Below are 57671 nucleotides of genomic sequence, written 5' to 3'. Positions count from 1 at the left end.
GTCCGCCTGTCCGGACGCAGGGGTCCGGCGTCCCCAGGAGGTGCCGGGTGCCCGCCATCGTCGTCGCCGTCGTCGTCCTCGCGCTGTTCGCGGTCGCCTACCTCACGTACGCGCGCTACCTCGCCTCGCGCGTCTACGCCCTCGACGACAGCAGACCGACGCCCGCGCACACCATGACGGACGGGGTCGACTTCGTCCCGACCAACAAGCACGTCCTGTTCGGCCACCACTTCACCTCCGTCGCGGGGGCGGCTCCCATCGTCGGGCCCGCGATCGCCGTGTTCTGGGGGTGGGGGCCGGCGCTCGTGTGGATCGTCCTCGGGACGATCTTCGCCGCGGGCGTCCACGACTTCGGGGCCCTCGCGGTGTCGGTCCGCCACCGCGCGCAGAACATCGGCACGCTCGCGGGCCGCGTCATCAGCCGACGGGGACGCACGCTCTTCCTCGTCATCATCTTCTTCCTGCTGACGCTCGTGAACGCCGTCTTCGCCGTCGTCATCGGGAACCTGCTCGTGGCGAACCCGGGCGCGGTCATCCCGATCTTCGTCGAGATCCCGGTCGCGATGCTCATCGGGCAGTACATCTACCGGACCCGGTCGGCCGCGCTCGTCCCGTCGATCGTCGGCGTGATCGCGCTCTACCTGCTCATCCTCGTCGGGCAGGCGTTCCCCCTCGACATCACGCCGCTGGCGACGGCGCTCGGTTTCGAGAACCCGCGCAACCTGTGGGTGATCATCCTGTTCGCCTACGCGTTCCTCGCCTCCCGCCTGCCGGTGTGGCTGCTCCTCCAGCCGCGCGACTACATCAACAGCCACCAGCTCTTCATCGCACTCGGCGTGATCATGCTCGGGATCGTCGTCGGGTGGGAGCGCATCGTCGCGCCCGTCGTCAACGAGGTCCCCGAGGGCTCCCCGAGCATCGTGCCGTTCCTCTTCATCACGATCGCGTGCGGCGCCATCTCCGGCTTCCACAGCCTCGTGTCGTCGGGGACGACGTCGAAGCAGCTCGACAAGGAGTCCGACGCCCGCTACGTCGGCTACGTCGGTGCGCTCGGCGAGGGCAGCCTCGCGATGGGCTCCGTCCTCGCCGTCACCGCGGGCGTCGCCGCCACGCAGGTGGAGTGGCGGGAGCTCTACAGCGACTTCGCGACGGCGTCCGGGGGCGCGACGGGCAACTTCGTCGGCGGGGTCGCCGAGTTCGCCAACAACCTCGGCGTGCCGCTCGCGACGGCCACGATCTTCGCCGCCGTCGTCGTCATCAGCTTCGCCGCCACGACGATGGACACCGGCGTCCGCCTGCAGCGGTACATCGTGCAGGAGATCGCCGAGATCGCCGGCATCCGGCCGCTGGCCCGCAACCTCACCCTCGCCGGTCTCGTCGCGGTCGGGGTGCCCCTCGTCCTCGCGCTGCTCCCGGGCGGCGGCGAGGCCGGCTACACCTTCGGTGTCCTCTGGCAGCTGTTCGGCACGACGAACCAGCTGACCGCCGCGCTCGCCCTCACGGTCGTCGCGATGTGGGTGCTGCGGCGCGGCCGCAACCCGCTGGCGGTGCTCGTGCCCCTCGTCGTCGTCCTCGCCATGACGACGTGGGCGCTGCTGGTGAACCTCCGCAACTTCGTCACGGCCGGCGAGTGGGTGCTCGCCGCGCTCGACGCCGTGATCCTCGTCCTCGCGATGTGGCTCGTCGTCGAGGCCGTCGCGGCGGTCCGCCACGCCCGCGAGGAGCGCGCCCGCGGCGTCGACGACCCGCGGCACGAGGCGCTCGGCGGCACCGACGACGGCGACGCCGTGGCCCGCCAGGACGCGGGCGGGCCCGGCCCGGCGCGCTGACGTGACGACGACCGGCGGACGCGCGGCGGCCCGGCACCAGGTCGTGCTCGTCCGCACGTGGCACGACCACCACGGCGCCGGCGGCTGCTGCGGCACCACCGACGCCGTCGGCACGCTGGGACCGCCCGACCGGGCCACCGCGGCCGCGCCACCGGCCGAGGACGCGACGGGCCGGCGCTACCGGGCGCTGCGGACCGCGCTCCCCCACGTCCGGGTCGAGGTGACCGACTCCCGCAACTGGCTCTACCTCGCGCCGTGGGCGTACCGGGCGCGGCGCGCGGCCGGGGCTCCCGCGGCCGTCGCGGCGCGGGCCGCCGCCCGGGCCACGACGCCCGGTGGCGTCCTCGTCGACGGCGAGCTCCTCGCCCTCGACCCCCACGCCCCGGCGGAGGAGGTGGTGGCGGCGGTCCGGGCGCGCACCGGCACACTGCAGGGGTGACCGCGCACGTCGACCGCACCGTCCCGCTCCCCGACGTCGCCACCACCGTGCTCCGGGTCCGCGCCCGCGCGGCCGTCGTCACGCTGCGCCCCGGTCCGGCCGGACCCGGCAGCCCGGAGCTCCGCGACGAGCCCGGCCACGTCTGGTACGTGAGCTACGGCTCCAACCTGTTGCGGGAACGCTTCGAGCGGTACCTGCTCGGCGGACGGCTCCCGGGGCTCGACGTCGAGTACCCGGGAGGGCCGGCCACGGCCCCCGCGGCGGCGGACCGTCCCGCCGTGCTGCCCGGCTCCCTCCGGCTCGCCGGGGAGGCGCCGGCGTGGGGCGGGGGCGGCGTGTGCTTCTGGGACCCCACCCCGGGCGGGCCCGGCGTGCTCGCACGGGCGTGGCGGGTCACGCTCGCGCAGTTCCGCGAGGTCGTGCACCTGGAGAACGGCGGCGAGCTCCGCCGGCAGGCGCCGTGGTCCGACGCCGTGCTCCGGGACGGCGAGGGCAGCGTGAACGGGGCCTGGTACGGCCGCCTCGTCCGCTGCGGGCGCCTCGACGACGAGCCCGCGCTCACCTTCACGGCGCCCCACGGCGGCCTGCCGCCGTCCCGGTCCCCCTCGCCGCGGTACCGCAGCGTCGTCGCCGACGGCCTGCTCGAGACCTTCGGGCCGGCCCCGCACGGCTCCCTCACGCGCGCCGAGGCCGACGCCTACCTCACCGCGGCCGACGGGTGGGACCGGGCGGTGGGCCCCGGTCGGTAGGTTCGTGCCGGTGGGGAGCGCGCCGACGACTCAGCCGACGACGCAGCCGACGACGGACCCGCGGCCCCTGCTGCCGCCGGAGGGTCGCCTCGTCGTGGTCGGCGGTGGGGTGGCCGCGGCCACCCTGTGCCAGGCGGTCCGTCGCGGCGGGTTCACCGGCGAGGTGGTCGTCGTCGGGCAAGAGCCGCACGCGCCCTACGACCGACCGCCGCTGTCGAAGCAGGTGCTGCTCGGTGACGCCCCGGTGCCGCCGTCCCCGCACGGTGGTGTCGCCGACCTGGGGGTGGGCGGCGGCGACGTCGACCTGCGGCCGGGCGTCACCGCGACGGGTCTCGACCCCGCCGCCCGGGTCGTCCGCACCCGCTCCGAGGACCGCGACCACGAGGTCGCCTACGACGCCGTCGTCGTCGCGACCGGCTCCGAGCCCGTACGGCTGCCCGGCGACGGCCCCCAGCTCACGCTGCGCCGCTGGGAGGACGCCGTGGCGCTGCGGGCGCGCCTGCGTCCCGGCGCCCGGGTCGTCGTGGTCGGCGCCGGGTGGGTGGGCGCCGAGGTCGCGACGGCCGCGCTGCGGCACGGCGCCGACGTCACGTGCCTCGAGGCCGCCGGCGCCCCGGCGGCCGCCGTGGTCGGCGAGGAGGTCGCCGACCGCGTCCTGCTCCCCCTGTGGCGCGACGTCGACCTGCGGCTCGGGACGCCCGTCGAGTCCGTCGGACCCGACGGCGTCCGCCTGGCCGGCGGTGCCGTGGTGCCCGCGGACGTGGTCGTCACCGGCGTCGGGGTCCGGCCCGCCGTCGCGTGGCTCGACGGCTCGGGCCTCGCGGTCGACGCCGGTGGCGTGCTCGTCGACGAGCACCTGCGTGCCGGTCCCGCCGGCGTCCTCGCGGTCGGCGACGCCGCCCACCGCTGGTCGCCGCGGTGGGGCCGGCGGGTGCGCGCCGAGCACTGGGAGGAGGCGGTCCACGGTGCGGGCGCCGCGGCCGAGGTCCTCCTCGCCGGGGGCGAGGCCCCGCTCCCGGTCCACGACCCGGTGCCGTACGTGTGGAGCGACCAGCTCGGGGTGCGCCTGCAGCTCGTCGGGCTCCCCGGTGCGGCGGACCGCGTGGTCTGGCGCGAGCACGACAGCGGGGCGCCCACCGCGCTCTGGCTGGGCGAGGACGGCCGCCTGGAGGCGGTGCTGGCCGTCGACCGCCCCCGCGAGGCGGCCGCCGCCCGGCGCGCCGTCGGCGCGGTCCGCGACCTCGACCGGCTCGTGGACGCGGGCACCCCGCTGCACCGGGCGTGAGGCGCGCCACCCCCGGGCGTCGTCGCGATCACCGAGACCGTTCTGTTACCTTGCGACGTCCCCTCGGTATGCCGTACCGCGACCCCGGAACGACAGGACCCGCTCCCGTGCGCCTTCCCCACCTGCCCTCCGCCGTGCGCGTGCTCGCCGCCACGGCCGCGGTCACCCTCTCCTTCGGGCTCCTCGCCGCTCCTGCCGGCGCGAGCGACGTCGCCGAGGCGGAGCAGCGAGTGGAGGAGCTCGGCCGCCAGGTCGCGGTCCTCACCGAGGACTACAACGAGATGCGCGAGGAGGCCGCGGCGCAGCGCACGCGCGCCGAGGCGGCCGCGGCGCAGGTGAGCGACCAGCAGGTCCGCATCGGCGACATGAACGACGAGCTCGTCGCCTTCGCGGTCGAGGCCTTCAAGCGGGGCGGCGTGGACCCCCGCCTCGCGCTGCTCCTCCGCGGCGGCAGCGACTTCTCCCACGGTTCCGGCACGATCGCGCTCCTCGGCGAGCGCAGCTCCGCGAGCCTCTCGCGCCTCCGTCAGGCCCAGACCGAGCTGCTCGAGCTCCAGCGCGAGGAGCAGCGTGCGCTCGCGGACGTCGAGGCGATGGAGGCCGACCTCGCCGCCACGAAGCAGGACATCGAGACCCAGCTCGCCGCCGCCGAGGACGACCTCGAGCGCGCCGAGGCCGCTGCCGCCGCCCGCGAGGCCGCACGGCAGGCCGCGATCCGCGCGGCCGAGCAGCGACGCGCCGCGGCCGAGGCCGCGAGCCGCTCGCGGGAGGCGGCTGCGTCGAGCGACTCCGGCGGCTCCGGCGAATCGGGCGGCTCGGGCGGGTCCGGTGGCTCCGGGGACTCCGGGGACTCCGGGGGTTCCGGCGGCACCGAGGTGGTCGTGAGCGGCGGGACCACCGTCAGCTGCGGCGGCCGGAGCGTCACGGCGCCCGACAACCGGACCGCGACGGTCATCGCCTTCGCGTGCTCGCAGATGGGCAAGCCGTACCAGTGGGGTGCCGGCGGGCCGAGCTCCTACGACTGCTCCGGGCTCACGTCGCGCGCGTGGGCGCAGGTCGGGGTCTCGCTCCCCCACTCCTCGCGCATGCAGTACTCCTCGGGCGCGAAGGTGTCGCGGGACCAGCTGCGCCCCGGCGACCTCGTGTACTTCTACTCCCCCATCAGCCACGTCGGCATCTACATCGGCGGGGGCGAGCTCGTCGCCGCGCCGTCGTCCGGGGACGTCGTGAAGATCCAGTCGATGAGGTACATGCCGTACGCGGGCGGCACCCGCCACTGACCCGCCGGGTCGCCACGGCGGGTCGCTACGGCGTGAGGGGACCGTCCCACGGCGTGGGGGCGTGCCCCTCGAGCTGCCGCTCGAACTCGTCGAGGAACCACTCCCCGAAGTCCCTCACGACGGGCGGGCGGGGCAGCGTGAGCAGCTGCGCCTCCTCGCAGAACCGGTCCGACTCCGCCATGAGCCGCCGGAGCTCCCGCACCGCCCCGACGGCGGCCGGCGTGACGTCCGACTCCTGGTCGATGACCGCGAGACCGGCGGCGAGCGCGGCCTCGAGCTCCTCGTCCCGCCGGGAGGCGGCGGCCGCGTACCGCTGACCGAGGATCTCGACGAGCTCGACGAGCCGGGCCGGCGCGTGGTGCGCCTCGAGGTCGCCGGCGAGAGCCAGCAGCCGGTACTCGCGCATGAGGTCGTCGTGGTGCTCCCGGCTCGCGAGCCACACCTGCACCGGCAGGCCGCGCAGGACCACGTGGACCGTCGCGCCGTCGGTCGTGGCGTCGTCGTGGGGCTCGTACCGCCCGAGCGGGGACCCGCGCTCCTCCTGGGGCGCCCGCTCCTCCCCGGTCACGGGCCGCCCATGACGTCGTCGAAGCGGACGTCGCCCCACGCGTCCCGCACCCGCTCCACCCGGAACCACGTCACCTTCCCCCCGGGCGTCGTGTGCCAGCCGTAGTCGTCGGCGAGGCCGGAGAGCAGGGTCATGCCGCGTCCGGTCGACGCGTTCGGGCTGTAGCGGCGCCGCGTGGGGACGACGCTCGACCCGTCGGTGACGCTGACGCGGACACCCGCCCCCTCACGGACGACCTCGACGAGCATCGGGGTGCCGGCGTGCAGGAGCGAGTTCGTCACGACCTCCGTGGTGAGGAGCTCGACCTGCTCGCACAGCGGTTCCAGCGACCACACCTCGAGCTGCCTCACGACCCAGCGGCGCGCCTCCCGGGCCGACGACGCGCGCGGCGGCAGTGACAGCTGCTCCACGACCGTCGTCGGCCGGGCGCTGTCTCCGGTTCCCTCGTCACCGGGGAGGGTCACAGTCAGGGCTCCTGCGGGGGCTGCGGGGTGCGCGGGGAGGCATGGGTCCGAGGACACCATGCCCGAGACCGGCCTCGCGTACACCTCGGTCGCGCGAACGATCTCAGCACCCGGTCGGCCCGGCGCCCTCGGGGCACGCCACCACGGGCCTCGAGGACGGGCCGCCGCTACGGTCCGGGCGTGCAGCAGCCCGAGCTCACGGGGGTGGCCGCCTGGGCCGTCGGGGTGATGGAGGCCCTCGGCGGCCCCGGCGCCGGGGTCGTCGTCGCCCTGGAGAACCTCTTCCCGCCGATCCCCAGCGAGGTCGTGCTCCCGCTCGCCGGCTTCACGGCGAGCCAGGGCACCTTCACCGTCGCCGGCGCGGTGGCGTGGACGACGCTCGGCTCGCTCGTCGGCGCGCTCGTCCTCTACGGCCTCGGCCGCTGGGTAGGGGCGCGCCGCGTCCGTGCCGTCGCCGCACGCATCCCGCTCGTCGACGCGCGCGACGTCGACACGGCCGAGCGGTGGTTCCGCCGTCACGGCGAGGCCGCCGTGTTCTTCGGTCGGATGCTCCCGGTCGTCCGCAGCGCCATCAGCGTCCCGGCGGGTGCGGAGGCGATGCCGCTGTGGCGCTTCACGCTGCTCACGACCGCCGGCAGCGCGCTCTGGAACAGCGTGTTCGTGTGCGCCGGGTACCTGCTCGGCGAGAACTGGCAGGCCGTGGCGCCGTACGCGGAGGTGCTGCAGACCGTCGTCGTCGCCGCGCTCGCCCTCCTGGTCGTGTGGTTCGTCGTCGTGCGGCTGCGCCGTCGCCGCAGCGAGGGCGGCGCGGCACCCCGGTGAAGAATCAGGTTCGCCGCCCGGTCCGCCGTCGACCGCGGCGTGTCAGAGGTAGCCCATCGGGTCGACCTGGGTGCCGCCCTCGCGGACCTCGAAGTGCAGGTGGCAGCCGGTCGACAGGCCGGTCGACCCGACCCAGCCGATCACCTCGCCCTTGGCGACGCTCCCGCCGGACTTCGCCGCACCCTGCAGGTGCGCGTAGGCGGTGCTGAGACCGCCGCCGTGGTCGACCACGACGATGTTGCCGTAGCTGCCGTTCCAGCTGGCCGACTGCACGACACCGCTCTCCGCGGCGACGACCGGGGTGCCGCACGACGCACCGATGTCCATGCCCTTGTGGAGGCGGCGGTCGCCGTACACCGGGTGGACCCGGTAGCCGAACGGGGACGTCATCGGTCCGGGGGTGGGGACCGCGAAGCGCCCCCCGCTCGTGAGGTCGGTGGTGATCGCGGCGCGGCCGCTGCGCGAGGCCTGGTCGGCCGCGCGCGCCTCGGCGGCGGCGACCCGCTCCTGGTGCTCGCGCTCGGCGACCGCGAGTGCGTCCTTCGCCCCCTCGAGCTTGGCCTCGATCGCGGCCCGCCGCTCGGCGAGGTCCGCCTCGAGAGCCTCGACCTCGGAGAGCTCCTGCTGCGCGGTGTGGCGCAGGCGCCGCAGCTCCAGCTGGGCGTCGCGGAGGGACCCGAGGGACGCGCTCTTGCGACCCGCGACCACCCCGAGGGTGTCGGTGGACTCGTTGATGCTGAGGTCACCGGTCGCGAGGAGCTCGAGCTTGGGGTCGATACCGCCCCGCTTGTACGTCTCGACGGCGAGGACGACGAGCTGGTCCTCCATGTCCGCGATGCGGGCGGACTGCTCCTCGACGTTCGCCTGTGCGGACTCGACCCGCGCCCGCTGCTCCTCGAGGCGCTTCTCGACCTCGGTGTACTCGGCGGACGCCGCCTCGACCTCCCGGCCGAGCTGTGCGACCTCCTCCTTCGCCGCCTCGACCTCCTCGCGCGACTCGGTGACGGTGGCGTGCGCGGGAGCCGCGAGGACCGCGGTCGCGGGCGCGCCGAGGACCGCGAGGGCCGTCAGGGCAGCGAGGACGGGGCGGGAGGGGCGGGACAGCACGTGTTTCGGTCCTAACGGCAGGGGGTACTGGCAGTTCGGTGGAGTGCGGGACGCAGTCCAGGGGTGCGGGAAGGGGACCCACTGTGTCTCGGATCGGTAACGACGATACTTGACCTCAAGAGGTGGTCGCGACAACCACCTCCCCGGCTGTGGACGACGGGCCTACGCTGCTCCCGTGGTCACGGACCGCATCGACGTCGCGAGCGAGGTCGTCGTCGCCCGTCCCCGCCCCGTCGTGGCGGACTTCGCCGTCGACCCCGCCTCCGTCACGCGCTGGTACGCCCGGATACGGGACGTGCGGCATCTCACACCCGCGCCGCTCGAGGTCGGCTCTCGGCTCGCCTTCGTCGCGCACTTCCTCGGCCGCACGCTCGAGTACACGTACGAGGTCGTGGAGTGGGTGCCGCACGAGCGGTTCGTCATGCGGACCGCCGACGGACCCTTCCCGATGGAGACGACGTACACGTGGGCGGACGCCGCCCCGGGCGCGACCCGCATGACGCTGCGCAACCGGGGGCGACCGGAGGGTCTCTCGCGGGTCGCCACGCCGCTGCTCGCCCGCGCGGTGGCGCGCTCGACGGCGCAGGACCTGCGTCGCCTGCGCGCCGTCCTCGAGGCGGCGGGGTAGCTCAGGCGGCGCGCTCCTCCAGCTCCCGGGTGAGCAGGCTGACGAGCGCCTCGAGCTGGACGTCGACGGCCGCCGCGACCTCCGCGTCGGACCCGTCGAGCGCCCGCGCCGCGAGCCCGGCCTTGCTGTCGATGAGCTCGGCGACGCGGGTGTCGACGGTCTGCGACGCGATGACGCGCCACGCCGTGACCGGCCGGTCCTGACCGATGCGGTGGACCCGGTCGATCGCCTGGGTCTGCTCCGCCGCGGTCCACGACAGCTCGGCGAGGACGACGTCGGAGGCCACCTGCAGGTTGAGCCCGACCCCGGCGGCCGTCAGCGAGCAGACCGCGACCGCGACGTCCGGGTCCTGGACGAACGCGTCGACGGCCTCCTGACGGGCCGTGCGGGTCTGGTCACCCCGGACCGAGGAGTACCGGATCCCCCGGCGCGCGAACGTCTGCTCGGCGGCGTCCATGACGTCGACGTGCTTGGCGAAGAACACGACCTTGCCGACGTTGTGCGACAGCTGCGCGGCGTAGTCCGCGGCGAGACCCGCCTTCGCGCGGCCGATGCGCCGCATGAGGGCGAAGACGTTCTCCCCGGCGGTCTCGTCGGCCCCCTCGCGCTCCCAGCCGGCGACCTGGCGGACCAGGCCGCGGTCGACGGGCAGGCCCGCGACGTCGACGCCCTCCCCGAGCCGGGCGGCGAGCGCGGCGTCGTAGCGGCGCACGAGGCGGCGGGCGAGACGGCGCTCGGCGTCCCGGATGTCGCGGGTGGCGTCGTCGTCGAGCTCGACCGGCAGGTCGGCGACGCGGCGGGCGGGGATGTCCGCGGCCACGTCGACCTTGCGCCGGCGCACGATGCCGAGGTCGATGACGGCGGTGCGGGCGGCGGGGTAGAACGCCCGGTCGGCGGGGGTGAGGCCCGTGTCCTCCAGCGCCCGCATGAGCGGGCCGAGGGGCTTCTTGTCGTCGATCCAGCCGAGCAGCTCCCAGATGGCGTGGAAGTCCTCGACGTCGTTGATGAGCGGCGTGCCCGTGAGGGCCATGACGAGGGGGCGCATGATGCGCGCGCGGATGCGTTCGGCGAGGTGGAGGACGTGCTGCGAGCGCTGCGAGGTCTTGTTCTTGATGAAGTGCGCCTCGTCGACGACCATGCCGCGCAGCCCGATGTCGGCGAGCCAGTCGACGTGCCGGTCGAGGATGTCGTAGTTGACGACGACGATGTCGGCGAAGCCGTCGACGTCCTCCCCGTCGCCGTGCACGACGGTGACGGCGTGCTGCGGCGTCCACAGCCGCGCCTCCCGGGCCCAGCTCGTCTTCACGACGTTCGGCACGACCGCGAGCAGGGGGTAGGCGTCGGCGACCTGCGCGGCGAGCAGCGCCTGCGCCGTCTTGCCGAGACCGGGCTCGTCGGCGAGGAGGAACTCGCGGTGCCCTGCGCGTGCGGCGGCGACGACCCGCGCCTGGTGGGGCATGAGCTCGAGGCCGTCGGGGGTGGCGACGGCCGCCGGGTCGGGCAGGTCCATGCACGAGGACGCACCGCCCTCCTCGAAGGCGCGGAACAGCGGCCCGAGGAGCTCCCAGCTGCTGAGCCGGCCGACGACGGGCCGACGTCGCTCCGCGGCCTCGTGGTCCGGCTCGAGGAACGGGTTGGCCAGCTGCCGGGCGACCACGGACGGCGGGACGGGCCGCCGGTCCTCCTCCTCGTCCGCGGCGCCGTCGTCGGCGTCCCGCGCCGGCCCGGGGCGTCCGCCGCGGCGCCGGTCGCCGGGCAGCGGGAGCGGCTCGAGCCCCGCCGCCTCGTACATCTCGCGGCGGAGGATGCGGGCGTCCTCGGTGACCTCCGCGTCGTCGCCGAGCAGCGGGATGACGGACGTGTCGAGGGCGGCGGTCTTCGCGAGGATCGTGGCGACCCCGTCGAGGCGCTTGAGCTGCTCGGTGCGCCAGGCCTCCCCCTCGGTCGTGTCGGCCTTGACCCGTGCGCGCTCCTCGCGCACGAGGAGGGCGACGACCTGGAACGTCGTGCGCGCGGAGGGGCGGAGGCGGCCGCGGCGCGCGGCGGCCTCGACCTCGCGCACCGCGCGCGCGAGCTGCGGGATGATCCCCTCCTCGTCACGGGGTCGCCGCTCGCGGGTCGCGGTGCCCCCGCGACCGTCGCGCTGCTGGCCTCGTCGAGCCACGTCGGTCCTCCTCCGGCGCCCGTGGCGCCCCGCGGTCGTGCGTCCGGTCACACGGCGTCGCACGTCGAGGCGGTGCCGTCCCGGTGTGGTCGAGACCCGCGTGGGCGGGCCCGTGCGCCCCGCGGGGCGCCGTCGACCGTCACCCCGCATCGTCGGCTGCCCGGGGCGACTCCCCGAGTGTACGGGCCGGCGGCTCCTAGCCGACGACGTCCATGACGACGACCGCGCCGGCCGGCTGATCGGGGGCGTTGCGCAGCGGCGTGACGGTCACCTGCACGCGGACCGGACGGCCGCGGCGGTTGACGGCGTCGAGGGTCGTGACCGCGCCCGCGTCCCGAGCCGGCGGACCGGGGGGGTGCGCCTCGCCGCCGTCGGGGTCGAGGCGGTCACGCACCATCGAGCGCAGGGCGTCGAGCGGGAGGCCGATGTCGAGCGCGAGCAGGTGCTGGCCGACGGCCTCGTGCCGGCGGACTCCCCACAGGTCCTCCGCCCGCTCGTTCCACGCCGTCACGCGCAGGTCGCCGTCGACGACGGCGACGCCGGCGGGCAGGCTCGACAGGACGGCACCCATGAAGCCGTTGAGCTCCTCGATCTCCTCGGTCCGTTCCTGCAGCGACTGGTTGGTGACGTGGAGCTCGTCGTTCATCGACTGCAGCTCCTCGTTCATCGTCTCCAGCTCCTCGTTCGTGGACTGGAGCTCCTCGTTCGTCGTCTCCAGCTCCTCGACGGTCGACTGGAGCTCCTCGTTCGTCGTCTCGAGCTCCTCGTTGCTCGACTGCAGCTCCTCGTAGGCGAGGCCGAGCTGCCGGTTGGCGTGCTCCAGCTCGGTCTGCAGCTGCCGCTGGGTCGTGACGTCCTCGAAGACGACGCTGACCCCGAGCAGCTGCCCGTCGCCGTCGAGCAGCGGGACGGCCTGGACGTCGAGCCGGAGCCGTTCACCGCCTGCGCGGACGTGGTCGACGTCGGGCACCCGCACGGCACGGCGCTCGCGCGTCGCCTGGGCGACGACCGGACCGAGCTCCACCGGCCGGTACGACAGGGGCAGGTCGGCGAACGGCTGCCCGATGTCGCGGGAGGCGAGGGAGAACAGGACGTCGGCGCGGAAGTTCGTCACGACGAGGCGGCCCTCGCGGTCGAGGACGACCTGCGCGGTCGGTGAGGCGAGCATCGCCTCCGTCACGAGGTCGCGCTGCAGCGGGGCGTAGGACGCGGCGTCCGCCGCCGCGGGACCGGGGGGTGCCGTCCGCACCCGCTGCCCGTCGTCGACCTTGCGGAAGAAGCGCCGCTTGATCTCCAGCGGCGCGAACAGGGAGCCGTGGCTCAGCAGCATCTCCGCCTTGCCGAGGAACAGCACCCCGTGCGGCTCCAGGGCGAAGTGGAGCCGGCGCAGCACGACGTCCTGCGTCTGGGCCGTGAGGTACATGAGGGTGTTGCGGCACAGCAGGAGGTCGACGTGGGAGATGGGGGCGTCCTGCACGAGGTCGTTGCGACCGAAGATCACGGAGCGGCGGACGTCGGGCAGCAGCGAGCGCAGGCCCCGGCGTGTCCCCGGCTCGAGGTAGCGGGCGGCGGACGCCGGGAGCCCGGCGAGCTCCCGCTCGTGGTACGAGGCGGCCCGTGCCTGGGCGAGGGCGTCCTCGTCGACGTCGGTCGCGTAGATCTTGACCCGGTCCCGCAGCTCCTCGACGCCGAGGTGGTCGGCGAGGACCATCGCGAGGCTGTACGGCTCCTGCCCGGTCGCGCAGCCGGCGCTCCAGAAGCGCAGGGGCCCGGTCGGCTTGCGGGCGAGCAGGTCCGGCACGACGGACTCGGTGAGGTACTGCCACGCCTCGGTGTCACGGAAGAAGCTCGTGACGTTGATGAGGAGGGTGTCGAAGAGCGCGGTGAACTCGTCGCGGTCGAGGAGGAGGCGGTCGAGGTAGTCCTCGTACGACGTCGAGCCCACGACGCTCATCCGGCGCTGCAGCCGGCGCTCGAGGCTCGCGCGCTTGTAGCCGGTGAAGTCGAACCCCCGCGCCTCCCGGATGTGGACGAGGAGCGCGTCGAGCGCGGCCCCGTCCTCGGGGGCGACCGCGGGCTCGTCGGAGCCGTCGGGTCGTGTCCCCTCGGTCTCCTGTCCCGCGTCCCCGTCGCCCATCCCCTGAGGTTAGCCAGCGGCGGCGTGGGCCGGACCCCCCGCGCCGTCACCCTCGTGGTCGCCGGTGGGGTCGCCGGTGGGGTCCGTCCCGCGGGCGACGAGCGTGCGGATCGCGGTCGCCGCACGGCCCGCCTCCTCGGCGGTCCCGCGGAACTGGGCGGCGGACACCGCGTGCCCCCGGGCGGCGGCTCGCGTCGCGAGCTCGTGGTGGAGCGCCGAGCGCTCCTCCAGGCTGCGCAGCGCCGTCCACAGGGCCGTCTCGTGGCTGCCCGCCTGCTCGGCGGCGAGGCTGCCGGCGGTCCACGCGTGCCCCACCCGGCACCGGAACCGCAGGAGGTCGGCGCCCTCCGGCTCGAGCCGGAACAACGTCCCGTTGCAGTCGGGGCACGAGTACGGGGCCGGGGTGCCCGGGCGGAGCGGGCCGGAGAGCGCGTCGGGGTCGAGATCGGCCATCGCGTCCTCCAGGGCGACGAGGTGGGGGTGGTGGTCGGGGTGGTCGGGGTCATCGATCCGGTCGGGGCGGTCCCGCGGGTCCTCGGTGTCGGGACGCGGCTCGCGCACGAGCCGGTCGAGCAGGGCGGGCATGCCGGCGACGGGCACGACGTGGTCCGCGCCGACGGCGGCGAGGGCGCTGCGGGGCATGCCGGGGTAGACGGCGTCGTCGGGGTCCTGCACCACGGCGACGCCCCCGGCCGAGCGGACCGCCGCCAGCCCGGAGGTCCCGTCGTCGAGCGTGCCGGACAGGACGACCGCGACGGCAAGGGGCCCGCGGGCCAGCGCCGCGGACCGGAAGAGCGCGTCGACGGACGGGCGGTGGCCGTTCTCCGTCGGCCCCCGTGACAGCCGGACCTCCCCGTCCCGCACCAGCAGGTGGTACCCGCCGGGGGCGACGAGGACGCGGCCGCGGCGCAGCCGGTCGCCGTCGCGGGCGGTGCCGACCGGGAGCGGACCGGAGCGGTCGAGGATGGCGGCGAGCGCGTTGGGGCTGTCCTGGGGGACGTGGAGGACCACGAGGAGCGCCGCGGGGAAGTCCTCCGGCAGGCCGGCGACGAGCGTCCGCAGGGCCTCGACGCCACCGGCGCTCGCGCCGACGACGACGGTGTCGCGCCGCCCGGCTGCCGAGCGCGTGTCCGCGTCCGAGGTCACAGCTCGTCCGCGGCGGAGGCGGGGTCGGCGACGACCCGTTCCGCGAGGTGCCGCAGCTTGACGTTGCGGTGCCGGCTGGCGGCGACGAGACGGTCGAAGGCCTCGTCCGGGGTGCAGCCGTACGTCAGCATGAGGATGCCCTTCGCCTGGTCGATGACGGGGCGGGACCGCAGGGCCGCCTCGAGCTGTGTCCGTGTCTCGACGAGCTCCGTCCGCTCGTGGACGACCGCGACGAGCCCGCCCAGGCTCGCCGCCATGAGCCGGACGACAGCGATGTCCCGCTCGTCCGCGAGGCCGTCCTCGCCCTCGGTGTCCCGTGCGCCGTAGACGTTGAGCACGCCGACGGTCCGGTCCGCGACCTGGACGGGGGCCGCGACGACGGAGGCGAGACCCACCTCGCGGGCGCGGTCGGCGAGGCGGGGCCAGCGGGCGTCGCGCGGCACGTCCTCGCTCACCACGAGGTCCTCGCCACGGAACGCGTCGACGCACGGGCCCTCCTCGAGCATGACCTCGAGCCCGTCGACCCGTTGCGCGAACGCGCTGTCGCTGGCCTGCAGGAGCGGTCGCTCCGGGGGGCCGAGGGCGAGGCTGGCGCCGGCCGCGGCGGGCAGGAGCGGGGTGACGAACGAGACGGCCGAATGCAGCAGGGCGCGCGTGTGGTCGGTGCCGTACGCCTGCGGCAGCTGCATGATCTCCGACACGACGTGCGCGAGGTCGAGGGTGCGGCCGGTCGCGCTCGGGGCGTCCTGGTCGGCGAACGCGAACCAGCGGGTCCGCTCGTGGGTGTCGGGGAGCCCGACCAGCACGACGGGCGTCTCCCGCTCGTCGCGGCCGAGGAGACGCAAGGCGATGCTGTGCCGGTCCCCGTCGGCCACGAGCCGGTGCCAGGACCCGGCGAGGCGGGCGCGGTCGTCGGGTGCGACGAAGCTGACGAGCGGCTTGCCGAGCAGGCGGTGCAGCGGCACGACGAGGAGCGTCGACATCCGCGCGTTGGCTTCCACGACGAGGCCCCCGGCGTCGGTGACGACGACCGGCAGCGGCAGCCCCGCCGTCATGCGCTCGACCCAGCGGCGCCGCTCGGCGAGGTCCTGCGAGAGGGCGAGCACGTGGTCGTGCTGCTCCGAGATCTCCTCCAGCGCCGTGCGGAGCTCCTCGAGGGCGACCTCGCGGTCCAGGTCCTCGACGAGCAGGCGGACGGCTCCGTCGTCGTCGGCACGGGCGAGCTCGAGCAGGCGCCGGTGGTCGGGCCGTTCGGCTGGCCGGGGCATGTCGACCTCCCGTCGCTCGCGTGCCGGTCCTCCCAGTCCTACCCCTCCTGGTCCACCCGACACGCGAACCGCGGCCGCGGCATCGGCCCGGTGCCCGGACGCGGCGCCCGAATGCCCCGTCACCGGGTGGGTACCCGCGCTCGTACAGCGACCGCCGACCGGACCCGGGAGCCGCCGTGACCGCCCACCGCTCGACCCCCACCTCCACCCCTGACGACGAACGCGCCCACCGGGGCGGCACACCCGCCACCAGCGCCGACGCCGCCGCCGGGACCGAGCACGTGCCGAGCAAGCGACCGTGGAACCGGCTCGCCGGGCCCTACGGCCACCCCTTCCACCCGGTCGTCGTCACGCTACCGATCGGCGCCTTCGTCACCAGCCTCCTCTTCGACCTCGGCGCGCGACTGGAGCTGGTCGACGCCGTCGGCGCTGCCTTCGCGGCGGCCTGGTTGCTCGTGATCGGCGTCGTCGGCGCCGTCGTGGCCGGGATCCTCGGCGGGATGGACCTCGCGACGATCCCGGACGGCACGTCCGCCAGCCGGACGGCGGTGACGCACGCCGCGGTCAACACGGTCGCGACGGCGCTCCTCGGATTCAGCGCGGGGATCCGCTTCCTCCAGGGCGGCCTCGACGAGGTGTCCGACCTGGCGTTCGGGCTCTCGGTCGCCGGGGTCCTCGTGCTCGGCCTCGGGGGCTGGCTCGGCGGGAGGCTCGCGTACACCTTCGGCGTGCGGGTCGCCCGCGAGAGGGACCAGGACGCCGCCTACCGGCCCCGCTGAGCGTCCCCTCGCCCCGCCCCGTCCGCGGCGACCATGAGGAGGACCGCGAGGTCGTCGTCGAGGTGGCCGCCGTGCCACTGCCGGGCGACTGCCGCGAGCCCGGCGACGACGTCGTCCGGGGCGCTCGGGTCGGCGGCCGCGAGGGCCGCCGCCACGCCCTCGGCCCCGAGCTGGCGGCCGTCGGCGTCCCTCGCCTCCACGAGGCCGTCCGTGAACAGGCAGACGGCCTCGCCGGGCGCGAGCTCGAGGGCCACCACGGACAGGTCCGGGTCCGCGACGAGCCCGAGCGCCGTCCCCGGCGACCCCGCGCCCGACACCCGCCCGTCACGGCGTCGCACGAGCGGGGGCAGGTGCCCGGCGAGGACGAGCTGCACGCTCACCCCCGCCTCGTGCGGGCGCAGGACGAGGTGGGCGAGGGTGCAGAAGCGCTCCGGGTCGCCCGCCTCGACGACGGCGGCGTTGACGCCGCGAAGGACGTCCTCCGCCGGCGCGCCGCGCGCGGCCAGGGCACGAAGGGTGAAGCGCACCCGCGCGGTGACCGCCGCCGCGGCCGCGCCCTTCCCCGCGACGTCGCCGAGGACGGCGCACCAGGCCCCGTCCGCGAGGGGGAAGAGCTCGTAGAAGTCCCCGCCGATCTCCCGCCCCTCGCCGGAGGGCTGGTAGAGCGCGGCGACCGCGAGCCCCGGCACCTCGGGCAGCTGGGGCGGGAGCAGCGCGGTCTGCAGCGCGGCGGCCACCCGCGTGCGTTCCTCGAGCAGCGCGTCGACGCGGCGCCGCGCCGCCAGCCGCTCCGTGACGTCACGGAGGACGAGGACCTCCCCGACCTCCGCACCTGACCGGTCGAGCAGGGGAGAGCGACGCACCTCGACGTCCCGACGGGAGCCGTCGTCGTCCGCCAGCGTCACGTGGTCGTCGTCGCCCGGCAGGAGGGCGTCGACCGGGGCACCGAGGAGCCGCTCCGCACGCAGGAGGGTGCGCGCGGCGCGGTTGACCTCGACGACGCGGTGGAAGGCGTCGACGACGACGACCCCGTCCGCCATGCCGTCGACGACGACGTCGCGCGCGACCCGGGCCAGCGACAGCCGCCGCCCGTGCAGCAGACCCTGGACGAGCACTCCACCGGTGAGGACGAAGAGGAACGGCGTGAGGTCGACGAGGGCGAAGATTCCGACCTCGGCGATGAAGAGGACGTTCGCCAGCCACGGCACGACCGCGGCGACCCCGAGCTCCCACGACAGCCGCCGGTAGGCCCGGCTCGTGCGGACCAGGCCCCGCAGGAACGTCACGAGGGCGACGAGGACGACGACGTAGCCGTAGACGGCGTGGACGACGAACAGCGGTCCCGTCGCCACGACCGGCAGGGCCTCGCCCACCTCGTCGGCCGGCAGGTAGCGGACGAGGTCGTGGGTCCGCGGGACGGCGAGCGCGGTGAGGAGGAGGACGGGCTCGACGGCGAGGAGCGCGACCGTGCGGCGGGTCACCCACGTGCCGCGGCCGGTGAAGTAGAGGACGAACAGGAGGAAGGACGGCGGCACGAGGACGATGCCGACGTACTTGAGGTCGCCCCACAGCACCCGGGCGGCGGGGTCCGCGACGCTCAGCTCGACCGCGCCCGCCACCCCCCACCACGCCGCAGCGAGCAGCAGGACGGCGAGCGGCCGCCCCGCCGGCTGCCGCTCGCGCCGGGCGACCGACAGCGCGAGCGCGGCGAGGGCGATCCCTGCCGCGACCAGCAGCCCGGCGAGCACCTGCGCCATGTCACCCATGGTGACCCACCGGGCGACGCGGGGTGAGACCCGGCGCGCCGGTCCGCCCGCGCGGACCAGCGCCGACCGGACACGGACCGCAGCGGCGCCCGTCAGCGCCGCAGGCTCGTCATCGCCTGCCGGAGGAGCCGCACGGCCTCCTGCAGCCTGTCGGGCACGGCACCGTCGTGTGCGACGGCCGTCGCCCCGCGGTACGTGAGCGTGTACCGCTGCCGGTCCGCCCCGGGGGGCGTGCCGGCGCCCGGGACGACGGCGTCGAGCCCGCCGGCGCGGTCGAGGGCCGCGGTCAGCTCGGCCACGGTCGAGGCGGGGAGCCGCCCGGTGGAGCGGTGCCCGCTCACCTCGACCTCGGCCGTGCCGTCCGGGTGCACCGTGAGAGCCCGAGCCTGGCCGGTGTACCCGCCCTCGACCTCGAACCGGACCGTGTCGTCGGCCACGCCCGCCTCAGCCCACCCCGACGGCACGCCAGGCGCTCCGCACGATCTGCGTCGCACCCTTCGGCACGGCCCCGGACTTCACGAGGATGCGGGCGGACGTCGCGACCTGCTCGGCCGCCTGCGCGAACGTCGCGTCCGGGGGGAGGGCCTGCAGGGCGTGGTACCAGATGCGCGTGGCCTCGAAGGTGTCGCCGAGCTCGGTGGCCGCGAGGTAGAACGCCCGGTTGGGGATCCCGGAGTTGATGTGGACCCCGCCGTTGTCGCCGCTGCCGGTGTAGCGGTCGGTGTAGTGCGCCGGCTGGGGGTCCGTGCCGAGCACGGGGTTGTCGTACGCGGTCCCGGGGTGGGCCATGGACCGCAGCGCCTCACCGTAGAGGTCCGGTCCCATGATCTCGTCGCCGATGAGCCAGTCGGCCTCGCTCGGGCTCTCGCCGGTGTGCCACTGGGTGATGGCGGCACCGAAGACGTCGCTGAAGTGCTCGTTGAGCGCCCCGGACTCGCCCTGGTAGACGAGACCCGACGTGAACTGGGTGACGCCGTGCGCGAGCTCGTGCGCGACGACGTCGAGGGAGCGGGCGAACCCGGAGAAGATCACGCCGTCGCCGTCGCCGAAGGTCATCTCGTCGCCGTCCCAGAAGGCGTTGTTGAACTCGACGTCGAAGTGGACGTTGAGGACGAGGTCGAGCGCCCGGTTGTCGATGGACTCCCGCCCCAGCCGGTCGGCGAAGAACGACCGCACGATGCCGGCGTTGTCGTAGGCGTTGAGGGAGTCCGCGTCGTCGGTCTCCCGGTCGCCCTCGGCGCGCACCAGCCGCTTGCGCTGGACGGTCGTCGACTCGCAGTCGTACACCTCGCGGCGCGACGTGCCCGTGCTCGGTGGGGCGGCTCGCTCACCCTCCGTCCCGGCCGCCGGCCCCGTCGTCCCGCCGACGGCGGCGATGGCCTGCGCCCGCCGGGTGCGCGCGTCGTCCGCCAGGCGGAGCTGCTCGCTGTCGTCGGCGGTCGTCCTGCCCTCGCCCACGACCTCCTTCTGCACGTACGGGGGGACGAACCAGCAGGTCTGTGCGTGCTCGCTCATGTCGTTCCTCCTCGCCGGTCGCCGGGGCGGTCCTGGCGTCACGCGAGGCAGGAGGGAGGTCGCGCGGCCGCTGATACGGCGGCTCAGAAGTTCGACGGGATGCGGAGCACCTGGCCCGGGTGGCTGCGGAAGCGGCTGCGTGTCATGGTCCGTCCGTCCCTTCTCCTCCTCGTCCCACCGTGGCACGGGCACCGGCGAGGCGCAGCCACGTGTCGACGACGGTGTCGGGGTTGAGGGACATCGACTCGATGCCCTGCTCGAGGAGCCAGTCGGCGAGGTCGGGGTGGTCGGAGGGGCCCTGGCCGCAGATGCCGACGTACTTGCCCTTCGCCCGGCACGCCTCGATGGCGAGGCGGAGCATGTGGAGGACGGCGGGGTCGCGCTCGTCGAAGCCGTCGGCGACCTGGGCGGAGTCGCGGTCCAGGCCCAGGGTCAGCTGCGTCATGTCGTTGGAGCCGATGGAGAAGCCGTCGACGTGCTCGAGGAACTGCTCGGCGATGACGGCGTTCGACGGGACCTCGCACATCATGACGACCTGGAGGTCGTTCTCGCCGCGGCGCAGGCCGTGGGCGGCGAGCAGGTCGATGACGCCCTCGGCCTCCTTCAGCGTCCGGACGAAGGGGATCATGACGCGGACGTTCGTCAGGCCCATCTCGTCGCGGACGTACCGCAGCGCCTCGCACTCCATGGCGAAGCAGTCGGCGAAGTCCGGTGACAGGTACCGCGAGGCCCCGCGGTAGCCGATCATCGGGTTCTCCTCCTCCGGCTCGTACCGGGGACCACCGACGAGGTTGGCGTACTCGTTGGACTTGAAGTCGCTCAGCCGCACGATGACCGGCTCGGGCGCGAACGCCGCCGCGATCGTCGCGACGCCCTCCGCGACCCGCTGGACGAAGAACTCCCGCGGCCCGTCGTAGGCGGCGATGAGCTCCTCGACCTCCGCGCGCAGGTCGCCCGGTAGCGAACCCGGGTCGGCGGCGAGGTCGAGCAGGGCCCTGGGGTGGATGCCGATCTGGCGGTTGATGATGAACTCCAGCCGGGCGAGGCCGACGCCGGAGTGCGGCAGGCGCGAGAACGCGAAGGCCTGCTCGGGCGTCCCGACGTTCATCATGATCTTGACGGGGACGTCGGGCATGGCGTCGAGCTCGGTGCGCTCGACGTCGAACTCGAGCCGCCCGTCGTAGACGAGGCCGGTGTCGCCCTCCGCGCACGAGACGGTGACCTCCCGGCCGTCGGTGAGGTCGCGCGTCGCGCTGCCGGTGCCGACGACGGCGGGGATGCCGAGCTCGCGCGCGATGATCGCGGCGTGGCACGTGCGCCCGCCGCGGTCGGTGACGATCGCCGAGGCCCGCTTCATGATGGGCTCCCAGTCGGGGTCCGTCATGGAGGCGACGAGCACGTCGCCCGTGGCGAAGTCGTGCATGTCGTCGAGGGAGGCGAGGACCCGCACCGCGCCGGCGCCGATCCGCTGGCCGATGGCACGGCCCTCGACGAGGACGTCGGCGGAGGAGGCCTCCCGTGGCATCCGGTAGCGCTCGAGGGTGCCGGTCGCACGGGACTGCACGGTCTCCGGCCGGGCCTGCAGGACGTACAGCAGCCCGTCGACACCGTCCTTGCCCCACTCGATGTCCATCGGACGCCCGTAGTGCTCCTCGATCGTGAGGGCGTGCCGGGCCAGCTCGGTGACCTCGTCGTCGGTGAGGCTGAGACGACGCCGCTCGGTCGGGTCGACGTCGACGAACTCCGTCGTCCGGCCGACCTCGGCGGTCGCGGTGTAGACCATCTTCGTCGCCTTGGCCCCGACGCCCCGCTTGAGGATCGCGGGCCGCCCGGCTCGCAGCGCGGGCTTGTAGACGTAGAACTCGTCGGGGTTGACGGCGCCCTGCACGACACCCTCTCCGAGGCCGTAGGCGGAGGTGACGAAGACCGCGTCGCGGAAGCCGGACTCGGTGTCCATCGTGAACATGACGCCGGAGGAGCCGACGTCGGAGCGGACCATGCGCTGCACGCCCGCGGACAGCGCGACGGCGGCGTGGTCGAAGTCGTGGTGGACCCGGTAGGAGATCGCCCGGTCGTTGTACAGCGAGGCGAACACCTCGCGGATCGCGTGCAGCACCGCGTCGATCCCGCGCACGTTGAGGAACGTCTCCTGCTGCCCGGCGAAGCTCGCGTCCGGCAGGTCCTCGGCGGTCGCCGAGGAGCGGACGGCGAACGACGGCTCGTGCCCGTCCGGGCCGCTGCTCGCCGCGACGAGGCGCTCGAAGGCCGCCCGGACGTCGCTCTCGAGGTCGGCGGGGAACGGTTGCTCGGCGATCGCCTGCCGGATCTCGGCACCGACCTCGGCGAGGCGACGGGTGTCGTCGGTGTCGAGGCCGTCGAGCAGGCCGTCGATCCGCTCGGCAAGCCCCGTGTCGGCGAGGAAGCGCCGGTAGGCCGTCGCCGTGGTCGCGAACCCGTCGGGCACCCGCACGCCGAGGTCCGCGAGGTGCGACACCATCTCCCCCAGCGACGCGTTCTTGCCGCCGACCTCCTCCACGTCGCCCATGCCGAGCTCGGCGAACCAGCGGACGGTGGGGGTCGGGCTCATGCGGTTCCTCCCTTAGGACGGCTGTGCGAGGTGCGGGCCTTGTGGAGCTGGACGATGAGAGCGGACATCTCCTCGACGCTCTTCGCGGCGGAGTCGATGACGGGCAGGCGGTGGCGGCGGTACAGCGCCTCAGCACGCCGCAGCTCCCACCGGCACTGCTCGGGTGAGGCGTAGCGGGAGCCGGGACGGCGCTCGCTGCGCACCCGGGCGAGCCGGTCCACGGTCGTCGTGATGCCGACGCAGCGGTCCCCGATGTCGCGGACCGGCCTCGGCAGGTCGTCGGACTCGAGGTCCTCGTCGACGAGCGGGTAGTTCGCGACGAACAGCCCGTGCTGCAGGGCGAGGTACATGCTCGTCGGGGTCTTGCCGCACCGGCTGGGGGCGAGGAGCACGACGTCGGCTCGCTCCATGGCGCGTGAGCTCTGGCCGTCGTCGTGCTCGATCGTGAACTCGACCGCCGCCATCCGCGTGTTGTAGCGGACGATGTCGCCGACCCCGTGCAGCCGGGACGGCTCCCGGACCCCGCGCCTGCCGAGGATCTCCTCGACCCGCGACATGTGGAGGTCGAAGAAGTCGATGACCGGCGCGCGAGTGCCGTGCAGCGCGAGGCGGACGTCGTCCTCGGCCGCGGTCGTGAAGACCAGCGGCGGCACGGGGCCGTCCATCGCCGCGTCGAGGGTCGCGACCACCTCGCGCGCCTGCTCGACGGTGCGGATGAAGGGGATGAGGGTGCGCTCGAACCGGACGTCGGGGAACTGGATGAGGAGGGCGTTGCCCATGGTCTCGGCGCTGATGCCGGTGGAGTCCGAGAGGAAGAACACGGGCACGGCGGGCTCGTCGTCCGTCGCCATCGCCACCCCCTCGTGGTCCGCCGCAGGCCGTTCCGCGGTAGGTCCCGGACGCTAGCCCGGCCCGATCCGTCGCGACAGGCGACGTGACGACGCCCACGTCCGACGCAGGTGTGACGGTGCGCACAGCCGGGGCACGCGCTGCGGCTCCCGCGCCCCCTCCGGGTCGCCGAGGTGCGCGACTACGGCGGGGTCGTGAAGCCGGTCGGCCGGATGACGCGGGCCGGGACCCCCGCCACCACGGTGTCGGGCGGCACGTCCCTCGTCACGACGGCTCCCGCCCCGACGACCGCCCCGTGGCCGATCCTCACGCCTGGGACGACCGTCACGCCGGCGCCGAGCCAGGCCCCCCGGCCGACGACGACGGCGCGGGGCAGCATGTCGGCGCGGCGCTCGGGGTCCATGTCGTGGTCGAGCGTCGTGAGGGTGCAGCCGTGCCCGATGAGGGCGCCGTCCTCGATCGTGATCCCGCCGGTGTCCTGGAACCGGCACCCCATGTTGACGAAGACGTCGCGGCCGAACCGCAGGTTCTTGCCGAACTCGCTGTAGAAGGGCGGGAAGACCACGACCGAGGCGTCGACCGTCGTCCCGGTGAGCCGGGACAGGAGAGCGCGGACCTCGTCCTCGCTGCGGTAGCCGGAGTTGAGCTCGGCGACGGTGCCCAGCGCCTCCTGCGCGGCGGCGTGCATGAAGCGGTGGTGCTCGGAGCCCCCCACCAGCCGCCCGCCGCGGTCGACGTGGGCGAGGAAGGTCTCGAGGTCCATCGCCCGATCCTGCCACCGGGGACCAAGGTCCCTCGCGGCGGGCAGCGTGCGCGAGCAGGCTCGGGGTGCACCCGGGAGGTGTCCCATGAGCGAGCGCGTACCGACTCCGCCGATCCCCCCACCGACCCCCCACCGTGACGGGCACGCCCCGCCCGGCCCGGGACCGTAGCCGGTCCTGCGGCGGCCCCGCGACGGTCGCGCCGTCCTCGGGGTCGCGGCCGGGCTCGCCCGCTACCTCGGGGTCGACCCGGTGGTCGTCCGGGTCGGGTTCGTGCTCCTCGCCCTGTTCGGGGGGTCGGGACTGCTGCTGTACGTGGTGGGAGCGCTCGTCATCCCGGTCGAGGAGCCTGGCACGTCCTCGGCCGCGCGACGTCGATGAGCCGCCACGACACCGGCGTCGCCGTCGGGGCGGTCCTCGTCGTCGCCGGGACGCTCGCGCTCGTGGGGCAAATCCTGCCGCAGGCCTCGTCGCTGCTCGGGGCCGCGCTCCTGCTGTCGGCAGGGGTGGCCGTCCTCGTGATCGCGAGCCGGCGGTGAGCGGGCCCGTGACGACCGGCGCGCCGACCTGCGAGCGGACCGGCACGCCGGTCGCCACCGTGACGGTCGGGGCGCTGCTCGTCGTCGCCGGCGGGCTGTGGGTCGCCGACGAGCTCGGAGCCGTCGACGTCCCGTGGTCGCTCGGCCTCGCCCTCGCCGTGCTCGCCGTGGGCGTCCTGCTCCTCGTCACCTCGCGGTCCCGGCACGCGGGGGGCCTCGTGCCCCTCGGCGTCGTGCTGTCCGCGCTCCTCGTGCTCACCGTCGTCCTGCCCTCCCCCGTCGTCACCGACGGGGGCGCCGGCGACCGGCGCTACCGACCGACCTCGGTCACCGAGCTGGCGGAGCGATACGAGCTGGGGGCCGGGACCCTCGTCCTCGACCTCCGTGACCTGCCCGAGGCGGCCCCGGCGGACGCGGCGGCACCGACCCGCACGGAGGTGGAGGTCGGGGTCGGTGAGATCCGCGTCCTCGTGCCCGCCGACCTCGCCGTCGACGTGACGGCGGAGGCCGGTACCGGGGAGGTCACGGTGCTCGGCGAGCGCCGTGACGGTCTGTCCCCGTCGCTCGCCGTGCCGGCCGACGCGGACGCCGACGCCGTGCTGGTGCTCGACCTCCGGGTCGGGCTCGGGACCGTGGAGGTGACCCGGTGAGCGCGTTCCCCGACGAGCGCCCGCTGCACCGCGGCCGGCTCGTCCTCGGTGTCCTCATGGTCGTGCTCGCCGCGCTCGCGCTGCTCGAGAGCGCCGGGGTCGCGACACTGCAGCTGCGGTTCCTCGCGCCCGGCCTGCTCGTGCTCGCGGGTCTCGTCCTGCTCGTCCCCAGCATCGGCCGAGGGGGTGCCGGACGGTGAGCGACGACCCGGTGGTGATGGCGCTGCTGGCGGCGACGTGGGTGGTGTGCGGCCTCGTGCTCCTCGTGAGCGGCGTCCTCGCGACCCGCCGGCCGCGCTGGCGGCTCGTCGGTCGCGTGACGACCGCCGTGCTGTACGTGGCGGCCGGGGCGGCGGTCAACACCGCCTTCCTGCTGAGCGGGGTCGACTACTCGGGGTTCGCGGACGGCTCGTGGTCGGCGTTCGTCCGCGAGACGTGGGAGTCCCTCGTCGTCCCGCGTCACACGCTGTTCATCGGCCTGCTCGTGGTGTTCGAGGCGACCGTCGGGGTGCTCGCGCTCCTCGGCGGGCGGGCCACCCGGCTCGCGTACCTCGCCGCCATCGGCTTCCACGTCGCGCTCATGAGCTTCGGCGTGGGGTTCTGGGCGTGGGCGCTGCCGCTGCTCGTCGCCTTCGGGCTGCTGCTGCGCGCCGAGGTCCGTGCCGCTCAGGGCCGGGCACCCGTTGAGGACCCGCGGTCTCGGCCCGCCCGCACCAGCAGCCAGAGCGTGAGCCACAGCTCACCGACGACGGAGGGCACCGCGACGACGAGGAGCAGCAGGCCGGCCCAGCGCTCGTAGTCGCTGAGCACGACGTGCGCGGCGGTGTCGAGCACGTACGCGACGCCCGCGACGACGAGCAGCCCGCCGAGCAGCCGGGGCGCGGTGCGCGAGCGCACGACGAGGGCCCCGACCACGACGAGGTGCAACCCGAAGACGGCGAGCCCGGTCAGCCACAGGAGGTCGAAGGAGTCCACGGCGAGACCGACCGCCGCCTCCCGCGTGGCGGGATCGAGGTCGGCGTACGCGTCCTCGGTCGACAGCTGGAGAGCGAGCAGCAGCGGGACGAGGGCGACGCCGAGGAACGCGGTGTACGTGAGGCGCGACCACGCCGCCAGCAGCGCCCGGTCCCGGCCGGCGGGCCGCAGGACGACGAACAGCGCCCACGCGATGACGACGTCGAGGACGAACACGACGCCGAAGGCGAGGACGGCGGCCCGGACGAGCGACGCCTCCCCCGCGAGGGCCGTGAGCGTCGCGCCGGGGTCCGCCGGGTCGACGAGCCGCTCGACGACGGCGAAGTTCGCGAAGATCGCGAGGAGGAACAACGCCGCGTAGCTGCCACCGGCCCACAGCGCGGCGGCGCGGGGAGAGGTGACGAGGCCGACGTCGCGGAGCTCGCCCGCGGCGTGGGCCGTCGGGGCGGTCGCCTGCCGGAGGGCGCTCACCGCTCCTCCCCCCGCACGACGACGACGGCCTTGCCCCGGATCCGGCCCTCGACGAGGTCGGTGAGGGCGTCGGCGGCCCGCTCCAGCGGGTACCGACTCCCGACTGCAGGTCGCACCGTGCCGTCGCGGAGCATGACCGCGAGCCGGTCGGTGCTCGCGCGTCCTTCCCCGGCGACGAACGTGGTGAGCCGCTGCTTCACCAGGAGGGACAGGACCAGGGCACGCAGCTGACGATCCGTCCCACCGAGGACGCGGTCACCGCCCTCCCCGCCGACGATCACGAGGGTCCCGTCGGGCGTGAGTGCGCGGCGCAGGTGCCGCAGCGGCCGCCTTCCGCCGACGTCGAGGACGACGTCGAAGCATCGGCTCCCGTCGAGCGGGTCGTGCCGGCGGTGGTCGAGCGCCTCCTCCGCGCCGAGGTCACGGACCAGGTCGAGCTTGCTCGCGCTCGCGACGCCGGTCACGTGGGCGCCCGCGGCTCGCGCGACCTGCACGAGGTAGCTCCCGACACCGCCGGAGGCGCCGAGAACCAGCACCCGCTGCCCCGGCTGCACGCGGGCGACGTCGTGGACCGCCTGGAGCGCGGTCGCCCCGGACACGGGCACCGCGGCCGCGTCGACGAGGTCCACGCCGTCGGGGACGAGGCTCAGCTTGTCCTCGCGGGCGAGGGCGTACTCCGCCCACGTCCCCGTCCCGATCCCGAAGACGCGGTCCCCCACCGCCAGCCGGGTGACGCCCTCACCGACGCCGACGACGACCCCGGCGACGTCGAGGCCGAGCACCGCCTGGCGCGGGCGCCGCAGGCCCGTGCCGAGCCGCATGACGTACGGCAGGCCGGTCGCGAGGTGCCAGACGCCCCGGTCGACGCCGGCCGCGTGGACCTCGACGAGCACCTGCCCGGCTCCCGGCGACGGCACAGGGCGGGCCTGGGAGGTGATCGTGGCGGGCGGGCCGTACCGCTCCCGCACGGCGGCACGCATGCGGGTGGGCACCGCCGTCGTGCGCGGCGCCCTCGTCGGCCGCTGGGACTGCTGCGTCGTCATGCTCGGCTCCTCGGAACTCGTCTTCGTACTTTGTACGACTGAATGTCGGGAACGTTAGTCGTACTATGTACGAGAGTCAACGGCACGACGGGAGGAGCACACGTGGCAGGCACGGACGAGGTGCGGCGCGGGCGGACCGGGCTCAGCCGGTCACGGGTCCTCGAGGCGGCGGTCGCGCTCGCCGACCGGGACGGCGTCGACGGGCTGACGATCCGGGCCCTGGCCACGGAGCTGTCGACCAAGCCCATGTCGATCTACCACTACGTCGCCGGCAAGGACGCGATCCTCGACGGCCTCGTCGACCAGGTCTTCGCCGAGATCACCCACCCGCCCACCGACCTGCCGTGGCAGGCCGCCCTGCGCGTGCGGTGCCACTCGGCCCGCGAGGTGCTCGCGCGGCACCCCTGGGCCGTGCCGCTGCTGGAGTCGCGGGTGAACCCGGGTGAGGCGACGCTCGACCACCACGAGGCCGTGCTCGCCTGCCTGCGCGGCGGTGGGCTCTCGCTGCGCCTCACCGCCCACGCCTACGCCGTCCTCGACAGCTACGTCTACGGCTTCGCCCTGCAGGAGGCGACGCTGCCCGCCCACGGCAGCGCCGACATCGCCGACGTCGCCGAGCAGATCCTCGCGGGCATGGACGCCGGGCGGTACCCGTCGCTCCACGAGCTCACGCGCGACCACGTCCTGCAGCCCGGGTACGGGTTCGGGGCCTCCTTCGAGGTCGGCATGGACCTGCTGCTCGACGGGCTCACCGCGCTCGCGGAGCAGGAGGCGGACCTCGACGGTCCGGCCGCTTGACGGGTGCGCCACCCGTTCGTACTTTGTACGAAATCGAGCGTCGAGAGGACAGCACCATGAGCGAGAACGACCGTACCGCCGAGTCCCAGGTGCTGCAGCAGCGGTGGCACGGCTGGGCGTCCCCTGTCGGGCTCGGGCTCGGCCTGCTGCTCATCGGGGGCTTCTTCGCCCTCCTGGCCGAGGGGCTCGCGACGATGTCGGCCATCTGACGGCGCGGGCGCGGACCGGCTCCGGCTCAGCCGCCGGCGTCCGCCGCCCGGCGCAGCCGGTCCATGACCGCCCGCCCGACGCCCTCCTCGGGGACCGCCTCGACGACGACGACGTCGACCGCGGCGTCCTCGGCTGCCCGCAGCAGGGCGTACAGCCGGCGTGCGAGGTCCGCGGGTTCCGCGACGGCCGCGAGGTGGAGCACGCCGTCGGGTGCACCCCCCGGGGACACGAGGGCGACGCGGTGGCCCTCGCCGGCCAGCGCCGCGGAGACCTGCCCCCCCTCCCCCGCCGACGCGACGACCACTCGGCAGCGCGGCGCGTAGTGCCGGTGCCGGGTGCCGGGTGAGGCGCCCAGCTGGGCGGCGGACCCGGCGACGGCCCCGAGCTCGTCGGCGGGCACTGCGCCCTCGCGGAGCACGACGGGCACCGCTCCACGGGCGTCGACGACCGTCGACTCCACCCCGACCTCGCAGGGACCCCCGTCGAGGACGGCGTCGACGTCGTCGCCGAGGTCGGCCCTCACGTGGGCGGCCGTCGTCGGCGAGGGCCGGCCCGACCGGTTGGCGCTCGGCGCCGCGACCGGGACCGCCGCCGCCCGCAGCAGGTCGAGGGCGAGCGGGTGCGCGGGCACCCGGACCGCGATGCTGTCGCGTCCCCCACGGGTCACCGCGGGCACCTCCGGGCGCGCGGCGAGCACGAGGGTGAGCGGGCCCGGCCAGTAGCGCTCCGCCAGCCGCCGCGCGCCGTCCGGGACGGACGCCGCCACGGCACCGACCTCGTCGAGGGAGGCGACGTGGACGATGAGGGGGTTGTCGGCCGGGCGCCCCTTGACGGCGAACACCCGGCGCACCGCGCGCTCGTCGAGCGCGTGCGCCCCGAGGCCGTACACGGTCTCGGTGGGAAAGGCGACGAGCCCCCCGGCACGCAGGAGGGCGGCGGCGGCGGCGACGTCCACCCCTCGACGCTACTGAGCCGCCGGCGCGGCGGGTTCCTCGCTCACGCGCGCTGCCGGGCACCGGGCACGCGGAAGCGCTCGACGAGCCCGTCCTGCAACCGGTCGTGGTGGGGGTCCACGACCCGGCGGGCCGGGTCCTCGTCGTGCCAGGCGACGATCTCTCGCGCCCCCTGCTCGAAGGGGACACGGCAGACGAAGTCCGGGACGAGCGCCCTCACCTTCGTCGTGTCGAACACGGCGGAGTGCGTCTTGTCGCCGAGCAGCCCGGCGCCCCAGTCCGCGTCGACGGCCGCGATCGCGTCGGAGGGGACGTGGACGATGCGCGCCTCGACCCCTGCGGCCACGGCGAGGGCGTGGGCGATCTGGTCCCAGGTGAGTGCGTCGTCGGACGTGATGTGGAACGCCTCGCCCAGCGTGCGCGGGTGGCCCAGCAGGGGCACGAACCCGCGGGCGAAGTCCGTGCTGTGCGTCAGCGTCCACAGCGAGCTGCCGTCCCCGTGGACGACGACCTCCTTGCCCTGCCGCATCCGCTCGACGAACGTCCAGCCCGCGTCGAACGGCACGAGGGTCCGGTCGTAGGTGTGCGAGGGCCGCACGACGGTGACGGGCACCCCCCGGTCGCGGTACGCCTGCGTCAGCAGGTCCTCGCACGCGATCTTGTCGCGGCTGTACTGCCACAGCGGGTTGCGCAGTGGCGTCGACTCGCGGATGGGCAGGCGGGCCGGGGGCGTCTGGTAGGCCGAGGCGGAGCTGATGAAGACGTACTGGCCGGTGCGGCCCTCGAACAGGGCGAGGTCGGTGCGGACGTGGTCGGGTGTGAAGGCGACCCAGTCGACGACGGCGTCGAACTCCCGGTCGCCCAGCGCCTCGCGCACCGAGTCGGGGTCGCGGACGTCGGCCGCGACGTGCTCGACGCCCTGCGGCAGCGCGCGCCGGCCGGTCCCCCGGTTCAGCACGGTGAGGTCGATCCCCCGTTCCACGGCCAGGTGGCTGCAGGCGGTGCTGATGGTCCCGCTGCCGCCGACGAACAGGACCCGCAGCGCGCTCATGCCGTCACCCTGCCACGCGGGGCGCCGCCGGACGCACGAAGGCCCGGACCGTGGTGGTCCGGGCCTTCGTCTCACTGTGTAGCGGGGGCAGGATTTGAACCTGCGACCTCTGGGTTATGAGCCCAGCGAGCTACCGAGCTGCTCCACCCCGCGTCGGTGAACAGGAGGTTACCGACCTCTCGGTCGAGGACCAAATCGGCTCCTCCTGCCCACGCACCGGCGCGTCAGCCGCCGCCCTCGAGGACGGCCTCGGCGGCGATGGCGCGCTCGATGGCCGCCTCGAGGCGGTCCTGCGCCTCGCCGTAGGCGGCGAAGTCGCCGTCCGCGAGCGCCGCCTGCGAGTCGGTGATGGCCTGGCGGGCGTCGCGCAGCGCCTGGTCGAGCTGCTGCTGCGCGACGGCGGGGTCGACCGGCGAGACCGTGCCGGTGGGCTCCGGCGCCGGGCTCGCGTCGGTGTCGTCCGGCGTCGGGGTCGGGGACTCCGCGGGGATCGGGTCCTCGATCCCGCCGCCGGCGCCGGTGTCGGGGACCGACTCCTCGAGGTCGCCCGTGTCCGGCAGGGCGTCCGCGTCGGCGTCCGGGGCGTCGGCCCCCGCGTCTCCGCCGAACAGGTCGTCGAGCGCCTCGTCGAGGGTCTCGCCGAAGCCGAGCTCGTCACCGAAGGCCACGAGCACGCGCTGCAGCAGCGGGTACGACGTCGAACCGGAGGACTGGATGTACACGGGTTGCACGTACAGCAGGCCGCCGCCGATCGGCAGCGTCAGGAGGTTGCCGCTGCGAAGGTCCGACTGGCCGAGGGTGAGGATGTTGAGCTGCTCGTTGATGAGCGGGTCGGCGTTGAAGTCGTTCTGCACCTGGCCCGGTCCGGGCACGGTCTCGTCGTTGCGGATCTGCAGCAGCCGCAGCTGGCCGTAGCCCTCGCGGGGCTGCCCGTCCTCCCGGCCCGCGTCGGCGTCGACCGCGAGGAAGCCCGTCAGGACGTTCCGCACCTCGCCCCCGCCCTGGTTCGTCGGGATGAACGTCGAGCTGAGGCTGAACGACGGCTCCTCCTGCCCCGGCATCTGCAGCGAGAGGTAGTACGGCGGCTGCAGGGCCTGGACGTCGGGCAGCGTCGGGTCGTCGGGGACGGACCAGAAGTCGGTGCCGTTGAAGAACGACGCCGCGTCGGTGACGTGGTAGCGCTCGAGGACCTCACGCTGGACCTTGAAGATGTCCTGCGGGTAGCGCACGTGGGACATGAGCTCGCCCGAGATGTCCTCGACCGGCTGCACGGCGTTGGGGAACACCTGCGACCACGCCTGGAGGACGGGGTCCTCGGTGTCCCACGCGTAGAGGGTGACCTCGCCGTCGTAGGCGTCGACCGTCGCCTTCACCGAGTTGCGGACGTAGTTCACCCGCTCGGGCAGCAACGCCGTCACGTTGTCGGCGGTCGCCGTCGTCGAGGTCGTCGTCGCCTCGTCGAGGACCGTGGAGTTGGAGTAGGGGTAGCGGTTGCTCGTCGTGTAGCCGTCGATGATCCACAGCACCCGGTCGCCCACGACGGCGGGGTAGGGGTCGCCGTCGAGCTGGAGCCACGGCGCGACCTTCTCCACGCGCTCGCGCGGGTTGCGGTCGAACATCACCTGCGACTCCGGGTTGACCGCGTCGGACAGGATGATCTCCTCGGCGCGGAACTTGATGGCGAAGAGGAGCTGGGTGAGGAAGTCGCCCATCGGCACGCCGCCGTCGCCGTCGTACGTGACGTTCTGCTGACCGGAGTCGACGGTGGAGTCGGGGTAGTCGAGCTCCTGCGGCGGAACGCCCTCCGGACCGCCGACGATGCTGTAGTCGGGGCTGAACTCGCCGAAGTAGATCCGCTGCTGGAACTGGCCGAGGTCGGTCTCGGTGACGACCTCCTCCTCGGCGTTGGGCGCGACGATGCCGGACTGGAAGAAGACCGGCTCGCCGCCCGCGGTGCGCTGGTTGCCGTACGCGGCGACGACGCCGTAGCCGTGGGTGTAGACGGTGTGGTCGTTGATCCAGTTCCGCTGGGCGGGGGGCAGCCCGTCGAGGTTGACCTCGCGCACGGCGAGCACGGTGTCGCGCAGCTCGCCCTCGACCTCGTACTGGCCGACGTCGAGCGGGTCGGGGAAGGCGTAGAACTGCCGGATCTGCTGCAGCTGCTGGTACGTCGGCGACACCAGACCGGGGTCGAGGAGCCGGATGCCGGGGATCGTGCGGGCGTCCTGGGCGAGGGCGCCGCGCTCCGCCGACAGCTCCGCGTCGTAGTCGGTGACCTCGATCTCGTCGAGGCCGTACGCCGCGCGCGTCGCGTCGATGTTGTTGCTGATGTACGGCGTCTGCAGGCTCAGCTCGTTCGGCTGGACCTGGAAGCGCTGGATGACCTGCGGCCAGATGCCGCCCGCGGCGACCGCGACGAGGACGAGGAGCCCGACGCCGAGGGCCGGCACGCGCCAGTTGCCGCGGACGGCGGTGAAGAGGAAGGACAGCGCGACGAGGACGGACACGACCGCGAGGAGCGTGCGAGCGGGGATGACGGCGTTGACGTCGGTGTAGAGCGGGCCCGTGATGTCGTTGTTCTCCGCGGTGGTGAGGGCGTACCGCTCGAGCCAGTAGCTGGCCGCCCGCAGCAGGAGGAACAGCGCGCCGAGGACCGCGAGGTGGACGCGCGCCTGCGGCGTCGTCCGCTCACCGGGGCCGCTGAGCCGCAGCCCGCCGTACAGGTAGTGCGTGAGGAGCGCGGCGAGGCCGGCGAGCAGGACGACCGCGGTGAGGAAGCCGACGAGGAACTGCAGCACCGGGAGGCTGAAGACGTAGAACCCGACGTCGAGCCCGAAGACCGGGTCGGTCTCGCCGAACTCCTGCCGGTTGAGCCACAGCTGGACGTCGCGCCACTGGGCGGCCGCCGCCGAGCCGGCGAAGAGCGCGAGGACGAACGGCACGGCGATGCCGACGAGCCGCCGCAGGGGCTCCAGCTGCTCGCGGTAGCGGTCGAGCGCCTCCTGTCCCGGGGTCGTCGGCGCGTACACGGGCCGGGCCCGGAAAGCGAGGGTGAGGCTCGCCCACACGCTGACGCCCATCACGACGGCAGCCACGACGAACAGCAGCGTCTGGGTGAGGAGCCGGGTGCGGAGCACCTCGATGAAGCCGAGCTGCCGGAACCACAGGACCTCGGTCCACAGCTCGGCGAACAGGACGAGGAGGAAGACGAGGACACCGAGGACCGCGAGCGTCGGGACGAGGGCGCCGGGTCGCCGCCGGGCGGGCTGGGGACCCCGCGGGCCCTCGGGGCCGCGCGGCCCGAGCGGGCCGTCGGGTCCGGAGGGCGGCGGGCCGGGCGGGAACGGGGCGCTCACGCGGACGACCGTAACCCAGGAGCCTGCGCCCGGATCAGCCGGTATGCCCAGCGTGCGGCCGGGTTCGCGCAGGGCGCAGCGGGGCTGGACCCGCGCTGGGGGCCCGCTGGGAGTGCGGCGTCGCGCCGCGACGCGTCGTGGCACGCCGGCGGCGACGCCGGTGCGAGGATCGAGGCATGAACGAGCCGACCGGGACCGGGTCCGCGGCGGCGCTGCGCCGCGCCGTCGTCGAGGCCGAGGCGCACGTGCACCGGTTCGGCTGGGACGGACCGCTGCGCGTCTTCGCGCTCGTCCGCACCGCCGAGGCGGCGCGACGGGAGCCGGAGCTCGTCGCGCAGCTGCCGGCCGACGACGCCGCCGCGGCGGCCGCCGACCCCGACCACCTGCTCCTCGTCGAGCAGGACGGTCTCGAGGAGCTCGGCTCCGACGAGGACCTCGAGACGCTGCTCGGGCGCATGGCGTGGCCGCCGGAGGTCGACGGCGTCGCCGTCACCGTCGAACGGCTCGTCGTCCCGCCGGAGGTCGAGGCGCAGGCGCCCGCCGACCCCGAGGAGGCCGTGCGATGGCTCGCCGGGCACCCTGGCCGCCGCGACGTCCGGCTGGCCGCCGGGGTGCTGCGGGACGGCGCCCGCGCGTGCGTGGTGCGGGCGCGGTCGGGCGGGTCGGACGACGCCGAGGACGACCTCGTGACGGGCGACGACCTCGTGCCGGGACTCACGGCCGCGCTCGCGGCCACGCTCGAGGACTGACGGGGCCCGCCGCTCCCGTCGGTCCCGGTCAGTCGCCGGCGAGGACCTGCTCGCAGGTCGGCAGTCCCGCGGTGTCGTCGGCGGCGATCGCCTCCAGCGCCGCCACCGCGTCGTCGAAGGTCCCGACGGCCGTCACCTCGATGCCGTCCGGGGCCGCGCCCACGACGTCCGCGCAGTTGCCCTCCGGCGCGAGGAACCACGCCGCCCCCACGCCCTCGGCGCCCACCATCTTCTGCTGGATGCCGTCGATGGGGCCGACGGTGCCGTCGTCGGTCATGGTGCCGGTGCCCGCGACGTGGGCGCCGCCCGTGAGCGGGCCGGGGGTGAGCTTGTCGTAGATGCCGAGGGAGAACATGAGCCCGGCGCTGGGGCCGCCGATGCCCCCGACGTCGTACGAGACGTCGTACGGCAGCTCGTACTCCGGCGACAGCAGCACCCCGAGGATGACGCTGCCCTCGTCGGACTCCCCGAGCGTGACGGGCACGACGGACTCCTCACCCTCTCGCACGACGATGACGTCGACGGCGTCCCCGGGCTCGTAGCCCTGGAGGAGGTCGACGAGCTCGCCGCTGCCGCTCACGCGCGTGCCGTCGACCCCGGCGACGACGTCGCCCTCGTCGAGCGCCTCCTCGGCGGCGGGGTTGCCCGCGAAGCCGGACACCGTGAGCGTCGTCGGGACCTCCTCGCCGAGGGCGAGGAGCGCGGCGACCGCGGCACTCTGCTGGGCGGCGGTCATCTGGGCGCTGGAGGCCTCGCGGGCCTCCTCGCGCGTCTCCTGCGGCGGGTAGACGGTCTCGACCGGGCGCAGGGACCGCGTGGGGTCGAGGTACGCCTGGACGGCGTCGAACACGGTGACGTCGCTGAGCGGGCCACCCGCCACCCGGATCGTCGTGAGGTCGAGCTGGCCCTCGGTGGGGTACGTCTCGGCGCCGTCGACCTGGATGAGGGGCTCGCCCTCGCTCGTCGTGCCGAGGGTGTCCCGCACGGGACCCGGCGAGAACACGACGTACGGCACGGGGGTGGCGGCGACGACGCCGGCGAGCACGACCGCGCCGAGCCCCGCCACCAGCAGCACGACGGTCCGGGCGCCGAGGCGGAACGGGTTCTCGCGTGCGACGGGCTCCTGCCGTGGCAGGAGGGGCGGGGCGCTCGTCATGCGGTCTCCGGTCGGCGGTCGGCGGACTGACGGCTCGAGCGTGACCCACGTGCCTGGGTGCTGGCTGGGAGGGAGCCGATGGCCCCAGGGTAGGTCCCGGCGGCGTCCCGACCCGCGCCCGTGCTCCCGCGCGCGGCCCGCCTCCGCGCTGCGCGAACGGCGCGCCGTCGCGGGAACCGCACCGGGCCGACGGGTGGTTCCCTCGTCCAGACGCGCGCGAGTGCAGGAGGCTGGTGCCATGAGCGACGACCGACGCATGGGTTTCGGACCGGGGAACGGCCCCGACGGTCCCGACGGACCGGGTGGACCGGGCGGACCGGGCGGACCGGGCGGACCGGGCGGTCCGGGCGGTCCGGGCGGTCCGGGCGGTCCGGGCGGTCCGGGCGGTTCGGGCGGACCGGGCGGGCCGGGCGGGCCCTTCGGGGCCGGGGGCTTCGACCCCTCGATGTTCGACCCGGCACGGCTGGGCGAGGTGTTCGGCCAGCTGCAGCGGATCTTCGCGAGCGGTGAGGAGGGCCCCGTGGCGTGGGGCCTGGCCCGGGACTCGGCCCGGCAGGCCGTCGCGGGCGAGGACCCGTCCCCGTCGTGGGGCGAGCGGTCGGCCGTCGAGCAGGCGGGCCGGCTGGCGGAGGTGTGGCTGGATGCCGTCACGAGCCTGCCCGCCACGGGGAGCACGACGCAGGCGTGGTCGCGCGCGCAGTGGGTGGAGGCGAGCCTCCCGACGTGGCGGACCCTCGTCACGCCCGTGGCCGAGAAGATGGGCCGCTCGATGGGCGGCGTCCTCGAGTCCGGCCAGGGCGAGCTGCCGCCGGGCGTCCCGCCGGAGATGGCCGGGCTGCTCGCGGGGGCGGCGCCGATGATGCAGCGCCTCGGCGGCGGCATGCTCGGCATGCAGATCGGCCAGGCCGTCGGCCGGCTCGCGGGCGAGGCCGTGTCCGCGACCGACGTCGGCCTGCCCCTCCTGCGCGACGGCATGGCGCTCGTCCCCGTCAACGTGAGGGCGACGGCCGAGGGACTCGGTCTCCCGCTCGACGACGTCCGGCTGTTCCTCGCGCTCCGGGAGGCCGCCCATGCCCGGCTCTTCGCTCACGTGCCGTGGCTCGCGCCGCGCCTGCTCGGCGCCGTCGAGGAGTACGCCGCCGGCATCGACGTCGACGCGTCGCGGCTGCAGGAGATGCTGGGCGGTCTCGACGTCAGCGATCCCGCACGGCTCCAGGAGGCGCTGACCTCGGGCATGCTCGCGCCCGCGGAGTCGGCGGCCCAGCTGGCGGCCAAGGCCCGCCTGGAGAACCTGCTCGCCCTCGTCGAGGGGTGGGTCGACACGGTCGTCGCCCACGCCGCCCGCGACCGGCTCGCGACGGTCGAGGCGCTGCGGGAGTCCGTGCGGCGACGCCGCGCGGCGGGCGGGCCCGCCGAGCAGACCTTCGCCTCCCTCGTGGGCCTCGAGCTGCGGCCGCGGCGCATGCGCGAGGCCGCCGCGTGGTGGGTCGAGCGCGGCGAGTCGGCCGGGGAGGGACGCGACGACGTGTGGCAGCACCCCGACCTGCTCCCCGACCTGCAGCAGGACGACGCACCGGGGGCCGCGGAGCCGTCCGGCGCCGAGGACGCCGACCTCGACGACGAGCTGCGCCGCCTGCTCGAGGCGGGGCCGGGCGAGGGGCCGGGCGAGGGGCCGGGCGAGGGGCCGGGCGGGGCCCGTTAGTCCTCGCTCCGCGGTTCGGTGACCTCTCCGGTGTCCACCCCGGGGTCGACGTCGCCACGGACCGCGGTGTCGAAGCCCTCGAGGAACCCGCGCGCGCGCTCCGTGCGGGGGTAGGGCGCGAGCAGCTGCCAGAAGCCAGGGCCGTGGGACGGCTCCAGCAGGTGGGCGAGCTCGTGGAGCAGCACGTAGTCGAGCACCCACTCCGGCAGCCCCTTGGCCCGCTCCGAGATCCGGATGGTGCCGTCGGACGGCGTGCACGACCCCCAGCGCTGCTGCTGCTGGCTGCTCCACCGCACGCTGGTCGGCAGGGCCCTGCCCTGCAGGTAGCGCCGGGACAGCGCGGCGGCCCGGCCGGCGAGCTCCTCGTCGGAGGGTCGGCGGCGGGCCTCCTTCTCGTCGAGGCGGGCGACCATGCGCTCGACCCAGCGGCGTTCCTCGGCCGGCGAGAGGCGGGCCGGGACGAGTACGACGACCCGGTCGCCCTCCCGGTGGGCGCTGACGGTGCGACGGCGCCGCGCGGAGCGCCGGACCTCGACGCGGGGCCGCGGCTGGTTCCCCGACCCCGCCATGCCGGGGACGCTACCCGCGCCTCAGCGGCCCGTGAAGCGCGGCGCGCGGCGCTGCGCGGCCGCGCGCAGCCCCTCGGCGGCGTCACCGGTGGCGAGCGTGACGGACTGCGCGAGGGCCTCCCAGCGGGTGGCGGAGGGCAGGTCGGCGTGCCCGCCGGCCCGCAGAGCCGCGACGGTGAGCCGGGTGGCGACCGGCGCGTGGCCGGCGACCGTGCGCGCCAGCGCGAGCGCCGCCCCGAGGACGGCGTCGTCGGCGTGCACGGCGGTGACGAGCCCGAGCCGCTGGGCCTCCTCCGCCCCGACGCGGCGCCCGGTGAGGAGGAGGTCCTGGGCGGCGGTGAGCCCGACGGCCGCGACGAGGGTGTGGGTGAGGCCCATGCCCGGGTGGAGGCCGAGGCCGGTGAACGGCACCGACAGGTGCGCGGAGCGGGCGGCGACACGGAGGTCGCACGCCAGCAGGAGACCCACCCCGGCGCCCACGGCGGGACCGTTGACCGCGGCGACGACCGGCACGGCGAGGTCCCGCACGGCGAGCCACTCCGCGTAGTAGCCGCCCATCCGGCGGCGCAGGTCGTCGACGGGCGCGCCCGGTCCGGTGTCGTCACCGAGCCACGAGAGGTCGCCGCCGGAGCTGAAGGCGCTCCCGGCGCCCATCACGACCACGGCCCGCACGGTGTCGTCGCCGCGGACCTGCGCGAGCGCCTGCCGCCACGAGCGCGTGAGCTCGAGTGTCATGGCGTTGCGCCGGTCGGGGTCGGACAGCGTGAGCACGACGACACCCGCGTCGTCGGTGTCCCTCCGCACGAGCACGCGCGGTGTGCGGTCGGGGTCGGCCGGCTGCCGCGTCGTCGCGTCCACGACCCGAGTGTGGGGCACCCGCCGCGCCCCACCCTGAGGGCGCGCCCGGGCTGTGGACGACGACGGCGACCCGTGCAGCGCCTGTGGATGCCGCGTCCCGGGCCGCCCGGGCGTGCGAGCCTCCGGGGATGAGGTCGGACGTGGTCGTGTGGGCGCCCGGGCGGACCCGGGCGGTCCGCGGCACCACCGCGCTTCAGGTCGGGTCCGGGCGCCGGGCCAGGGTCGTCGACGGGCTCGGCCCGGCCGACTGGGCGGTCGTGGCCGGGCTCGACCGGGGCGTCGACGCGGCACGCCTCGACGAGCGGGGGCGCTGGCTCGTCGCGCTGCTGCGTGGCTGCGGGGCGGTCGTGCCCGCCGTCGCCGCCCGGGTACCGGACGCACGAGGACCCGGACCGGAGGTCGCCGTGGTCGGCGGGCGCGGGCTCGGCATCGTCCTGACGGCCGTCCTGGCCGCGTCGGGGGCGGGCACGGCGGCACTCGTCGACGACGCCACCGTGGGCCCTGACGACGTGCTCCCAGGCGGTGCGTGCGCCGGCGACGTGGGCCGCCGCGCGGTCCACGCGGCGGCCGAGGCGGTGCACCGGGTGGCGCCGCTGGCGCGGACCGGCTGCCCCGCCGTCCCGGACCTCGTCGTCGTGGTGGCGGAGCGTGCCCACGACGCCCCTGCGTCGGCCCCGCTGGTGCAGCAGGGGGTCACGCACGTGCCCGTCCTGCTCCGCGACGACGACGTCCTGGTGGGACCGCTCGTCGTCCCCGGCCGTGGTCCCTGCCTGCACTGCGTCGACCTGCTCCACCGCGACGTCGACCCCGCGTGGCCGGACGCGGTGCGCGGCCTGCGGGCACGCGCGCTCGCCGGGGCCCGGCCCGTCCCGTCCGCGGCCACCAGCGCCGCCGTCGCGGCGGTCGTCGCGCGGTTGTCCGCTGCCGTGCTGCCGCGGGCCGTGACCGCTGGCGCCGTCGCCCCGCCGGGGGCCGGCGCCAGGGTCGACCACGACGGGGAGGTGGAGTGGGAGCGCTGGTCGGCCCATCCCGCGTGCGGCTGCGTCGGCCTGCCCCACGACGAGGCGACCGAGGGGTGGGTGGGGCCACCCGGGCGGGGCGACCGGGACGGTGCGACCATGGCCGGGTGAGCGACCTGCCCCGTCGGACCGTCGCCCGCACGGCCCGCCTGGCGGCCCTGCCCCTCGGCATCGCGGGACGCGCCGCGCTCGGCATCGGCAAGCGCGTGGGCGGACGCTCCGCGGAGGCCGTCGCCGCCGAGATGCAGGCCCGCACCGCCGAGCAGATCTTCCGCACCCTCGGCGAGCTCAAGGGCGGGGCGATGAAGTTCGGGCAGGCGCTCAGCATCTTCGAGGCGGGTCTGCCGGAGGAGCTCGCCGGGCCGTACCGCGCGACGCTGACGAAGCTGCAGAACGCGGCGCCCCCGATGCCGAGCAGCACCGTGCACGCCGTCATGGCGGAGGAGCTGGGCCGGCGCTGGCGTTCCCGCTTCGCGGACTTCGACGACCGCCCGGCGGCCGCGGCCTCGATCGGCCAGGTCCACCGCGCCGTGTGGCAGGACGGCACACCGGTCGCGGTCAAGGTCCAGTACCCCGGCGCCGGGGAGGCGCTCATCAGCGACCTCGAGCAGGTCGCCAGGGCCGGGCGCCTCGGCGCCTCCTGGATCCCCGGCCTCGACATCGGCCCCATCCTCGACGAGCTGCGCTCCCGCATGGCGGAGGAGCTCGACTACGAGCTCGAGGCCCGCAACCAGCAGCAGTTCGCCGAGGCGTTCGACGGGCACCCGGTGTTCGCCGTCCCGCGGGTGCTCGCGGGCGGCGAACGCGTCATCGTGTCGGAGTGGCTGTCGGGCACGGGGATGGCCGAGGTCATCGCCTCCGGCGACCAGGAGCAGCGCGACCGCGTCGCCCGGCACTACGCCGAGCTGCTGCTGGCGGGCCCGCGGGACGCCGGGCTCCTCCACGCCGACCCGCACCCCGGCAACTTCATGCTCACCGACGACGGGCGCTTCGGCGTGCTCGACTTCGGCGCCGTCAAGCAGCTGCCGGAGGGGATGCCGCCGGAGATCCACGTCCTGCTGCACCGGGCCCTGGCCGGAGACGCCGACGGCGTGCTCGTGGGCCTGCGGGAGGCGGGCTTCGTCAAGCCGGAGATCGACATCGACGCCCCCTCGTTGCTGGCGTACCTGGAACCGTTCCTCGCCCCCGCCCGCGTCGACGAGTTCCGCTTCAGCCGCCAGTGGCTGCGGGACCTCGTCGCCCACATCAACGACCCTCGCCGCCCGACGTGGTCGGTGGGGCTGCGGCTCAACCTGCCGCCGGAGTACCTGCTGATCCACCGCGTGTGGCTGGGCGGCATCGGGGTGCTGTGCCAGGTGGGCGGCGTCATCCCGGTCCTCGACGTGCTCGAGGAGTACCTGCCGGGCTTCGAGCGACCGTGACAGCGCCGGGACGAGGTCGGAACGGGGTCGCAACGGGGTCGGGACGGGGTCGGACACGGAAGGGCCCTGAGCAGCACACCCGGTTCGGGGGCTGCTCAGGGCCGGTGGACAGGAAGGGCCCGGTCGGTCACCGTGCGGTGCTCAGCGCACCGGACCAGGCACGGGCCTCGCTGCGCTGGGCGGCGAGCGAGGCGAGGTGGACGAGGCGGCGGGCGCGGGCGTTCGAGCGCTCGCTGGCGCGCCTGCGGCGGATCGCGAGGACGAGCCTCGCGTTGCGGGCCGCCGCCAGGTCGCGGGCGTGCGCCTCGCGGGGCAGGTCGAGGACGAGCATGGACACAGCGGTCTCCTTGGTGTGGGCCACGTCGCTGAGGAGCGCGGCACGGTCGGTGTGATGCATCTGCAGGTGGTGCGGGTGGTGCGGGTCAGGCGACGGCGTCCTTGCGGGGACGGCCGCGGGGCCGCTTGCGGGGGACGACGACACCGGCCAGCACCAGCTGCCCTCCCCACACGCCCCACGGCTCGCGCCGCTGCAACGCGCCGGCGAGGCACGAGCGCGCGAGCGGGCACGCGGTGCACAGCGCCTTGGCGTGTTCGACGTCGTCGGGCCGCTCGGCGAACCACAGCTCCGGGTCGTTGACCCGGCAGGGCAGCTCGCGCCAGGGGACGGGGTGGTCGGTGTCGGTTGTGGTCGGGTCCAGCTCGGTGACGGTCACCGTCGGGTCCTCTCCGGGTCGGCGTCCGGGTCGGGTCGACCGGACGGGTCTCGGTGCGGGGGCTCGTGGCCTGGAGGGGGCTCCGGGGCCTTCCCGAACCGGCGACGCCGGGAGACGAGAAGAGCCGCGGACCCCGAGGGTCCGCGGCTCCGACGTGTCGGCCTGGTGGGCCGCTAGCCGGAGGTCCGGGGACCGGAGGGGGCGGGGATGACGGCACCGAAGCCGCCGACGACGCCGCGGAGCTTCGCGGCGAAACGGGCGTCGAGGTCCGAACGGAGGCGCACTACTCCCCTGGTGGCCGGGACGGTGGCCGCGTGAGCACGGCTGTTCGTGGCCACGGCGTTGCTGCCGTACCCGCCTGTCCACTGCGTGGTCGTCATGCTCATCTCCATCGGGGTGCACCTCCTCCCACCTGACGCGCGCGGGCCTACCCGCGCGCTCGCTGTGGGGGAACGGTAGAGCCGGGTGGCGTCGAGGCGCCACCCTATTTTTCGGCGGCCGCTCGCACGGTCGTCTCAGACGCCCCTCAGAGGGGCCTCAGACCGGCTCAGCCGGCCCCGGCGACCACCTTGACGACGTCGGCGCCGTACCGGTCGAGCTTGACGCTACCGACCCCCGGGACCCCGACGAGCTCCGCGACCTCGTGAGGTCGGCGCTCCGCGAGGGCCTCGAGGGTGGCGTCGGTGAAGACGACGTAGGCGGGCACGCCCGCCTCCTCCGCCGTCCTGGTCCGCCAGGCGCGCAGCGCCTCGTACACGGCCGCGTCGTAGCGGGGTGGGCAGTCGGGGCAGCGTCCCGCCGTGCGCTGGGCGGCGGTGACGAGCGGTCCCCCGCAGCCCTTGCACAGCGCGGGGCGTGCGGCCCGTCGGGTGCGCCCGGACCGTCCGCCGTCGCCCGCGTGGGTCCGCGACCGACCGGGGTGCGCCTGCTCCGCGGCCGTCCGGGGCCGGACCCCGTCGAGGAAGCGCGACGGGCGGCGGTTCCCGCGCCCGCCGGGGGTGCGGGCCCGCGCCCACGACAGGTGCGCGACCTCCCGCGCCCGCGTGACGCCGACGTAGAGCAGCCGTCGCTCCTCCTCGACCGCTGCGGGGGTCGCGGCCATCGACACGGGCACGAGCCCCTCGGAGAGGCCGGGCAGCAGGACCACGTCCCACTCCAGGCCCTTCGCCGCGTGCATGGTCGCGAGGGTGACGCCGTCGAGGGCGGGCGCGTGCTGCTGGGCCGCGCGGTTCTCCAGGTCGGCGACGAGGTCGGGCAGCCCCGCCTCCGGCCGCTCCGCCGCGAGGCGACGGGCGTGGTCGACGAGGGCGGCGAGCGACTCCCAGCGGTCGCGCACCTGCCCGCGACCCGAGGGCGGGTCGGGGGACCACCCCGCGCTCGACAGCACGTCGGTGACGACGCGGACCAGCGCCGGGTCCTCGTCCCTGGTGGCGCTGCCCTCGGCGGTGTCGGCGACGGGCCGCGGCTCGTCGGCCTTGGCGGCGCCCCGCAGCAGGAGCACGGCCTCGCGGACCTCGCGCCGCCCGAAGAAGCGCTCGCCGCCACGGACGACGTACGGGATGCCGCGCTCGCCGAGCGCCTCCTCCAGCACCTCGAGCTGACCGTTGGTGCGCACGAGCACGGCCACCTCCTGCCGGGGGACACCCGCCGCGACAGCCGCCGCAACCCGTTCGGCGACACCCGCGGCCTCGGCGACGTCGTCGTCGTACTCCGTGAACGTCGGCGCGGTCGGGATCGGCGCGGTCCCACCCGGCTCGGCACCGGCCCGGACGGCCCGCAGGCGGACGCCCGAGGTGGCGCCGAGGACCCCGTTGCCCAGGGCCACCACCTCCGGGCGCGAGCGGTAGTTGCGCACGAGGTGGACCGTCGTGGTCCCGGGGTGCGCGCGGGCGAAGCCGTCGAGCAGGGACGCGTCGGCGCCGGCGAAGGTGTAGATCGTCTGGTTGGGGTCGCCGACGACGCACACGTCGTCGCGTTCCCCCACCCACGCCTCCAGGAGGCGCTGCTGCGCCGCGGAGACGTCCTGGTACTCGTCGACGGTGAACCACCGGTAGCGGCTGCGGACCTGCCGCGCGACGTCGTCGCGCTCCCGCAGCATCGCCACGGTGAGGAGCAGGACGTCCTCGAAGTCGATGACGCCGCGCGCGGTCTTCGCGTCCTCGTAGGCCTCGAGGACCCGGGCGACCACGGCCGGCTCCTGCCCCGCCACCTCGCCCCGCCCGAGCCGCTGGGCGGCCGACGCGTACGAGGCGGGGGTGAGGAGGCTGACCTTCGCCCACTCCAGCTCGGCGGACAGGTCGCGCACGACCGCCCGGTCCGGCCGGATGCCGAGACGCGACGCCGCCTCGGCGACGACAGCCGCCTTGTGCTCGAGCAGCGCGGGGGGCGGTCCCCCCACCACGGCCGGCCAGAAGTGCTGCAGCTGGCGCAGCGCCGCGGCGTGGAAGGTGCGCGCGACGACCCTCGGCGTGCCGAGCCGCCGCAGCCGCTCGCGCATCTCCCCGGCGGCGCGGGCGGTGAACGTGACGGCGAGGACGTGCTCCTCGGCCGTCGCACCGACGGCGACGGCGTGCGCCACACGGTGCGTGATGGCGCGGGTCTTGCCCGTGCCCGCGCCCGCGACCACGCACACGGGGCCCCGAACCGCCTCGGCGACGGCGCGCTGCTCGGGGTCGAGCGGCGCGAGGAGGGCGGGCACGTCGGCCGGGGCATGTGCCATGCCCCGATCCTCGCAGCGACCGCGGACACCACGCGCCCGACCCGGACAGGCTGTGGAGGAGGCACGAGGTCGACGGGAACAGGCCGCACCGCCGGACGGTTGGCATGCGGGACGGACCGCGGCCCCGACGCGCGGTCCACGACACCGCACCCGTCCGAAGGAGCCGTCCACGTGAGCACCCCCGCCCCTGGCGCCGTCACCATGTACTCGACGCCCTGGTGCGGCTACTGCCGCCGCCTGAAGTCGCAGATGGACCGCGAGGGCATCGCCTACACCGAGGTCGACATCGAGCAGGTACCGGCGGCCGCGGAGCTCGTGATGAAGGTCAACGGCGGCAACCAGACCGTGCCGACGGTCGTGTTCCCCGACGGCAGCGCGGCGACGAACCCGTCGCTGGCGGAGGTGCGCGCGCGCCTGGGCGCCTAGTGGGCGGGGGGTGCCGCCTCAGCGCCAGACGCCCTCCTGACGGATCTCCGTCCCGAACCACCGCTCGACGAGGCGGCGCGCGACCGACACCGACGGCGGCAGCGTGACCTCGCCGCCCGCCACCGCGTCGGCCAGCCCCTCCCGGGTGAACCACCGGGTCTCGGTGATCTCCGTGCCGTCCGGCCGGGCGTGCTCGTCCTCCGTCGTCACGTGGAACGCGAGCATGAGCGACGCCGGGAACGGCCACGGCTGGCTGCCGAGGTACTCGGCGGCGGAGACCCGGACGCCCGCCTCCTCCCACAGCTCGCGGGCGACCGCCTGCTCGAGGGACTCGCCGGGCTCGACGAAGCCCGCGAAGGCCGAGAAGCGACCTTCCGGCCAGCGACCCTGGTGCCCCAGCAGCAGCCGGTCGTCCGGCCCGGACACCGTCATGATCACCGCGGGGTCGTGACGGGGGTGGTGCGTGCTGCCGTCGGCGTCGCAGACCCGTTCGTGCCCGGCTGCGCTCGGCCGGGTGGGTCCCCCGCACCGGGGGCAGCGCCGGTGGGTGCGGTGCCAGTGCTCGAGCGCGACCGCCTCGGTGAGCGCACCCGCGTCGGTGTCGTCGAGCAGGGCGCCGACCTCCCGCAGGTCGCTCCAGCGGCCCCTGGCCGTCGTCCCGCCGACCGTGCCGTCGGGTCCCTCGTCCGGGCCCCCGAGCAGGGCGACGACGGCGGCACCGGCCCGGGGTCCGCCCTCGGGGAAGCGGCCGAGCAGCACCGGGACCGGACCTGCGAGCGGGTCGGCGCCCCCCGCGGCGGCCGCGGCGGGACCGCCGAGCCGGTCGAGCAGCCCGACCGCCTCGTCGCCGCCGAGCAGGTGGAGGACCGGCGGGCCGTCGCCGTCCCTGAGCCGGGCCCGGCCGTCGAGGACGCGGAGGATCACGGTGGACGGCTCGCCCAGCACCCGCTCGAGGAGGCCGGGTGTCGCGCGGTCGTCGCCGATCTTGTGGAGCCGGGACCGGGAGAGTGCGAGGTCGGCGAGGGCCACGCCTCCAGGGTATGCACCGGCGCTCGCCCTACGGTGGGCGCGTGCCCGTCCCGTCCCCCGGCGACCCCGCTCCTCCGGGCGCGCCGTCGAGCCCGCCGCCCGACGCGTCCGGCACTCCTGTGAGCGCCCCGGCCAGCAGCGACCGCCCGCGCTCGCCCGCCACGCTGGCGGCGCTCCTCGTCGCCGCGGTCCCGGACCTGCGACCCGCGGCGGTCGCGCCGGCGCACTCGCACCGGCAGCACGTCGACGCCGCGGTCGTCCACGACGACGAGCAGGGCGTGTGGCTCGTGCTGGCCCCGCGCGACCTGGCGGCGTCGCAGCGGCTGGCGGCGGAGACGGAGGCGGTCAGGCTCCTCGCCGGCGTCGTGCCGTTCGACGTGCCGCGACCCCGGGCCGACGTCGCCCTGCCCGGCGGCGGGCGGGCGATCGTGCTCGCCGCCCCTCGCGGTCGCCCGGTCGACCTCACCCGGCTCGCGGCGTCCCCCGCGGTGTGCCGCTCGGTCGGCCGGAGCGTCGCCGCGCTCCACGACGTCACGACCGCCGTCGTCGAGCGGGCGGGCGTGCCGGTCCACGACGCCGCCGAGGTACGGCGTCGCCGCCTCCTCGACCTCGACCGCGGCGCCGGGACGGGGCGGGTCCCGCCCGTGCTCCTCCAGCGCTGGGAGGAGGTGCTCGAGGACACGACCCTGTGGGACTTCAGCCCCACCGTCGTCCACGGCGACCTCGTGGCCGAGCGCCTCGTCGTGACGGGCGAGGAGGTGACGGCCGTCCTCGACTGGACCGAGGTCCACGTCGGCGACCCCGCCGAGGACCTCGCGTGGCTGGCCGTGGGCGCGGAGCCGGAGACGGTGTCCCTCGTCATGGAGTCGTACGCCCGGTCGCGCCACGGGCACGTCGACGACGAGCTCCTCGCGCGGGCGGTGCTCCACGGCGAGATGGCGCTCGTGCGCTGGCTGCTCCACGGCGTCGCGACCGGGGACGAGGGGGTGCAGGACGACGCCTTCGGCATGCTCGAGCAGCTCGCCGGCTGGGTCGAGGCCGAGACCGAGGCGCGCCGGGCACAGACGGGGACGTCGGGCGACCCCGAGGTCTCCGAGGAGCAGCCCGAGCAGACCGAGGCGACCGAGCAGCCCGACGAGGACCCCGGGGAACCCGAGCAGTCCGACGGGGAGCCCGAGGAGCCCGAGGAGCCCGAGGAGCCCGAGGAGCCCCGGGATCCCCGGGAGTCCCAGGACGGTCGTCCGCCGACGGCGGACTAGCGTTCCCGGCCGGCTCCTGGTCCGGTCGAGTTCTCGAGCAGGCGCACGAGCCCGGCCTCGTCGAGCAGGTCGCGGGGCCGGACGGTCGTGCCCGCCGGACCGGACCCGGCGTACCAGAACGCGGCGCCCACCCGCTCCGGCGGCAGCCCGTGCGCCCGCGCGGTCGCCAGTCGGTACACCGCGAGCTGGTGCGCGCGCGCGGCGGCCGCCGCCCCGCTCGGCGGCGACCCGGTCTTCCAGTCGACGACCTCGAGGTCGACGTCCGCTCGGACAGCGCCCGTGCGCGCGCGACCCCCGCCGGTCGACCGGTTCAGCGGGCGGACGACGGCGTCGACCCGGCCCCGGAGCACGACCGGTCGCCCGTGCACGACCAGGGTGGTGCTGAAGGGCACCTCGACCCCGACCAGCTCGGCGTCGGCCCACTCCGACCGCTCGAAGCGGGCACGGAGCTCCGCGAGGCCGGCGTCGCCCGCCGCGTCGTCCGCGGCACCGAGCAGCTCGTCGGTCTCGAACAGGCCGCGGCGCGGGCCACCACGGCGCTCCAGCCACTCGTGGAAGCGCGTCCCCTCGCGGGCCCGCACCTGGGGGCGGGTCGGGACGGGCCGCAGCAGGTCGGCGCGCGCGCCGTCGGGGTCCGCGGCGAGCGCCACGACCTGCGACGCCGACAGGTGGCCGGGCAGCGCCCGTGCGGCGCCGCCGCGGGCGGCGCGCTCCGCGAGGACGACGTCGACGAGGTGGGACCACGTCGGCTCCGTCGGCGCGGTCCCGGGCGACGGCTCCCCGCCGCGCGGGCCACCGAGCGGGGTGGCGGCCCGCACCTCGGCCGCGGCCCGGGCGAGCCGCTCGCGCACGGCGGGCGCGTCGGCGGGCCACGCCGCGCCCTGGCCCCCACCGGTCTCCGGCGGCTCGGGCCGGTCGAGGGCGTCGTCGACCCACCGGGGTGAGCCGCCGGCGACGTCGCGCGCCTCCGTGAGGAACGGGGAGGGCGGTCGTGGCCGCGTGCCCGTCCCCCACCGCGCCCCGGTGAGAAGCAGCGCGCGGCGGGGCCGGGTGACGGCGACGTAGGCGAGCCGGCGCTCCTCGAGCGCGGCGTGCGCCCCGACGCCGGCGCGGAACCGCTCGAGCCGGGTCGCGGCGTCCGAGCGCGACACCGCCGCGGCGGGCGACCACACGGGCAGGGAGTCGCTGTCGCCGCGGCTCGGGAAGGGCAGGGCGCCGTCGTCCCGCAGCCAGCCCCAGCCCGGTCCACCGGCACCCTCCCGGACGGGGAAGCCGCCCGCGACGAGGTCCACGACGGCGACGTCGTCCCACTCCAGGCCCTTGGCCGAGTGGACGGTGAGCACCTGGACCGCGGTCGGGTCGGGCGTGACGTCGACCGCGTCGAGGCCGCGCTCCTCGGTGCGGGCGACGTCGAGCCACGCGAGGAAGCGCACGACGTCGGAGGCGCCGTCGACGTCGGCGTACGCCGCGGCCTCCTCGACGAGCCGGTCGAGCACGCGACGCGCCTGGCGGGCGTCGTCGGCGGAGGCCTCGACCTCGACGTCCGTGGCGGACGCGGTGATCGCCGCGACGACGACGTCGACCGCCGGCCTGTGGGCGACGGACCGCACGCGGGCGAGGACGCCGGCGAGCTGACCGAGCCGTTCGCGGGCGACCTCCGACAGGGTTCGACCGCTCGCCGAGCGCCACCCGGGGCCGGGCAGCAGCTCGACGGCGTCGACGAGGCCTGCGGAGTCGCGGTCGTCCCCCGCGAGCTCCCGGGCGCGGTCGCGCAGCGCCTCGAGGTCGGGCGCGGCGAGGCCCCACCGCGCCCCCGTCAGCAGGCGGACGAGGGCGTCGCCGCGCGTGGGGTCGACGGCGGCGGCGACGAGGCTCACGACGTCGACCACCTCCGGCTCGTCGAGGAGTCCCCCGAGGCCGAGGACGACGACGGGCACCCCGGCGGCGCGGAGGGCGTCCTCCACACGGCCCATCTGCGAGCGGCGTCGGCACAGGACGGCCTGGGTCGGGGGCCGGTCGTCGACCGGGTGCTCGCGCCGGGACCGCAGCCACTCCGCCACCGTCGCGCTCTCCTCCGCCTCGTCGGCGACGTGGAGCACCCGCACGGCTCCGGGCGGGGCGGTGGGGGCGGGACGGAGGACCCCCACAGGGGCACCACCCGGCACACCCGCCTCGCGAAGGGGCGCCGCGAGGACGTTCGCCACCTCCAGGACGACCGACGGGTTGCGCCAGCTGGTCGACAGCGAGAAGACGTCGGGTGCGGTGCCGTCGGGGCGTCGGAAGCGGTCGAGGAACCGGCTGAGCGTGCCGGCGCTGGCCCCCCGCCACCCGAAGATCGACTGGTGGGGGTCCCCGACCGCGGTGACGGGGTGGCCGTCGCCGAAGAGGCCGGCGAGGAGGTCGGTCTGGGCCGTCGACGTGTCCTGGTACTCGTCGAGGAGCACGACGCGGTGCTCGGCCCGCAGGCGCTGCCGCACGCCCTCCGAGCGGGCCACCGAGACCGCCAGCGCGACCTGGTCGCCGTGGTCGACCACGCCGCGCTCCCGCTTCGTCTCGCGCCAGGACTCCAGGAGCGGCACGAGGGCGAGACGGCGCTCGAGGGAGGCGACGACGTCGCGCTGGTGCTGGGTGGTGAGCCATCCGGCCTCGGCGTGGGCGCGGAGCGCGTCGAGGTGCCCGCGCAGCGACCGGGCGAGCGCCTCGGGCTCCACGCCGTGCTCCGCGCACTGGCCGGCGAGGGACAGCAGCGCGGCGGTGACCTGCGAGGGGTTCTTGCCGGGCTCCATCGGGTGCGGCCAGCCGACGACGAGCCGGTGGGCCGCCTGCCACGCGGCGGCCTCCCCGACGAGTCGCGGCTCGTCGAGGCCGAGGTGCCCGGCGTGGTCGGCGACGAGCGCGGCGGCGAAGGAGTGGTAGGTGCGGGCGGTGGGCCGCTCGACGAGCACCGGCGCGTCCCCGTGCCCGAGCCACGACTGCAGGCGCTCGACCGCCCGGGTGACCCGCTCGGCCAGCTCGCCCGCGGCCTTGCGGGTGAAGGTGAGGCCGAGCACCTCCTCGGGCTCCACCTGGTGCGTCCCGACGAGCCACGCGACCCGCAGGCTCATGGTCTCGGTCTTGCCCGATCCCGCGCCGGCGACGACGAGCCCGCTGCCGAGCGGGGCGGTGACGACGGCGCGCTGCTCCTCCCCCAGCCGGTAGCGGAGGTCGAGGGCCGCCTCGAGGTCGTCGACCCCGCGCAGCTCGCGGAGCCGCAGGAGCTCACTCACGGACGTCACCCGCCCCGCGCACGGGGGCGACGGGCGGTGGGAGCCGGCGCCCCTGCGCGACGGCCGGGCAGCTCGCCGCCACGGCGCAGGTGCGGCACCGCTCCCCCGGGGTCGCAGGCCAGCGTCCGGCGCCCATCCCGGCGGCGACGCCGGCGAGCCGGTCGAGGGCGGCCTCCCGTCGCTCGTCGTCGAGACGGGGCTGCACCCGCTCGGCCGCCTTCGCGGTGCCCGTGCCGACGTAGAGCAGGAGCGCGCCGCCCGAGGGCCCGGGCCGGTCGGCGCCCTCGCTCAGCGCCAGCTGGTAGAGCTCGAGCTGCGGGTCCTCGGCGGCGGCCTGCACCGACACGGCGCTCGACCCGGTCTTGAGGTCGACGACGCGGACGCTGCCGTCGGGGAGCCGCTCGACGCGGTCGACGGTGCCCCGCACCCGGACCCGGCCGGCCTCGGGCAGCTCGAGGAGGACGTCGACCTGGTGCTCGGAGGCGACGACCTCGACCCCCGCCGCCCGCTGCTCCGCCACCCAGCGGGACACCCGCTCGAGCATGCCGCGGGCCCGGGTGCGCTGGTGCGCGGACACCCATCCGTCGCCCAGCTCGAGGTCGTCCCAGCCGGCGTCGACGACGGCCTGCATCCGCTCGAGGTCGCCGTCGGGGACCTGCTCGAGCGCCAGGTGCACGAGCGTGCCGAGTCCCTGCGCGGTCTCCGACGCACGCCGGGCGCCGACGCCGTCGAGGTACCACGCCAGGGGGCACGTGAGGAAGCGCCCGACGCTCGAGGGCGAGACGAGCACCGCGTCGTCCCGGCCGGGTCCGGACCCGGCGGCCGGGTGGGCGGCGTGGCCGGGGTCGTGCACCCACGCCCACTCCGCGGGGTCCGCGCCCCGCACGCCGGCGGCCGCGAGCCGGGCGAGCGAGCGGGCGACCTCGGCGCGCTCGGTGTCGTCGACGTCGGCCTCGAGGAGACGTCGCCGCAACCGCGCGACGAGCGCGGCGGGCCGCAGGCCGGCCGCGGGCTCGACCTCCGGGGACGCGGCGCCCGTACCGGCGCCCGGAGCGGTCCCCGCGGCTCGGCGCACGAGCTCGACGAGGTCGCTCGGGCGTGTGGTGGCGTCGTCGACGGCCGTGACGACGAGCTCCTCGGCGGCCCGGCTCACCGCGACGTGGAAGAGCCGGAGCTCGTCGAGCACCACGGCGCGCCGGGCCTGCCGCCGCAGCTCCGCGTGCCGCGCGGTCCCGCCCGGCGCCGGCGGCTCCTGGCCCGCGAGGACGGCCCGAAGGTCGGTGAGGCCGAGCAGCGAACCCCGCAGGCGGGGGTCCGGCCACGCGCCGTCCTGCACACCCGCGACGACGACGAGCGGCCAGCGCAGCCCGACCGCCCCGGCCGGGGTGGTGACGGTGACGGCGTCGGGGTGGCGGCTCGGCAGGAGCCGGTCGTCACCGACCCCGCGACCGCGCAGGTGCCGGGCGAAGGCGGGGACGTCACCGCGCGGGTGGGCGTCCGCCCACGCCGCGGCGGCGTCGAACAGCGCGACGACGGCGTCGAGGTCGGCGTCCGCGCGCTCGGCGCCGGGGCCGCCGTCGAGGGCACGCCGGCGCCACCGTTCCGCCGCACCCCACGCCTGCCACACCTCCCACAGGCACAGCTCGGCGCCCTCCCGGGCGCCCACCGCCCCGCGCCGGAGCACGCGCACCAGCCGGTCGAGGGGGGCCGCCACGGCGGGCGGCAGCCAGACGGTCGGGTCGTCGCCGCCCGGACCGGCCGGGAGCCGGGTCCGCACGGCCTCGCAGACGTGCGCGAGCGCCTCCTGCGAGGAGACCGCCCGACCCGCCGACGCCGCGGCACGGGTGCGCGCGTGCCGCACCAGCCGCCGCCACCGGACGGGGTCGATGCCCACGAGCGGGCCGAGCGCGAGCCGCTCGAGGACGTCGGGCTGCAGCAGGGCCGGATCGGTCGCGACCTCACCGGCCTCCAGCAGGACGGCGACGACGGGCTCGTCGCGCAGCGCGGTCGCGGCACCGGGGACGTGGACGGGGACGTCGTCGGCGGCGAGCGCGCGCCGCAGCCTGGCGACCTGCTCGCCGCCACGGACGACGACCGCCATGTCCGACCACGACAGCGGGGCCGCCGTTCGCTGCCGGGCGGCACGGAGGTGCGCGGCGACGACGTGACCCTCGTCGGCGGCGTCGAGGCACACCGCGACGTGGACGGCGCCCGGACGCTCGGCGGCGCTCCCGGGCGGTGCGGTCGCGGCGCACGGGTCGACCACCCGCAGCGGCCGGCCCGCCGGCGTGCCGGTACGCAGCTGCTCGACCACGGCGTCCACCACCCGACCGGGCGCGCGGGCCGCGCCGAGCCGGGTGACGAGGCGGGCCTCACGGCACGGGGCCCCGGGGCCCGACAGCCACCGCGCGACGCGGGGCAGGACGGCGGGGACGGCGCCGCGGAAGGCCTGGGTGGTCGCGTCGGGGTCGCCCACGACGCAGACGTCGTCGACGAGGTCGGCGAGCTCGCGCACCAGCGACCAGCCCGCGGGGGTGAGGTCGTGGGCGTCGTCGACCCCCACGTGGGCCACCGAGGCCCGGACCGCCTCGCCGAGGCCGGTGGCGGGGTCGGCGAGCAGGTCGGCGGCCGCCGTGACCGTCGCGGCGGGGTCGAGACCGCCGTCGCCCCGGAGCGCGCGCACGCGGTCGACCTCGGCCAGCAGCCGGGCCGCGGCCGCCCACTCCGCGCGGCCGTGCGCGCGGGCGAGCCGGGCGAGGCCTGCGGCGTCGTGGCCGTGCTCGACGAGCCGCGCCGACAGCTCGCGGACCTCGTCGCGGAAGCGCCGTGAGCCACGGACGGCGGCGTCGAGGCCGGCGGGCCAGCGCGGTCCGGGGACCGGGGAGAGCCCGTCGCCGGGTCGGTCGGTGTGGCCGGCCAGGAGGTCGGCGAGCACCTCGTCGAGCTCGCCGGCCGTGACGAGCCTGGGGGCCGGGGCACCGGTGCGCTGGGCGTGCTCCCGCAGGAGCGCCCACGCCAGCGACTGCGGCGTGCGGGCGAGCGGACCCCGCGTGCTCGTGCCGACGCCCTGCTCGAGGGCGTCGCGCACGACACCGGCGGCGCGGCGCGACGGCACGAGGACGAGCGGCTGCGGGCCGTGGTCGCGCAGCCTGGCCCGGGCCCACGCGAGCAGCGCCGTGGTGCGGCCGGTGGCAGCGCCGCCGAGCACGACCTGGCGCCCGCGGGCCGCCACGAGCCCGGCCTGGTCGGCCGTGAGGGCGCGCGGCGGTGCGCCGGGGAGGGCGGGCACCGGGGGGCTGGTGGCGGGCGCCGTCATCCCCCGACCAGCCAGCGGGGCGTCCGGAGCTCGGCGAGGGCGGTCGGCACGTCGACGCGCACGGAGCCGTCCGGGAGCCGCCGCACGGGCGTGGCCTCCTCCGACCAGCGCCGGACGGCCTCGGCCGGGTGCGCGGGAGGGGCGCCGTCGACCGGGCACACCCGCCACCACGCCACCGCGGCCCCGTGCCGGGCCATGACCGCGCCGACGGTGCGGGCGCTGCCGCCGAGCCCGGCCGCGGCGAGGACGGCCGCCACCCGGCCGTACGTGGTGACACGGCCGGGTGGGACACCGTCGACGACGTCGAGGACGGCCTCGGCGTACTCGGGGAGGGTGTGGTCCGGCACCCGCACAGCATGCCGGGCGCACCCGACACAACCGGGGGTTGTCCCCACCCGCACCTCGCCCGCTCGCCTCACTGCCCCCCAGGGCCCGCGGCTCCTACCGTCGTCCCCGTGAGCACGTCCACCGCACCCCACGGCGACCTCGGCGCCCGCTCCCGCGAGCCCGGGCGGCCCACCGCCTCCCCGGCCGACGGCGCGGGCCCCGGCTCGCCGCCCGAGCCGCACGGCACCCGACGCGGGCCGCTGCGCCTGTGGCTGCGGGGCTGGACGAGCGTCGTCCACCTCGTCCTCGACGCCGTCCTCGCCGGCTTCTTCCTCGCCATCGTCGTGGCGGTCATCAGCTTCGGGCTGCTCAGCAGCACGCTCGTCGGCCTGCCCCTGCTCGCCCTCACCCTCGTCGTCGCGTTCGCCGCGATCGGCGCCGAGCGGTGGCGGATCGCGCTCCTGCTCGGCACGTGGGTCCCGCCGATGGAGCCGCGCCCACCGCACCTGCCGACGTGGCGGCGCTACCTCCTCGACCCGCGCCCGTGGCGCTCGCTGCTCTACCTCACCCTCATCTCCCTGTGGGGGCTCACCGGCGGGGTCGTCGTCCTCGCGCTGCTCCTCGCCGCGGTCACCGCGACCCTCGCCCCGCTCCTGCCGCCGGGCTCGGTCTCGCTGGGCGCCGACCCCCTCCCGCAGGGGCTCGTGTGGGCGGCCGGGGCCGTCGGCCTCCTCACGCTCCTCGTGCTGCCGTTCCTCGCGTGGGGCTTCGGGCGCGTCGACGTCGCCGTCGCGCGGCTCAGCATCTCCTCCGACCCCGCGGCCCGCGTCGCGGAGCTGTCGGCCCGCGTCGACACCCTCACCGAGACCCGCGAGCGCGCCGTCGACTCGGTCGAGGCGGAGCGCCGGCGCATCGAGCGGGACCTCCACGACGGCCCCCAGCAGCGACTCGTCGCCCTCGCGATGGACCTCGGCCTCGCCCGGCAGCGGCTCGCCACCGACCCCGCCGGCACCGCGGAGCTGCTCGACCGCGCGCACGCGTCCGCCAAGGAGGCCGTCGCCGACCTGCGGCGCGTCGCCCGAGGCATCCACCCGCCCGTCCTCACCGACCGCGGCCTCGACGCCGCGCTGTCGGCGCTCGCGGCGCGCTCCCCCGTCCCCGTGTCCGTCCACGTGGCGCCGGGACCGCGGCCACCGGCCCGGCTCGAGGCCATCGCGTACTTCTCCGTGTCGGAGGCCCTGACGAACGTCGCGAAGCACGCCTCCGCCGCCTCCGCGCGCGTCGACGTCGACGTGCAGCCCGTCGGCGGGCGCCCGCACCTCGTCGCGACGGTCACCGACGACGGCCGCGGGGGCGCCGACCCGACGCGGGGCACCGGCCTGCGCGGGCTGCGCGACCGCGTCGCGGCGGTCGACGGCGACGTCCTCGTGTCGTCGCCGCCGGGTGGGCCGACCGTCCTCAGCGTGCGGCTGCCGCTGCCGGAGCAGCCCACCACCACCCCCACGACGGACGACCGGTCCGCACCCACCACGGGAGGCCCCCAGTGACCACCGACGCCACGCCCCGCCGTCCGCGGGTCGTCCTCGCGGAGGACAGCGTCCTGCTGCGGGAGGGTCTCGTCCGCGTCCTCGAGGAGAGCGGCTTCGACGTCGTCGCTGCGGCCGGGGACGCCGAGGGCTTCCTCGCCGCCGTCGCCGAGCACGCCCCGGACATGGTGCTGACCGACGTCCGCATGCCCCCGACGTTCACCGACGAGGGCGTCCGCGCGGCGCTCGTGGTGCGGCAGCAGTACCCCGACGTCGCCGTCATGGTCCTCAGCCAGTACGTCGAGGAGAACTACGCCTCCGAGCTGCTCGCCGGCCGGGCGAAGGGCGTCGGCTACCTCCTCAAGGACCGGGTCGCCGACGTCGGCGAGTTCGTCGAGGCGATGCAGCGGGTCGCCGGCGGCGGCACCGCGCTGGACCCGGAGGTCGTCGCGCAGCTGTTCGCGCGCGCCCGCCGGGAGGACCCGCTGCGCAGCCTCACACCCCGCGAGGGCGACGTCCTGCGGCTCATGGCCGAGGGCCGGTCGAACTCCGGGATCGCCGCGGCCCTGTTCGTCACCGAGGGCGCGGTCGAGAAGCACGTCTCCAACCTCTTCACCAAGCTCGACCTCCCCCCGACCGGTGACGACCACCGGCGGGTGCTGGCGGTCCTGCGCTACCTCGAGCACGCGGACTGAGAGGCACGACCATGACCACCCCCACCCAGCAGCCCGTCCCGCCGGTCCCGCCGGCTCCCCGACCCCCGCAGAACCGGCCGCGCGTGCCGTGGTGGGCGTGGGTCCTCACGGTCCTCGGCGTCCTCGTCGTCGTCGTGGTGGTGGGCGTCGCGGCCGCGGCCGCGCTCGTCGCCGCCGGCACCCGCGAGCAGCGGCAGGTCGTCGACGCCGAGGGCGTCCGCGAGCTCCACGTCGTCGGGGACGTCGCGGGCGTCCGGCTGCGCACCGCAGGCGCCGGCGACGGCGAGGTCCTCGGCGACGCCGTCCTCACGACCTCGTGGGTCGAGGGCGAGGTCACCGTCACCCGCGAGGGCGACACCCTCGTCCTGGAGTCGGAGTGCCCGAGCAGCGGCTGGCCGCGGCGCTGCGACGTCGGCTACGACCTCGTCGTCGACCCGGAGGTCGACGTCGACGTCGACGTCGCCACCGGCGGGGTCGACGCCTCCGGGCTCGCCGGCGACCTCACGACGTCGATCAGCGCCGGTGGCGTGTCGCTGCGCGACGCCACGTCGCAGCGGGTGTCCGCGTCGGTCACCACCGGTGGCGTCCAGCTCGACTTCGTCGCGCCGCCCCGCGAGGTCCGCGTCGCGACGTCGGTCGGCGGCGTCGCGGTCGTCGTCCCGGACGACGGGACCGCCTACGACGTCAGCACCGGCGTGTCGGTCGGCGACGCCGCGGTCGGCATCACCGACG

At 75.9% G+C, this 57671-nt stretch carries 52 protein-coding genes and 1 tRNA gene (1 of these 53 cut by a window edge); 23 read left to right on the top strand and 30 right to left on the bottom strand.

Features of this window, described 5'->3' with window-relative positions; all coding sequences use genetic code 11:
* Positions 1-47: 47 nt before the first annotated feature.
* The 5 genes from WAB14_RS05000 to WAB14_RS04980 all read left to right on the top strand — a co-directional run bounded on the left by WAB14_RS05000 (position 48) and on the right by WAB14_RS04980 (position 5582).
* Positions 48-1829: a carbon starvation CstA family protein gene (locus WAB14_RS05000; RefSeq protein WP_340267991.1), complete on the top strand. Its 1782-nt coding sequence runs from the start codon at positions 48-50 to the stop codon at positions 1827-1829.
* A 1-nt stretch (position 1830) separates the two neighbouring features.
* On the top strand, positions 1831-2268 hold the full coding sequence (locus WAB14_RS04995) for a hypothetical protein (RefSeq protein WP_340267989.1): 438 nt from the start codon (positions 1831-1833) through the stop codon (positions 2266-2268).
* Complete coding sequence (locus WAB14_RS04990) at positions 2265-3017, top strand: histone deacetylase (RefSeq protein ID WP_340267987.1); 753 nt, start codon at positions 2265-2267, stop codon at positions 3015-3017. The genes WAB14_RS04995 and WAB14_RS04990 overlap by 4 nt, the downstream gene beginning before the upstream one ends.
* Before the next feature lie 10 nt (positions 3018-3027).
* The gene (locus tag WAB14_RS04985) at positions 3028-4302 is read left to right on the top strand and encodes an NAD(P)/FAD-dependent oxidoreductase (RefSeq protein ID WP_340267985.1); all 1275 of its coding nucleotides are present in this window, start codon (positions 3028-3030) and stop codon (positions 4300-4302) included.
* Between the two features lie 107 nt (positions 4303-4409).
* Complete coding sequence (locus WAB14_RS04980) at positions 4410-5582, top strand: C40 family peptidase (protein WP_340267983.1); 1173 nt, start codon at positions 4410-4412, stop codon at positions 5580-5582.
* 25 nt (positions 5583-5607) lie between these two features.
* Here the strand turns inward: WAB14_RS04980 and WAB14_RS04975 are convergent, their stop codons facing one another.
* A complete protein-coding gene (locus tag WAB14_RS04975; protein ID WP_340267981.1) occupies positions 5608-6150 on the bottom strand; it encodes a hypothetical protein in 543 nt (180 codons plus the stop codon).
* The gene (locus tag WAB14_RS04970) at positions 6147-6614 is read right to left on the bottom strand and encodes an ATP-binding protein (protein WP_340267979.1); all 468 of its coding nucleotides are present in this window, start codon (positions 6612-6614) and stop codon (positions 6147-6149) included. Before WAB14_RS04970 ends, WAB14_RS04975 begins: the two co-directional genes overlap by 4 nt.
* A gap of 180 nt (positions 6615-6794) precedes the next feature.
* On the opposite strand from WAB14_RS04970, the gene WAB14_RS04965 reads away from it, so the two are divergent.
* Positions 6795-7436 carry a DedA family protein gene (locus WAB14_RS04965; RefSeq protein ID WP_340267977.1) on the top strand — a complete coding sequence of 214 codons (642 nt, stop codon included), beginning with the start codon at positions 6795-6797 and terminating at the stop codon, positions 7434-7436.
* 42 nt (positions 7437-7478) lie between these two features.
* Here the strand turns inward: WAB14_RS04965 and WAB14_RS04960 are convergent, their stop codons facing one another.
* Positions 7479-8543: a M23 family metallopeptidase gene (locus WAB14_RS04960; protein WP_340267975.1), complete on the bottom strand. Its 1065-nt coding sequence runs from the start codon at positions 8541-8543 to the stop codon at positions 7479-7481.
* A gap of 175 nt (positions 8544-8718) precedes the next feature.
* Between WAB14_RS04960 and WAB14_RS04955 the strand changes: the two genes are divergently transcribed.
* The gene (locus WAB14_RS04955) at positions 8719-9171 is read left to right on the top strand and encodes an SRPBCC family protein (RefSeq protein WP_340267973.1); all 453 of its coding nucleotides are present in this window, start codon (positions 8719-8721) and stop codon (positions 9169-9171) included.
* A 1-nt stretch (position 9172) separates the two neighbouring features.
* Here the strand turns inward: WAB14_RS04955 and WAB14_RS04950 are convergent, their stop codons facing one another.
* The 4 genes from WAB14_RS04950 to WAB14_RS04935 form a co-directional block, all read right to left on the bottom strand.
* On the bottom strand, positions 9173-11335 hold the full coding sequence (locus WAB14_RS04950) for a DEAD/DEAH box helicase (protein ID WP_340267971.1): 2163 nt from the start codon (positions 11333-11335) through the stop codon (positions 9173-9175).
* 196 nt (positions 11336-11531) lie between these two features.
* Entirely contained in the window at positions 11532-13472 is a 1941-nt protein-coding gene (locus tag WAB14_RS04945) for a CheR family methyltransferase (RefSeq protein WP_340267969.1), read from the bottom strand.
* A 9-nt stretch (positions 13473-13481) separates the two neighbouring features.
* Entirely contained in the window at positions 13482-14618 is a 1137-nt protein-coding gene (locus tag WAB14_RS04940) for a chemotaxis protein CheB (protein WP_340267967.1), read from the bottom strand.
* A complete protein-coding gene (locus WAB14_RS04935; protein ID WP_340267965.1) occupies positions 14615-15886 on the bottom strand; it encodes an ANTAR domain-containing protein in 1272 nt (423 codons plus the stop codon). The genes WAB14_RS04940 and WAB14_RS04935 overlap by 4 nt, the downstream gene beginning before the upstream one ends.
* Positions 15887-16062: 176 nt before the next feature.
* Between WAB14_RS04935 and WAB14_RS04930 the strand changes: the two genes are divergently transcribed.
* The gene (locus tag WAB14_RS04930) at positions 16063-16665 is read left to right on the top strand and encodes a DUF2231 domain-containing protein (protein WP_340267963.1); all 603 of its coding nucleotides are present in this window, start codon (positions 16063-16065) and stop codon (positions 16663-16665) included.
* Here WAB14_RS04930 and WAB14_RS04925 read toward each other — a convergent pair.
* The 6 genes from WAB14_RS04925 to WAB14_RS04900 form a co-directional block, all read right to left on the bottom strand.
* Entirely contained in the window at positions 16650-18422 is a 1773-nt protein-coding gene (locus WAB14_RS04925; protein WP_340267961.1) for a PP2C family protein-serine/threonine phosphatase, read from the bottom strand. The two genes, WAB14_RS04930 and WAB14_RS04925, sit on opposite strands and share 16 nt — an antisense overlap.
* 101 nt (positions 18423-18523) lie before the next feature.
* Complete coding sequence (locus WAB14_RS04920; RefSeq protein WP_340267959.1) at positions 18524-18868, bottom strand: hypothetical protein; 345 nt, start codon at positions 18866-18868, stop codon at positions 18524-18526.
* Positions 18869-18875: 7 nt separating this feature from the next.
* Positions 18876-19946, bottom strand: a complete 1071-nt coding sequence (locus WAB14_RS04915; RefSeq protein ID WP_340267957.1) for a M4 family metallopeptidase — start codon at positions 19944-19946, stop codon at positions 18876-18878.
* A gap of 142 nt (positions 19947-20088) precedes the next feature.
* Complete coding sequence (gene ppsA, locus WAB14_RS04910; protein WP_340267955.1) at positions 20089-22533, bottom strand: phosphoenolpyruvate synthase; 2445 nt, start codon at positions 22531-22533, stop codon at positions 20089-20091.
* A complete protein-coding gene (locus WAB14_RS04905; protein ID WP_340267953.1) occupies positions 22530-23384 on the bottom strand; it encodes a pyruvate, water dikinase regulatory protein in 855 nt (284 codons plus the stop codon). Before WAB14_RS04905 ends, ppsA begins: the two co-directional genes overlap by 4 nt.
* A 179-nt stretch (positions 23385-23563) precedes the next feature.
* Positions 23564-24145: a DapH/DapD/GlmU-related protein gene (locus tag WAB14_RS04900; RefSeq protein ID WP_340267951.1), complete on the bottom strand. Its 582-nt coding sequence runs from the start codon at positions 24143-24145 to the stop codon at positions 23564-23566.
* Positions 24146-24320: 175 nt separating this feature from the next.
* On the opposite strand from WAB14_RS04900, the gene WAB14_RS04895 reads away from it, so the two are divergent.
* Genes WAB14_RS04895 through WAB14_RS04880 form a run of 4 tightly spaced genes read left to right on the top strand, consistent with a single transcriptional unit; the run spans position 24321 to position 25532 of the window.
* Positions 24321-24524 (top strand): PspC domain-containing protein, encoded by a 204-nt coding sequence (locus WAB14_RS04895; protein ID WP_340268475.1) that lies wholly within the window; start codon positions 24321-24323, stop codon positions 24522-24524.
* Positions 24521-24682: a hypothetical protein gene (locus WAB14_RS04890; RefSeq protein ID WP_340267949.1), complete on the top strand. Its 162-nt coding sequence runs from the start codon at positions 24521-24523 to the stop codon at positions 24680-24682. The genes WAB14_RS04895 and WAB14_RS04890 overlap by 4 nt, the downstream gene beginning before the upstream one ends.
* Positions 24679-25332, top strand: coding sequence for a LiaF domain-containing protein (locus WAB14_RS04885; RefSeq protein ID WP_340267946.1), 654 nt, complete (start codon positions 24679-24681; stop codon positions 25330-25332). The genes WAB14_RS04890 and WAB14_RS04885 overlap by 4 nt, the downstream gene beginning before the upstream one ends.
* Positions 25329-25532 carry a hypothetical protein gene (locus WAB14_RS04880; RefSeq protein ID WP_340267944.1) on the top strand — a complete coding sequence of 68 codons (204 nt, stop codon included), beginning with the start codon at positions 25329-25331 and terminating at the stop codon, positions 25530-25532. Before WAB14_RS04885 ends, WAB14_RS04880 begins: the two co-directional genes overlap by 4 nt.
* Positions 25533-25998: 466 nt before the next feature.
* On the opposite strand, the gene WAB14_RS04875 is transcribed toward WAB14_RS04880, so the two are convergent.
* A complete protein-coding gene (locus tag WAB14_RS04875) occupies positions 25999-26778 on the bottom strand; it encodes a DUF4386 domain-containing protein (RefSeq protein ID WP_340267942.1) in 780 nt (259 codons plus the stop codon).
* Entirely contained in the window at positions 26775-27821 is a 1047-nt protein-coding gene (locus tag WAB14_RS04870; protein WP_340267940.1) for an NAD(P)-dependent alcohol dehydrogenase, read from the bottom strand. The genes WAB14_RS04875 and WAB14_RS04870 overlap by 4 nt, the downstream gene beginning before the upstream one ends.
* A 102-nt stretch (positions 27822-27923) precedes the next feature.
* Here WAB14_RS04870 and WAB14_RS04865 point away from each other — a divergent pair, with 102 nt between their 5' ends.
* A complete protein-coding gene (locus tag WAB14_RS04865) occupies positions 27924-28619 on the top strand; it encodes a TetR/AcrR family transcriptional regulator C-terminal domain-containing protein (protein WP_340267938.1) in 696 nt (231 codons plus the stop codon).
* Between the two features lie 56 nt (positions 28620-28675).
* Complete coding sequence (locus WAB14_RS04860; protein ID WP_340267936.1) at positions 28676-28828, top strand: hypothetical protein; 153 nt, start codon at positions 28676-28678, stop codon at positions 28826-28828.
* 26 nt (positions 28829-28854) lie between these two features.
* Here the strand turns inward: WAB14_RS04860 and WAB14_RS04855 are convergent, their stop codons facing one another.
* The 4 genes from WAB14_RS04855 to WAB14_RS04840 form a co-directional block, all read right to left on the bottom strand.
* A complete protein-coding gene (locus WAB14_RS04855; RefSeq protein WP_340267934.1) occupies positions 28855-29784 on the bottom strand; it encodes an L-threonylcarbamoyladenylate synthase in 930 nt (309 codons plus the stop codon).
* A gap of 41 nt (positions 29785-29825) precedes the next feature.
* Positions 29826-30833, bottom strand: coding sequence for an SDR family oxidoreductase (locus tag WAB14_RS04850; protein ID WP_340267932.1), 1008 nt, complete (start codon positions 30831-30833; stop codon positions 29826-29828).
* 79 nt (positions 30834-30912) lie between these two features.
* Positions 30913-30986 (bottom strand) — tRNA-Met (locus WAB14_RS04845).
* Between the two features lie 71 nt (positions 30987-31057).
* A complete protein-coding gene (locus WAB14_RS04840) occupies positions 31058-34189 on the bottom strand; it encodes a UPF0182 family membrane protein (RefSeq protein WP_340267930.1) in 3132 nt (1043 codons plus the stop codon).
* Positions 34190-34365: 176 nt separating this feature from the next.
* On the opposite strand from WAB14_RS04840, the gene WAB14_RS04835 reads away from it, so the two are divergent.
* Positions 34366-34938: a PPA1309 family protein gene (locus WAB14_RS04835; protein WP_340267928.1), complete on the top strand. Its 573-nt coding sequence runs from the start codon at positions 34366-34368 to the stop codon at positions 34936-34938.
* A 28-nt stretch (positions 34939-34966) separates the two neighbouring features.
* Here WAB14_RS04835 and WAB14_RS04830 read toward each other — a convergent pair whose 3' ends face one another.
* A complete protein-coding gene (locus tag WAB14_RS04830; RefSeq protein ID WP_340267926.1) occupies positions 34967-36094 on the bottom strand; it encodes a YlbL family protein in 1128 nt (375 codons plus the stop codon).
* A 238-nt stretch (positions 36095-36332) separates the two neighbouring features.
* Here WAB14_RS04830 and WAB14_RS04825 point away from each other — a divergent pair, with 238 nt between their 5' ends.
* Positions 36333-37796 carry a zinc-dependent metalloprotease gene (locus tag WAB14_RS04825; protein ID WP_340267924.1) on the top strand — a complete coding sequence of 488 codons (1464 nt, stop codon included), beginning with the start codon at positions 36333-36335 and terminating at the stop codon, positions 37794-37796.
* On the opposite strand, the gene WAB14_RS04820 is transcribed toward WAB14_RS04825, so the two are convergent.
* Positions 37793-38365: a SprT-like domain-containing protein gene (locus tag WAB14_RS04820; RefSeq protein ID WP_340267922.1), complete on the bottom strand. Its 573-nt coding sequence runs from the start codon at positions 38363-38365 to the stop codon at positions 37793-37795. The genes WAB14_RS04825 and WAB14_RS04820 overlap by 4 nt on opposite strands.
* Before the next feature lie 21 nt (positions 38366-38386).
* The gene (locus WAB14_RS04815) at positions 38387-39223 is read right to left on the bottom strand and encodes an enoyl-CoA hydratase/isomerase family protein (protein ID WP_340267920.1); all 837 of its coding nucleotides are present in this window, start codon (positions 39221-39223) and stop codon (positions 38387-38389) included.
* 128 nt (positions 39224-39351) lie between these two features.
* On the opposite strand from WAB14_RS04815, the gene WAB14_RS04810 reads away from it, so the two are divergent.
* A complete protein-coding gene (locus WAB14_RS04810) occupies positions 39352-40353 on the top strand; it encodes a hypothetical protein (RefSeq protein ID WP_340267918.1) in 1002 nt (333 codons plus the stop codon).
* The gene (locus WAB14_RS04805) at positions 40350-41663 is read left to right on the top strand and encodes an ABC1 kinase family protein (RefSeq protein WP_340267916.1); all 1314 of its coding nucleotides are present in this window, start codon (positions 40350-40352) and stop codon (positions 41661-41663) included. The genes WAB14_RS04810 and WAB14_RS04805 overlap by 4 nt, the downstream gene beginning before the upstream one ends.
* 127 nt (positions 41664-41790) lie before the next feature.
* Here the strand turns inward: WAB14_RS04805 and WAB14_RS04800 are convergent, their stop codons facing one another.
* The 4 genes from WAB14_RS04800 to WAB14_RS04785 form a co-directional block, all read right to left on the bottom strand.
* Positions 41791-42060 (bottom strand): hypothetical protein, encoded by a 270-nt coding sequence (locus WAB14_RS04800; protein WP_340267914.1) that lies wholly within the window; start codon positions 42058-42060, stop codon positions 41791-41793.
* A gap of 25 nt (positions 42061-42085) precedes the next feature.
* Complete coding sequence (locus WAB14_RS04795) at positions 42086-42361, bottom strand: WhiB family transcriptional regulator (RefSeq protein ID WP_340268473.1); 276 nt, start codon at positions 42359-42361, stop codon at positions 42086-42088.
* A 188-nt stretch (positions 42362-42549) separates the two neighbouring features.
* The gene (locus WAB14_RS04790; protein ID WP_340267912.1) at positions 42550-42756 is read right to left on the bottom strand and encodes a hypothetical protein; all 207 of its coding nucleotides are present in this window, start codon (positions 42754-42756) and stop codon (positions 42550-42552) included.
* A gap of 167 nt (positions 42757-42923) precedes the next feature.
* Entirely contained in the window at positions 42924-45095 is a 2172-nt protein-coding gene (locus WAB14_RS04785) for an ATP-dependent DNA helicase UvrD2 (protein ID WP_340267910.1), read from the bottom strand.
* 201 nt (positions 45096-45296) lie between these two features.
* On the opposite strand from WAB14_RS04785, the gene WAB14_RS04780 reads away from it, so the two are divergent.
* Positions 45297-45521 carry a mycoredoxin gene (locus WAB14_RS04780; RefSeq protein ID WP_340268471.1) on the top strand — a complete coding sequence of 75 codons (225 nt, stop codon included), beginning with the start codon at positions 45297-45299 and terminating at the stop codon, positions 45519-45521.
* A gap of 18 nt (positions 45522-45539) precedes the next feature.
* On the opposite strand, the gene nudC is transcribed toward WAB14_RS04780, so the two are convergent.
* Positions 45540-46550: an NAD(+) diphosphatase gene (gene nudC, locus WAB14_RS04775; RefSeq protein ID WP_340267908.1), complete on the bottom strand. Its 1011-nt coding sequence runs from the start codon at positions 46548-46550 to the stop codon at positions 45540-45542.
* Positions 46551-46591: 41 nt separating this feature from the next.
* Between nudC and WAB14_RS04770 the strand changes: the two genes are divergently transcribed.
* On the top strand, positions 46592-47809 hold the full coding sequence (locus WAB14_RS04770; protein ID WP_340267906.1) for a phosphotransferase: 1218 nt from the start codon (positions 46592-46594) through the stop codon (positions 47807-47809).
* Here WAB14_RS04770 and WAB14_RS04765 read toward each other — a convergent pair.
* The 3 genes from WAB14_RS04765 to WAB14_RS04755 are packed head-to-tail and all read right to left on the bottom strand — an operon-like array spanning position 47806 to position 54738.
* Positions 47806-51075 (bottom strand): ATP-dependent helicase, encoded by a 3270-nt coding sequence (locus WAB14_RS04765; RefSeq protein WP_340267904.1) that lies wholly within the window; start codon positions 51073-51075, stop codon positions 47806-47808. The two genes, WAB14_RS04770 and WAB14_RS04765, sit on opposite strands and share 4 nt — an antisense overlap.
* Complete coding sequence (locus WAB14_RS04760) at positions 51068-54364, bottom strand: PD-(D/E)XK nuclease family protein (RefSeq protein WP_340267902.1); 3297 nt, start codon at positions 54362-54364, stop codon at positions 51068-51070. The genes WAB14_RS04765 and WAB14_RS04760 overlap by 8 nt, the downstream gene beginning before the upstream one ends.
* A 23-nt stretch (positions 54365-54387) precedes the next feature.
* A complete protein-coding gene (locus tag WAB14_RS04755) occupies positions 54388-54738 on the bottom strand; it encodes an MGMT family protein (RefSeq protein WP_340267900.1) in 351 nt (116 codons plus the stop codon).
* A gap of 108 nt (positions 54739-54846) precedes the next feature.
* On the opposite strand from WAB14_RS04755, the gene WAB14_RS04750 reads away from it, so the two are divergent.
* The 3 genes in view from WAB14_RS04750 to WAB14_RS04740 are tightly spaced (at most 11 nt apart) and all read left to right on the top strand, a layout consistent with a single transcriptional unit that may run on beyond the window.
* Positions 54847-56265: a sensor histidine kinase gene (locus WAB14_RS04750; protein WP_340267898.1), complete on the top strand. Its 1419-nt coding sequence runs from the start codon at positions 54847-54849 to the stop codon at positions 56263-56265.
* Complete coding sequence (locus WAB14_RS04745; protein ID WP_340267896.1) at positions 56262-56939, top strand: response regulator transcription factor; 678 nt, start codon at positions 56262-56264, stop codon at positions 56937-56939. The genes WAB14_RS04750 and WAB14_RS04745 overlap by 4 nt, the downstream gene beginning before the upstream one ends.
* An 11-nt stretch (positions 56940-56950) precedes the next feature.
* On the top strand, positions 56951-57671 hold the 5' portion of the coding sequence (locus WAB14_RS04740; RefSeq protein WP_340267894.1) for a hypothetical protein. It continues 116 nt past the right edge of the window; only the first 721 of its 837 coding nucleotides appear in the window; it begins with the start codon at positions 56951-56953; its stop codon lies beyond the right edge, outside the window.

The organism is Aquipuribacter nitratireducens, assembly GCF_037860835.1.
GTDB lineage: Bacteria > Actinomycetota > Actinomycetes > Actinomycetales > JBBAYJ01 > Aquipuribacter > Aquipuribacter nitratireducens.
Note: the sequence above shows the minus strand (reverse complement) of the source record. Positions and strands in the feature narration are given on the sequence as shown.

Bases quoted from the DNA above. Each gene is read 5' to 3' on its own strand.
- WAB14_RS04945 (WP_340267969.1), bottom strand. From the start codon at position 13,472: ATGGGCGACGGGGACGCGGGACAGGAGACCGAGGGGACACGACCCGAC.
- WAB14_RS04935 (WP_340267965.1), bottom strand. From the start codon at position 15,886: ATGCCCCGGCCAGCCGAACGGCCCGACCACCGGCGCCTGCTCGAGCTC.
- WAB14_RS04925 (WP_340267961.1), bottom strand. From the start codon at position 18,422: ATGGCGCAGGTGCTCGCCGGGCTGCTGGTCGCGGCAGGGATCGCCCTC.
- WAB14_RS04915 (WP_340267957.1), bottom strand. From the start codon at position 19,946: ATGAGCGAGCACGCACAGACCTGCTGGTTCGTCCCCCCGTACGTGCAG.
- ppsA (WP_340267955.1), bottom strand. From the start codon at position 22,533: ATGAGCCCGACCCCCACCGTCCGCTGGTTCGCCGAGCTCGGCATGGGC.
- WAB14_RS04905 (WP_340267953.1), bottom strand. From the start codon at position 23,384: ATGGCGACGGACGACGAGCCCGCCGTGCCCGTGTTCTTCCTCTCGGAC.
- WAB14_RS04900 (WP_340267951.1), bottom strand. From the start codon at position 24,145: ATGGACCTCGAGACCTTCCTCGCCCACGTCGACCGCGGCGGGCGGCTG.
- WAB14_RS04890 (WP_340267949.1), top strand. From the start codon at position 24,521: ATGAGCCGCCACGACACCGGCGTCGCCGTCGGGGCGGTCCTCGTCGTC.
- WAB14_RS04870 (WP_340267940.1), bottom strand. From the start codon at position 27,821: ATGACGACGCAGCAGTCCCAGCGGCCGACGAGGGCGCCGCGCACGACG.
- WAB14_RS04860 (WP_340267936.1), top strand. From the start codon at position 28,676: ATGAGCGAGAACGACCGTACCGCCGAGTCCCAGGTGCTGCAGCAGCGG.
- WAB14_RS04850 (WP_340267932.1), bottom strand. From the start codon at position 30,833: ATGAGCGCGCTGCGGGTCCTGTTCGTCGGCGGCAGCGGGACCATCAGC.
- WAB14_RS04835 (WP_340267928.1), top strand. From the start codon at position 34,366: ATGAACGAGCCGACCGGGACCGGGTCCGCGGCGGCGCTGCGCCGCGCC.
- WAB14_RS04830 (WP_340267926.1), bottom strand. From the start codon at position 36,094: ATGACGAGCGCCCCGCCCCTCCTGCCACGGCAGGAGCCCGTCGCACGC.
- WAB14_RS04825 (WP_340267924.1), top strand. From the start codon at position 36,333: ATGAGCGACGACCGACGCATGGGTTTCGGACCGGGGAACGGCCCCGAC.
- WAB14_RS04820 (WP_340267922.1), bottom strand. From the start codon at position 38,365: ATGGCGGGGTCGGGGAACCAGCCGCGGCCCCGCGTCGAGGTCCGGCGC.
- WAB14_RS04810 (WP_340267918.1), top strand. From the start codon at position 39,352: ATGAGGTCGGACGTGGTCGTGTGGGCGCCCGGGCGGACCCGGGCGGTC.
- WAB14_RS04800 (WP_340267914.1), bottom strand. From the start codon at position 42,060: ATGCATCACACCGACCGTGCCGCGCTCCTCAGCGACGTGGCCCACACC.
- WAB14_RS04790 (WP_340267912.1), bottom strand. From the start codon at position 42,756: ATGACGACCACGCAGTGGACAGGCGGGTACGGCAGCAACGCCGTGGCC.
- WAB14_RS04785 (WP_340267910.1), bottom strand. From the start codon at position 45,095: ATGGCACATGCCCCGGCCGACGTGCCCGCCCTCCTCGCGCCGCTCGAC.
- WAB14_RS04780 (WP_340268471.1), top strand. From the start codon at position 45,297: ATGTACTCGACGCCCTGGTGCGGCTACTGCCGCCGCCTGAAGTCGCAG.